The sequence below is a fragment of the Kitasatospora sp. NPDC097605 genome (assembly GCF_040302725.1).
Classification (GTDB): Bacteria; Actinomycetota; Actinomycetes; order Streptomycetales; family Streptomycetaceae; genus Kitasatospora.
In genome coordinates this window covers 57,672-103,671 of record NZ_JBEOSF010000030.1, presented here as the reverse complement: position 1 = coordinate 103,671, position 46,000 = coordinate 57,672, and the positions used below count along the sequence as shown (strand labels likewise).

The 46,000-nt window shown below is 74.4% G+C and carries 37 protein-coding genes and 1 pseudogene (1 of these 38 running past the window's edge); 29 read left to right on the top strand and 9 right to left on the bottom strand.

Annotated features, from left to right (window positions below; translation table 11 throughout):
- Positions 1-126 precede the first annotated feature (126 nt).
- The 5 genes from ABTX81_RS28165 to ABTX81_RS28145 all read right to left on the bottom strand — a co-directional run bounded on the left by ABTX81_RS28165 (position 127) and on the right by ABTX81_RS28145 (position 4,116).
- The gene (locus ABTX81_RS28165; protein WP_350551012.1) at positions 127-522 is read right to left on the bottom strand and encodes a hypothetical protein; all 396 of its coding nucleotides are present in this window, start codon (positions 520-522) and stop codon (positions 127-129) included.
- A 209-nt stretch (positions 523-731) separates the two neighbouring features.
- Positions 732-1,496 carry an ABC transporter permease gene (locus ABTX81_RS28160; protein WP_350551010.1) on the bottom strand — a complete coding sequence of 255 codons (765 nt, stop codon included), beginning with the start codon at positions 1,494-1,496 and terminating at the stop codon, positions 732-734.
- Between the two features lie 31 nt (positions 1,497-1,527).
- Positions 1,528-2,433 carry an ATP-binding cassette domain-containing protein gene (locus ABTX81_RS28155; RefSeq protein WP_350551007.1) on the bottom strand — a complete coding sequence of 302 codons (906 nt, stop codon included), beginning with the start codon at positions 2,431-2,433 and terminating at the stop codon, positions 1,528-1,530.
- Between the two features lie 175 nt (positions 2,434-2,608).
- Positions 2,609-3,820, bottom strand: coding sequence for a glycosyltransferase (locus ABTX81_RS28150; RefSeq protein WP_350551005.1), 1,212 nt, complete (start codon positions 3,818-3,820; stop codon positions 2,609-2,611).
- Positions 3,817-4,116: a hypothetical protein gene (locus tag ABTX81_RS28145; protein ID WP_350551003.1), complete on the bottom strand. Its 300-nt coding sequence runs from the start codon at positions 4,114-4,116 to the stop codon at positions 3,817-3,819. The genes ABTX81_RS28150 and ABTX81_RS28145 overlap by 4 nt, the downstream gene beginning before the upstream one ends.
- Before the next feature lie 147 nt (positions 4,117-4,263).
- Between ABTX81_RS28145 and ABTX81_RS28140 the strand changes: the two genes are divergently transcribed.
- The 12 genes and pseudogenes from ABTX81_RS28140 to ABTX81_RS28085 all read left to right on the top strand — a co-directional run.
- Positions 4,264-5,196, top strand: a complete 933-nt coding sequence (locus tag ABTX81_RS28140; RefSeq protein WP_350551000.1) for a 3-oxoacyl-[acyl-carrier-protein] synthase III C-terminal domain-containing protein — start codon at positions 4,264-4,266, stop codon at positions 5,194-5,196.
- Between the two features lie 85 nt (positions 5,197-5,281).
- Positions 5,282-5,572, top strand: coding sequence for an acyl carrier protein (locus tag ABTX81_RS28135; protein WP_350550997.1), 291 nt, complete (start codon positions 5,282-5,284; stop codon positions 5,570-5,572).
- A 3-nt stretch (positions 5,573-5,575) separates the two neighbouring features.
- Positions 5,576-6,388, top strand: a complete 813-nt coding sequence (locus tag ABTX81_RS28130; protein WP_350550994.1) for a hypothetical protein — start codon at positions 5,576-5,578, stop codon at positions 6,386-6,388.
- 47 nt (positions 6,389-6,435) lie between these two features.
- A complete protein-coding gene (locus ABTX81_RS28125; protein ID WP_350550991.1) occupies positions 6,436-7,104 on the top strand; it encodes a 4'-phosphopantetheinyl transferase family protein in 669 nt (222 codons plus the stop codon).
- Positions 7,105-7,246: 142 nt separating this feature from the next.
- Positions 7,247-8,944 (top strand): condensation domain-containing protein, encoded by a 1,698-nt coding sequence (locus ABTX81_RS28120; RefSeq protein ID WP_350550988.1) that lies wholly within the window; start codon positions 7,247-7,249, stop codon positions 8,942-8,944.
- Positions 8,945-8,994: 50 nt separating this feature from the next.
- Complete coding sequence (locus tag ABTX81_RS28115; RefSeq protein ID WP_350550985.1) at positions 8,995-9,372, top strand: hypothetical protein; 378 nt, start codon at positions 8,995-8,997, stop codon at positions 9,370-9,372.
- Positions 9,373-9,494: 122 nt separating this feature from the next.
- On the top strand, positions 9,495-9,782 hold the full coding sequence (locus ABTX81_RS28110; protein ID WP_350550982.1) for a hypothetical protein: 288 nt from the start codon (positions 9,495-9,497) through the stop codon (positions 9,780-9,782).
- Between the two features lie 135 nt (positions 9,783-9,917).
- Positions 9,918-10,832: a DMT family transporter gene (locus tag ABTX81_RS28105; protein ID WP_350550979.1), complete on the top strand. Its 915-nt coding sequence runs from the start codon at positions 9,918-9,920 to the stop codon at positions 10,830-10,832.
- A gap of 5 nt (positions 10,833-10,837) precedes the next feature.
- Complete coding sequence (locus tag ABTX81_RS28100) at positions 10,838-11,638, top strand: SDR family NAD(P)-dependent oxidoreductase (RefSeq protein WP_350550976.1); 801 nt, start codon at positions 10,838-10,840, stop codon at positions 11,636-11,638.
- Positions 11,635-12,354 carry a polysaccharide deacetylase family protein gene (locus ABTX81_RS28095; protein ID WP_350550973.1) on the top strand — a complete coding sequence of 240 codons (720 nt, stop codon included), beginning with the start codon at positions 11,635-11,637 and terminating at the stop codon, positions 12,352-12,354. The genes ABTX81_RS28100 and ABTX81_RS28095 overlap by 4 nt, the downstream gene beginning before the upstream one ends.
- 83 nt (positions 12,355-12,437) lie before the next feature.
- Positions 12,438-13,079 carry an HAD family hydrolase gene (locus tag ABTX81_RS28090; protein ID WP_350550971.1) on the top strand — a complete coding sequence of 214 codons (642 nt, stop codon included), beginning with the start codon at positions 12,438-12,440 and terminating at the stop codon, positions 13,077-13,079.
- Between the two features lie 91 nt (positions 13,080-13,170).
- Positions 13,171-13,608: pseudogene (locus ABTX81_RS28085) on the top strand (nitroreductase family deazaflavin-dependent oxidoreductase); the annotation flags it as partial.
- A gap of 35 nt (positions 13,609-13,643) precedes the next feature.
- Here ABTX81_RS28085 and ABTX81_RS28080 read toward each other — a convergent pair.
- The 3 genes from ABTX81_RS28080 to ABTX81_RS28070 are packed head-to-tail and all read right to left on the bottom strand — an operon-like array spanning position 13,644 to position 16,864.
- Positions 13,644-14,732: an MGDG synthase family glycosyltransferase gene (locus ABTX81_RS28080; RefSeq protein ID WP_350550968.1), complete on the bottom strand. Its 1,089-nt coding sequence runs from the start codon at positions 14,730-14,732 to the stop codon at positions 13,644-13,646.
- Between the two features lie 19 nt (positions 14,733-14,751).
- On the bottom strand, positions 14,752-15,696 hold the full coding sequence (locus ABTX81_RS28075) for an NAD-dependent epimerase/dehydratase family protein (protein WP_350550965.1): 945 nt from the start codon (positions 15,694-15,696) through the stop codon (positions 14,752-14,754).
- A gap of 43 nt (positions 15,697-15,739) precedes the next feature.
- Positions 15,740-16,864 carry a DegT/DnrJ/EryC1/StrS family aminotransferase gene (locus tag ABTX81_RS28070; RefSeq protein ID WP_350550962.1) on the bottom strand — a complete coding sequence of 375 codons (1,125 nt, stop codon included), beginning with the start codon at positions 16,862-16,864 and terminating at the stop codon, positions 15,740-15,742.
- A gap of 454 nt (positions 16,865-17,318) precedes the next feature.
- Between ABTX81_RS28070 and ABTX81_RS28065 the strand changes: the two genes are divergently transcribed.
- From ABTX81_RS28065 to ABTX81_RS27995, 15 genes are all read left to right on the top strand, one after another.
- Entirely contained in the window at positions 17,319-19,547 is a 2,229-nt protein-coding gene (locus ABTX81_RS28065) for an MMPL family transporter (protein ID WP_350550960.1), read from the top strand.
- A 241-nt stretch (positions 19,548-19,788) separates the two neighbouring features.
- Positions 19,789-20,988, top strand: coding sequence for a sensor histidine kinase (locus ABTX81_RS28060; RefSeq protein WP_350550957.1), 1,200 nt, complete (start codon positions 19,789-19,791; stop codon positions 20,986-20,988).
- Positions 20,985-21,668 carry a response regulator transcription factor gene (locus tag ABTX81_RS28055; RefSeq protein ID WP_350550954.1) on the top strand — a complete coding sequence of 228 codons (684 nt, stop codon included), beginning with the start codon at positions 20,985-20,987 and terminating at the stop codon, positions 21,666-21,668. The genes ABTX81_RS28060 and ABTX81_RS28055 overlap by 4 nt, the downstream gene beginning before the upstream one ends.
- 459 nt (positions 21,669-22,127) lie before the next feature.
- The gene (locus ABTX81_RS28050; protein ID WP_350550951.1) at positions 22,128-22,310 is read left to right on the top strand and encodes a hypothetical protein; all 183 of its coding nucleotides are present in this window, start codon (positions 22,128-22,130) and stop codon (positions 22,308-22,310) included.
- On the top strand, positions 22,307-22,720 hold the full coding sequence (locus ABTX81_RS28045) for a hypothetical protein (protein ID WP_350550949.1): 414 nt from the start codon (positions 22,307-22,309) through the stop codon (positions 22,718-22,720). The genes ABTX81_RS28050 and ABTX81_RS28045 overlap by 4 nt, the downstream gene beginning before the upstream one ends.
- A gap of 633 nt (positions 22,721-23,353) precedes the next feature.
- The gene (locus ABTX81_RS28040) at positions 23,354-27,535 is read left to right on the top strand and encodes a golvesin C-terminal-like domain-containing protein (RefSeq protein ID WP_350550946.1); all 4,182 of its coding nucleotides are present in this window, start codon (positions 23,354-23,356) and stop codon (positions 27,533-27,535) included.
- Positions 27,536-27,623: 88 nt separating this feature from the next.
- Complete coding sequence (locus tag ABTX81_RS28035; protein WP_350550943.1) at positions 27,624-28,085, top strand: hypothetical protein; 462 nt, start codon at positions 27,624-27,626, stop codon at positions 28,083-28,085.
- Between the two features lie 154 nt (positions 28,086-28,239).
- On the top strand, positions 28,240-30,669 hold the full coding sequence (locus ABTX81_RS28030; protein WP_350550940.1) for a penicillin acylase family protein: 2,430 nt from the start codon (positions 28,240-28,242) through the stop codon (positions 30,667-30,669).
- A 445-nt stretch (positions 30,670-31,114) separates the two neighbouring features.
- Positions 31,115-31,717 (top strand): carbonic anhydrase, encoded by a 603-nt coding sequence (locus ABTX81_RS28025; RefSeq protein ID WP_350550937.1) that lies wholly within the window; start codon positions 31,115-31,117, stop codon positions 31,715-31,717.
- A gap of 88 nt (positions 31,718-31,805) precedes the next feature.
- Entirely contained in the window at positions 31,806-33,293 is a 1,488-nt protein-coding gene (locus tag ABTX81_RS28020) for a SulP family inorganic anion transporter (protein WP_350550934.1), read from the top strand.
- Between the two features lie 295 nt (positions 33,294-33,588).
- The gene (locus ABTX81_RS28015; RefSeq protein ID WP_350550932.1) at positions 33,589-34,257 is read left to right on the top strand and encodes a hypothetical protein; all 669 of its coding nucleotides are present in this window, start codon (positions 33,589-33,591) and stop codon (positions 34,255-34,257) included.
- 50 nt (positions 34,258-34,307) lie between these two features.
- Complete coding sequence (locus ABTX81_RS28010; protein ID WP_350550929.1) at positions 34,308-35,318, top strand: BadF/BadG/BcrA/BcrD ATPase family protein; 1,011 nt, start codon at positions 34,308-34,310, stop codon at positions 35,316-35,318.
- A gap of 317 nt (positions 35,319-35,635) precedes the next feature.
- Positions 35,636-42,955: an RHS repeat-associated core domain-containing protein gene (locus tag ABTX81_RS28005; protein ID WP_350550926.1), complete on the top strand. Its 7,320-nt coding sequence runs from the start codon at positions 35,636-35,638 to the stop codon at positions 42,953-42,955.
- Positions 42,956-42,974: 19 nt separating this feature from the next.
- Positions 42,975-43,259 carry a hypothetical protein gene (locus tag ABTX81_RS28000; RefSeq protein ID WP_350550923.1) on the top strand — a complete coding sequence of 95 codons (285 nt, stop codon included), beginning with the start codon at positions 42,975-42,977 and terminating at the stop codon, positions 43,257-43,259.
- 98 nt (positions 43,260-43,357) lie between these two features.
- Complete coding sequence (locus ABTX81_RS27995; protein WP_350550920.1) at positions 43,358-44,176, top strand: class I SAM-dependent methyltransferase; 819 nt, start codon at positions 43,358-43,360, stop codon at positions 44,174-44,176.
- Positions 44,177-44,232: 56 nt separating this feature from the next.
- Here the strand turns inward: ABTX81_RS27995 and ABTX81_RS27990 are convergent, their stop codons facing one another.
- Complete coding sequence (locus tag ABTX81_RS27990) at positions 44,233-45,063, bottom strand: SAM-dependent methyltransferase (protein WP_350550917.1); 831 nt, start codon at positions 45,061-45,063, stop codon at positions 44,233-44,235.
- A 295-nt stretch (positions 45,064-45,358) separates the two neighbouring features.
- Here ABTX81_RS27990 and ABTX81_RS27985 point away from each other — a divergent pair, with 295 nt between their 5' ends.
- Both ABTX81_RS27985 and ABTX81_RS27980 read left to right on the top strand, forming a co-directional pair.
- Complete coding sequence (locus ABTX81_RS27985) at positions 45,359-45,745, top strand: PRC-barrel domain-containing protein (RefSeq protein WP_350550915.1); 387 nt, start codon at positions 45,359-45,361, stop codon at positions 45,743-45,745.
- Positions 45,746-45,866: 121 nt separating this feature from the next.
- Positions 45,867-46,000 carry the 5' portion of a metal-sensitive transcriptional regulator gene (locus tag ABTX81_RS27980; protein WP_350550913.1) on the top strand. Its footprint extends 133 nt past the window's final position, so the window shows 134 of its 267 coding nt (coding positions 1-134); it begins with the start codon at positions 45,867-45,869; its stop codon lies off the right edge, out of view.

Sequence of the window (46,000 nt, the reverse complement as noted above, 5' to 3'; positions counted from 1 at the left end):
TCCAGCGTCTCGTCGCTGGTCTTGTAGCCGCGGACCAGCTCGACCAGCTTCATCAGCGGCACCGGCGAGGCGGTGCCCCCTTGGAGCAGGGGGCACCGCCGTCGTGGCGTTCCGGACCGTCCGGGGTCAGCGCCGGTCCGCCCCGGGGGCCTTGATGGGCGGCTTGGCCGCGATCGCCTTGACCGGCGGCTTGGCGGCGACGGCCTTCGTCGGCGGCTTGGCCGAGACGGCCTTGATGGGGGGCTTGGCGGCGACCGCCTTGACCGGGGGCTTCGCGGCGACCGCCTTCGCCGGCGGCTTGGCCGCGATGGCCTTGACCGGGGGCTTGGCCGCGACGGCGGCCACCGGCGCGGCGCCGGCGACCTTGATCGGCGGCTTGGCGGCAGCCGGGGTGGCGGCGAGCAGGCCCACCACCGGCAGTGCGGCGATCGCCCCGCCCGCGATGGCCAGGCGGGTGCCGCGGCGCCGCGCGGGCGTGCCGGGGCGGTCGGCGGCCGGGGTGTGCTCGGACCGGAGGCTCATGCGGGTTTCCTCTCGACGTACGGGCGAACGGACGATCGGCTGACCCGACCATAGGGCCGCCGCGGGCGCCGGGACAACCAACCGCCGACCGTCCCACCTGCGTTGACGGCCCGGTGGCGGACCGCAGCCGCACCGGCCCGGCCCGCCGCCCGCATCACCCGGGCCCAGCGCCCCCGGGTACACCGCATCCGGCCTCAGCGCACCCGGCCTCAGCGCACCCGGGTCGAGAACAGCCGGGCCGAGCAGTACACCGCCGCCACCGTCATCAGCGCGACCACCAGCAGGCCCTGCCAGACCACCCGGTCGTCGAGGTGACCCGCGAACAGCGAGCGCATCCCCTCCACGGCCCAGTAGAAGGGGTTCCACTTGGCCATCGTCTGCAGCCACATCGGCGCCAGCGCCAGCGGCAGCAGCGTGCCCGAGAGCAGCGCGATCGGCTGGGCGACGGTGTTCACCACCGGCGCCATCGCCTCGTCGGCCGGCAGCACCAGGGCGATCCCGTAGGAGATCGTCGAGGTCATCAGCGCCAGCAGGCCCATCAGCAGGAAGGCCAGCAGCAGGTCCACCGGCCCGACCCGCAGGCCGAACGGCAGCGCGATCAGCGTGATGATCACCGCCTGGACGAGCAGCGCCACCGTCTCGCGCAGCGCCCGGCCGAGCAGCAGGGCGAGCCGGCTGACCGGGGTGACCCGGGCCCGCTCGATGATCCCGGCCCGCAGCTCGCCGAGCAGGCTGAAGCCGGTGTACAGGCCGCCGAAGATGCACAGCACCGCCAACAGACCCGGCACGTAGATCTGGTAGGCCTCGGCGTAGGTCCTGGCGCCCATCGGCTCCAGGACCTTCTTGAGCAGCGGCGCGAAGAGCAGCAGGTAGAAGATCGGCTGGATCACCCCGACGGCGATCCACACCGGTGTTCGCCACATCAGCAGCAGCTGGCGGTGGAAGACCAGCCAGGTGTCGCGGGCGAGCTTCATGGGGCCCCTCCTAGGGGATCCGGAGGTGCGGTCAGGACTGCTCGATGGAGCGGCCGGTGCGGGCCAGGAACACGTCGTCCAGGCTGGGCCGCTGCAGCTGCACGGTGCCGGTGACGACACCGGCCGCGTCCAGCGCGCGCAGCAGCCGCGGCACGGCGGCGGCGCCGTCGTCCAGGTAGAGCCGCACCCCGTCCTCGCCGTTCAGCTCCAGACGGTGCAGGTCCGGCAGGTCGGGCTGCTCGCGCAGCGCCTTGGCGGCCCGTTCGGCCTCGCCGGGGCCGAGCCCGATGAGCACGACGTCGCCGGATATCTCGCGCTTGAGCGTCTCCGGCGTGCCCTCGGCGACGATGCCGCCGTGGTCGACGATGGAGACGCGGTCGCAGAGCGCGTCGGCCTCGTCGAGGTAGTGGGTGGTGACGACGACGGTCATGCCCTCGTCGCGCAGCCGCCGGATCTCGGCCCAGACGTGGCCGCGGCTGGCCGGGTCGAGGCCGACCGTGGGCTCGTCGAGGAACAGCACCTGCGGCGCGTGGATGACGCCGAGCGCGATGTCCAGGCGGCGGCGCTGGCCGCCGGAGTAGGTGCGGCACGGCCGGTCGCCGAACTCGGTGAGCTCGAAGGCCTTGAGCGCGTTCTCGGCGCGGCTCAGCGCCTCGGCCTTGCCCTTGCCGTGCATCCGCGCCTGCATCACGAGTTCCTCGCGGGCGGTCACGGCGTCGGTGGTGCCGCCGCCCTGGGCGACGTAGCCGATCCGGCGGCGGACCTCGGCGGGGTCGGCGAACAGGTCGGCGCCGGCGATCCGGGCCTCCCCGCCGTCGGGGCGGATCAGGGTCGCGAGCATGCGCAGGGTGGTCGTCTTCCCGGCGCCGTTGGGGCCGAGGAAGCCGACGATCTCACCCGGCTCGACGTCCAGGTCGATGCCTCGGACGGCGTCCACGGGGGGCTGGCCGCGTTTCTTGGAAGGGTAGGACTTTCTCAGCCCCTTGGTCACGATCAACCAGAACTCCCGAGCGGGGATGGGTTGCCGGGGCGCCGGGAAGACGGCGCGCGGGGCACCTGGGAAGCGGTGCTGCGGGCCACCCTAGAGTCTGCGGCGCCCCGGAAACAATGGCCTAGACCAGTGGATTGGCCGGACGGGCACCCGCCGCGACCAGTGCCTCCACCCGGTCGGCGGCCGTCACGGCCCCGCCGCCGGCCAGCAGTTCGGCCCCGACCCGGGCCGCCGCGGCCCGGAACCCGGGCTCCTCCAGCACGCGCCGCAGCGCCCCGCCGAGCTGATCCGGCGTCACCCGGGCGAAGGGCACCCGGAGCCCCGCCCCGGCGGCCGCCACCTGATCCGCCACGAACGGCTGGTCGTGCCGGATCGGTGCCGTCACCAGCGGAAGTCCGTGTGCCAGCGCCTCGCCGACGGTGTTCATCCCGCCGTGGCACAGCACCGCGTCCAGCACCCCGCGCCGCATCAGCTCCAGCACCGGCGCCCGGTCCACCGCCACCGCGCCGGCGGGCAGCGCGGGCAGCAGCTCGCCCGGCGCCGCGAACACCGGCTGCACCTCCGGCCCGGTGAGCTCCAGCGCCCGCGCCGCCCGGGCCAGGAAGTCCGCGCCCAGCTCGCCGGAGAGGGTGCCCATGGTGACCAGCACCCGCCGGCGGTCCGGCAGCAGCCGCTCCCAGGGGAAGTCCGGATCGGCCGGCCGGTCCGCCAGCACCGGCCCCACCAGGGCGTACTGCGCCGGCAGCGGCTCGGCGCCGGTCGGCTCGGCCCCGGCCGGCGCCGGGCCGGTGAGCGCCGGGCCGGTGAAGGCGAGCACCAGCGCGGGGGAGAACCGCGGGTCGGTGTACTCCTCCTCGGGCAGCCCGGCCCGCCGCCACAGGCCCCGGAGCAGGCCGGTCATCCACTCCTCGACCAGCGGCAGGGCCCGGAACGGCCGCCCCAGCTCCATCGCACCGGGCGCCAGGGTGCCCCAGGGCAGCCGGTGCCGGTGCGCCACCAGCGCCCCGGCCGGGGTGTGCTGGTCCACCAGCAGCGCGTCCGGCCGGTACTCGCGCACCGCCGTGTCCAGCGCCTTCACGGTGAACCGCGCGTACGGGACGATGAAGCCCTCCCAGAGCGAGCGGACGGCGGCCAGCCCGTGCCCGCCCTGCGCCCGGAAGGCCCGGGTGCCGGTGCCGAACACCGTCGCGTCGGGCCCGAGCAGCGGGCGCAGCGCCGACTCGGTGCCGGTCCAGGCCACCTCGTGGCCGCGCGCGACCAGCTCCCGGGCCAGGCCCACGGTCGGGTTGACGTGCCCGGTCAGCGGCGGGACCACCAGCAGGAAGCGGCTCATCGGGCGTCCTCCGCGGGCAGCAGCCGCTCGACGTCGGCGACGGTCAGCGCCTCCAGTCCGGCCAGGTCGAGCCCGGCCCGCAGCGCGGCGAGGTCCACCGACGGGCCGAAGCCGCGCCGCAGGCCCTCGTGCAGCGCCGCGAGCTCGGTCTCGTCGAGCAGCAGGTCCCCGTCCAGCCGGGCCTGCGGGGTCACCCGCGCGGCCCAGCCGGGCGGCGCCTGCGCGACGTCGGCCAGCAGGGACACCAGCGCCGGACGGACCGGCGGTACGGCGATGGGAGGTTCACGATCGGTCATCAGGGACTCCACCGGCTCGACGAAGCGGGGGCGGGGGGACGGCGGCACGAGAGTGCGCGTTCCATGCGTGGGATGTGCGGGCTGTGTGCCGCGCAACCGCCCGAGATCACTTGTGCGGACCCGTCGGGCGTGGGAATACTAGCCCGCGTGACCGCACTGGAGGCAGTGGCCGTTCACCTCCCCCACCACATCGTGCCCATCGAGGCAGTGGGCGAGCGCATCGGCCTGACCCCACGTCAACTTCGACTCTTCCGCCGCTTCCACGGCCTGGACCAGCTGCGACTGGACCCGGACGGGAAGCTGCCCGACCTGCTCGGCGCCGCCGTCGACGCCCTGCCGGAGCTGCGCGGACGCGAACGGCACGTCCGTTTCGTGATCCACGCGCGCAGCATGCCGGTGGCGGTGCCGTACCCGCTCAACCCCCTGCACGACCTGCTCCACCGCCACGGCCTCGGCCACGCCCAGGCCTTCACCGTCACCCACCACGCCTGCGCGGTCGGCCTGCTGGCCGTCGACCTGGCCGGCCGCCTGCTCGCCGGAGAACCCGACCGGGAGGCGCTGGCCCTGGTGCTCGCCGGGGAGAAGACCTTCACCAAGGACGCCCAGGTGGTGCCCGAGACGGGCATCTTCGCCGAGGGCGCGGCCGCCTGCCTGGTCAGCGCCGGCGGCGAGCGGGACCGGGTGCTGTCCTACGTGCTGCGCCAGCGCCCCGAGTTCGACGGCCGGCTGGCCGAGGACCCGGAACTGCTGGCCCGCTACCAGCGGGACTACCCGGCGGTGATGGTGGAGGTGATCGAGGCCGCCCTCGACCAGGCCGGTCTGGACCTCTCCGACCTCGCGCTGCTGCTCCCGCACAACGTCAACCAGGCCTCCTGGCGGATGATCGCGCGCCGGATCGGTTTCCCGATCGGGAAGGTGCTGCTGGACAACGTGCCCGCCGTGGGGCACAGTTTCGCAGCGGACAGCCTGATCAACCTGCACACCGCCACCACGCAGGGGCTGCTCGCCCGCGGTGATCGCTACCTCGTCGCCTCCGCGGGCATCGGAGCGACCTTCTCCGCCATGGTCGTCGAGCACTGACCATTCGTCAGTCCCTCCACCCCGGGCGCCGGTTCCCCGGCCACCCCGCTCCCACCCCATCACGCACGACGGGACGGTCCCACCCATGTCCGACCAAGTGGTCCAGACCACCGACACCGAGCTGCGCGACCGGATCCTGCACAGCCTCGGCGAACTGCTGCCGCGCGTCCTCAAGCGGGACCTGCCCGAGATCCCCGAGAACGCCTGCCTCTTCGACGACCTCGGCCTCACCTCGGCCGGCACCATCGAGCTGATCCTGGAGGTCGAGGAGACGCTCGACATCCAGGTCGACGTCGAGCAGATCACCGAGGACGACCTGCGCTCGGTCACCAAGCTGGCCGACTACGTCGCCTCGCACATCATCCCCGAGGACTGACCGGTGCCCGCCGCACCGGCTCTCACCCGGGTGCTGACGCGGTACGCCGACGGTCGCTCCGAACGCTCCCTCGACCCCGACCTGCGGGTCTTCGTCTCCGACCTGGTCCGCCCCTACGGCCTGGCGCTGCGCGAGGACCTGCTGGCCGAGGGCGTCGGCCACGCCTACGAGGAGCTCGCCGCCGGCCTGCTCGCCGAGGCGCTCGGCCCCGACGAGCCGGCGGACGTGCTCATCCAGGCCTTCGACTCGCCCGACGTCCGGCCCGGCGCGCCCACCTCGCTCGCGCTCAGCCGCTCCTGCGCGGGCACCCCCGTCGCGCTGGCGCTCTGCGACCAGGGCACCGCCGGGGCGTTCGGCGCGTTGCGCGCCGTCGACGCCTACCGGCGGACCGGCTTCGCCCGCCGGGCGGTGGTGGTGCTCGCCGAGCAGACCGCCCTGCACTACGAGCCGGCCGCGCCGGTCACCCTGCCCGACCGGCACTGCGCGGTCGTCCTGGTCTGCGAACCGGCGCCGGGCGAGGAACTGGCCGTCCGCCAGGACACCGGGGCCGATGCCGAATCCGCCGCCGAGGAGGTGCGCCGGCAGGCGAAGGAACTGGGGGAGGGGGCCGCCGTCCTGCTCTCCGCCGCCCTGGAGGTGCCCGGCCTGGACGCCGTCCGCGCGCCCGCGGGCCAGCCGTTCACCGGGGTCTGGTCCGCGCTCGCCGAGCGGCTGCCGGCCTGGCGGGCCGAACGGCGGCCCGTGCTGGTGGCCGACCTCGATCCGCGGCTCGGCGTGCTCTCCACCCTGACCCTGCGCGCCGGCCCGAAGCCGTGACGGCCGGCGCCGCCCCGGGCCCTGGGGGCGGTGCGGACCGCGTCGACGTGTGGCTGATCCCCACCGACCAGCCCGAGCCGGTGGTCCGCGCGCTGCGCGAGCTGCTCGACCCGGCCGAACGCGCCCGGGCCGACGGGCCGGACCCGCGCGCCGGACGGCGGTTCACCGTCGCCCACGGCGCCGTCCGGCTGCTCGCCGGTGCCCGGCTCGGCCGCGACCCCGCGCGGCTCGCCTGGCGCCGGGGGCCGCACGGCAAGCCCGAGCTCGACGGGCTGGCCGTCAACCAGTCCGCCTCCGGAGCCCTCGCGGCCGTCGCCCTCGCCGAGGGCCGCGCCGTCGGCGTCGACGTCGAGGAGGTCCGCGACGCCCGCAGCGCCGTGCGCCTGGCCCGGCGCTACTTCCCCGCGGCCGAGGCGGAGCTGGTCGCGGCCGACCCGGCGCCCGCCGAGCGGTTCACCGTGCTGTGGTGCCGCCGCGAGGCCTGCGTCAAGGCCTACGGCGGACGGCTCGTCCAGGGCTTCGGGCTGCCGCTGGCCGGCCCGGCGCCGGTGCTGCTCGCCGACCCCGGCGCGCTCGGAACGAGCCCGTGCCGGGTCGACGACGTGCCCGCGCCCGGCCCGTTCCGCGCCGCCGTCGCGGCCGTCGGCGACCGTCCGTTCCAGGCCCGCGTCCGCACCTGGAATCCTTCCAATGACCTTGTCATGTCAGGTAGTTGACGCACTATCAGGACGCATGGTCAGGCCCCGCTGGGATCCCAGATTTCTGGTCTGGACCGGAAGATCGGCCCGCTGATAGCGTCCCGACCGCATCCCGCCGAGACCTGTCGAACCGAAGGGCGCGTCCGAGGTGACGTACGACGTGGAAGAGACCAGCGGGCGGATCACGGTCCGGTACCGCGGCGCGGGCGGCGGTCGCGGACCGCTCACCCTCGGCCAGGACAACATGATCCGCTGCATCAGGCGCGACCGGCCCGAGCAGATCAACCAGGCCTCCGCCTGGCCGGTCCCCGACGGCACCACCGTGACCGCCGCCGTCGACGCGCTGCGCGTCCTGGTGGAGCGCCACGAGTCGCTGCGCACCGCCTTCCCGCCCGGCCCCGGCGAGGGCGCCTACCCCGAGTGCCAGGAGGTCGGCGCCGAGGGTGGGTTCACCGTCACCACGGTGGCCGCCGGCGACCGGACGGACGCCGAACTCGACGCGCTCGCCGATGAGTGGGGGCGCACCGACGTCGCCCTGCCGTTCGACCTGGCGGCGGCCCCGCGGCTGCGCTTCGCCCTCGTCGCGGACGGCGAGCTGGTGCGCCGCCTGGTCGTGACGGTCTGCCACGCGGGCGCCGACGGCGCGGCCGTCACCCTGCTCATCCGGGACTGGACCGACCTCGCCGCCGGCAAGGAGCTTCCGCCCGCCCCCTCCCGCACCCCGCTCCAGGTGGCCGCGCAGGAGCAGAGCGGCCAGGGCCGGCGCAAGACCGCCGCCGCGCTCAAGCACTGGGAGTCGATCCTCACCACCGGCCCGGCGGTGGTCTTCGGCGCCGACGGCATCACCGGCCTGCCGGACCCGCTGGCCACCGTGCTCCTGCGCTCGCGCACCGCCGCCGCCGACCTCGAAGCCACCTGCCGGCGCACCGCCGCCAGCCCGTCGGTCGTCCTGCTCGCCGTCTTCGCCGCCCTCACCGCGCACCGCGCCGACCGCACCGACCTGGTGATCTCGGCGCTGTCCGCCAACCGCCAGCGCGCCGCGCTCGCCGACCACGTCGGCACCCTCGCCCAGGACGCGCTGATCGCCCTCGACACCGCGGCCGGCGACCTCGACGCGCTGATCGGCCGGACCAAGTCCGCCTCCTTCACCGGCTACTGGCACAGCACCCTGAACGCCGACCGGGTCTGGCGGCTGATCGAGGACGTCGCCGAGCGGCGCGGCGCCCGCTTCACCCGCCAGGTCGTCGTCAACGACCTCAGCCTCGCCATCCCGGAGGCGCTGTCCGACGCCCGCCCCGCGCCCACCGCCGACCCCGAGGTGCAGTGGCTGCCCGACCAGCCGCTGGCGGTCCGGCTCATGATGAACATCCTGCGCACCGCCGGAACGCTGGAGTTCGTCCTGCTCGCCTGCCCCCAGGTGCTCGGCCGGGAGGACACCGAGCGCCTCGCCCGCGCCGTGCCCGCCGTCCTCGCGGCCGCCGCCGACCGTCCCGTCCCGCTCACCGAGCTGGCCGAGCTCAGCGGGGTGCGCCCCGCCACCCGGACGGGCGACTGGCACCGCGTCGGCGCCGACTGGGTCGACCTCGCCGCCGTCCGCGCCCTGCTCTCCGACGCCCTCGGCGCGGCCGCCGCGGCGATCGACCTCACCCTCACCGAGGACGGCCTCGCCGCCCGGATCGCCACCGCGGACCCGGACCTCACCCCGGCCGCCGTCCACCGCGCGGTGATGGCCGCGCTCCCCGGCCGGGAGACCGCGATGGCCCCGCACCACTACACCCTCCACCCCCGCCCCGACTCCCTCCCGCCCGCCTGGTCCGCCCTCCCCGTCCTCGCCGAGGGAACCGGCCGGGCCGGCTGACGGCGGCCGGGGGTACCCTCCCCGCAGGGCGAGCGCCGAGGGGGCGGGACATGCACGTACGGGCCGTGGTGACGGCGACGGTGGTCGCCGAACTCGTGGGGCTGGTGAGCATCGGCCTGATCACCCTGCTCGCCCGGCTGCTGCTGGGGGACGACTCGACCGACGGCGTCCCCCCGGGAGTCCTGATCATGTTCGCGACCTGGGTCGCCCACGACTACTACGGCAAGCGCCCGCCGCACCGCCGGCGCGGGGTGCCGGCCGGCCTGGCCGCGTTGGGCCTGGTGGGCGTCGCCGGCCTGGAGGTGGCGGAGTACTGCCTCCCGGGCGGGACGGCGGAGAACCTCCTCGACGCACTCGTGCTCGTGATCGCGCTCCCCGTCGCCAACGGCGTCTTCGCCGCAGTCGCCGGCCCGCCGCCCGGGCGCTGAGCCCGCCGCCCCGTCCTCGGCTCCGGTCACCGTGCGTGGTCGCGGTTGCCGGGAGCGTGGGCGAGCGGAAGCCTGGAGGTACGGGGGCACGGGGGCCGTCCACGATTGCGGGGTCACCGATCATGGCCAGATTCACACCGCAGTACCAGCAGGAGGACCACGAGATCGAATTCTGGGAGGTCGAGTTCACCGAGGAGGAGTGGGCCGAGTTCCGCAAGGGGCCGCATGCCTTCCTGAAGCGCATCACCGAAGCCGATGGACAGCAGGTCAACCGCCTCCTGGTCGATGCCGCGCTGCTGGAGGTCGCTCCCGACGGCGGCATCTGCCACGGGCACATCACCCGCTTCCACATCAAGTCCGGACCGGAACGGTCGACCTACGGCTACAGCTGCTCCGGGCTCTGGGAGTAGCTCCGGACTCCCGCCGGCCGGTCCGGCCGGCGGGAGGCCGCACCGGCCCGTCCCCCCCGCTGCGGCCCGTCCGCGCCCGGCGGAGACTGAGGGTGACCCCCGCTTCCCGGGGGAGCCCGCGACGCCGGGAGGGCCATGCTGCTCGGACTCACCACCGCCCTGGTCGCCACCGTCTGCTTCGGCTTCGGCTCGGTGTTCCAGGCGGGTGGCGCGCGCGAGGCCCCGCACGCGGACCGGGTACGGGTCGGGCTGCTGGCCGCGCTGGTCCGCTCCTGGCGGTTCCTGCTCGGCACCGGCCTGGACATCGTGGGCTTCGCGCTGAGCATCGTCGCCCTGCGCACCCTGCCGCTCTTCCTGGTCCAGGCCGTCACCAACGCCAGCCTCGCCGTCACCGCGCTCGCCGCCGCCCGGCTGCTCGGCGCCCGGCTGCACCGCGCCGACCTGTTCGGCATCGTCGCCGTCGTGGTCGGACTCACCCTGCTGGCGGTCGGCTCCGGTGAGGCGGGCCGCGACCACGCGCCGGCCGCGTTCCACTGGGCGCTGCTGGGCACCACCGTGCTGATGCTGCTGCTCACCCTGCTGCTCGCCCGCCGCAGGGACACCGCGGCGGCCGTCGGCCTCGGCCTGCTGGCGGGCGTCGGCTTCGGCGTGACCAGCCTCGCCGTCCGGGTCCTCGACGTCTCCGGCCCGCTCGACGTGTTCACCGATCCGGCGGCGTACGGGCTGGCCCTGGGCGGCCTCGGCGGGTACCTCGCGTACGCGCTCGCGCTGCAGCGCGGCACGGTGACGGCCGCGACCGCCGCCGGCACCGTCTCGGAGACCTTCGGCCCGGCGCTGGTCGGGGTGGCCGTGCTGGGCGACGCCGCCCGCCCCGGCTACGCCTGGTGCGCGCTGACCGGCTTCGCGGTGGCGGTCGGCGGCACCTTCGTGCTCTCCCGCTTCGGCGAGGTGGAGGCCGAGCTGGGCCCCACCCCGGTCGCTCGGACGGCTCCGCCGTGCGAAGGTGACTTGCCGGACAAATCGGCCGGCGAGGCGCGCACAGAGCGGTAGGTGCCATGACCACGGACGACGACCATCCGCCCTCCCGCCGGGCCCGCCGGCGCCCCGCCGACGACCCGCCGATCGCCCTGGTGACCGGCGCCTCCTCGGGCATCGGTGCCGCCACCGCCGACCGGCTCGCCGCCGCGGGCTGGCGGCTGCTGCTCTCCGGCACCGACCAGACCCGGCTCGACGCGGTCGCCGCCCGCACCGGCGGCCGGCCGCTGCCCGCCGACCTCGCCAAGCCCGACGGCGCCCAGCGTCTCGCCGAGGCGGCCCTCGCCGCGGCCGGACGGGTGGACGCGCTGATCGCCAGCGCCGGCATCGGCTGGCGCGGCCCCTTCGCCGGGACCCCCGCCGACACCCTGGACCGGATGCTGGAGGTCAACCTCGCCGCGCCGCTGCGGCTCGCCCGCCTGCTGCTGCCCGGGATGCTGGAGCGCGACCGGGGCCGGATCGTCCTGCTCGGCTCGATGGCCGGCCAGGTCGGCGTCCGCGACGAGGCCGCCTACGCGGCGACCAAAGCCGGCCTGACGATGTTCGCCGAGAGCCTCTGGTACGAGCTGCGCGGCACCGGCGTCGGCGTCCGGCTGATCCTGCCGGGCGCGGTCGAGACCCCGTTCTTCGCCACCCGAGGCACCGGCTACCAGCGCGAACGCCCCCGTCCCGTCCCCCCGGAGGCCGTCGCCGACATCGTCCTCGGGGCGCTCACCACCGACCGCGACCGGGTCTTCGTCCCGCACTGGCTCGACTACCCGGCCCGCCTGCACGGCGCCGCCCCGGGCCTGTTCCGGCGGATGGCCTCCCGCTTCGGGTGAGAGCCGCCGGCCTGCTCCTCGGTTCCGTCGCCGCGGTGGAACTGCTCCACCTCGCCCCGGCCGCCGTCCGTCTGCCGCCGGTCCGCCGCCACCTCGCCCGCCGCACCGCCGGCTACGGCGACCCGGGGCACATCGCGCTCACCTTCGACGACGGCCCCGACCCGCGCGGCACCCCGCCGATCCTGGACGCCCTGGACGCGCTCGGCGTCCACGCGACCTTCTTCCTGCTCGGCGACATGCTCGAACGCGCCCCGGCCGTCGGCCGCGACCTGGTCGCCCGGGGCCACGAGGCCGCCGTCCACGGCCGGCACCACCGCCGCCAGTACCGCCCGGCCCCCGCCCGCGACCTGCGCGAACTCCGCCGCGCCACCGAAGCCGTCACCGCCCTCGCCGGGACGCGCCCGACCTGGTACCGCCCCCCGTACGGCGTCCTCACCGCCGGCCCCGCCCTCGCCGCCCACCGCCTCGGCCTGCGCCCCGTGCTCTGGACCGCCTGGGGCCGCGATTGGGAACCGGGCGCCACCGGCTTCTCCGTCTACGCCACCGCCCGCCCCGCCCTCACCGGCGGCGCCACCCTCCTCCTCCACGACTCCGACTGCACCTCGACCCCCGGCTCCTGGCGCGCCACCCTCGCCGCCCTCCCCCTGATCGCCGCCCACTGCCACGCCCACGGCCTCACCCTCGGCCCCCTCCGCGACCACGCGGTCCCGGGCTGACGAAGGGGTCGACCGACGGGCCCACGGGCAGCAGACTGGGTCGGATGACGACACCGGCACCCTCCTCCGATGGCCTCCGTGCTGTGCTCTTCGACTCCGGCGGAGTGCTGATCCAGCCGATCGGCGGCCGCTGGAACCCGCGCGCCGATTTCGAGCGGACCGTCCTCGCCCACCGGCCCGACCTCGCACCGGAGCGGTTCCCGGCGGCCATCGCCGCCGGTGACCGTTTCCTCGACGCCTCGCCGTCGACGCCCGACCTCGACGACTACCACCGCGTGCTGCTCCGCACACTCGGTGTGGCACCGGCCGCGAGGCTGATCGCGGACCTGCGCCGGGAGGTGCCGCCGGCCGAGGTCCTGGAGACCTGTCCCGACGTCATGGCGACCCTGGAGGAACTGAGCCGGCGGGGCGTACGGATGGCGGTGGTGTCGGACGCCTGGCCCGACCTGCCCGCTCTGCACGAGGGCCTGGGGATCGGACGGTTCTTCGAGGCCTACGCGATCTCCGCGGAACTCGGCTGCACCAAACCGGACCCGCGCATGTACCACCACGCCAGCGCCGCACTGGGCCTTCCCCCGGCGCAGTGCCTCTTCATCGACGACGACCCGGCGCTGGTCGCCGCCGCGATCGCGCTCGGGTACGCGGGCCGGGCGCTCCGCCGCGTGGACGCCACCCCGGACGTGCCCGCCGTCGCGTCCCTGACGGAGCTGCTGGACCTCTTCTGAGGCAGGACCCGGCACGGCGTCCCCAGGGGTCCGCCGCGCCTGTGCTGGACTGTCCCGGCATCATCCGTACCCGACGAACGGAGTGACCGCGATGCCTCTCGAAGGCGAGTACGACCCGAGCCCGGCGCAGTGGGTGCGCGAGCAGGTCGAGCTGTACGAGAGCTCGGGCGGCACCCGGGGCACCACGCTCTGGGACACCGGCCTGCCGGTGGTCATCGTCACGATGCGCGGCGCGAAGAGCGGCCGGATCCGCAAGATCCCGCTGATGCGCGTGGAGCACGAGGGCCGCTACGCCGCGGTGGCCTCCAAGGGCGGCTACCCGAGCCACCCCGACTGGTACTTCAACCTCAGGGCCAACCCGCGGGTGGACCTCCAGGACGGCCCCGGACGCCGGAGCATGACGGCCCGTGAACTCACCGGCGACGAGAGGGCCCAGTGGTGGCAGCGCGCGGTCGCCGCATACCCGCCGTACGCCGAGTACCAGCAGAAGGCCGACCGGGTGATCCCGGTCTTCGTCCTCGAACCCGAGGCCCCGCACGGCCGGGAACAGCGGTCCGACGCCGGTCAGGCCAGGTCCACCCGTTCCAGGGCGGACGTGAAGCCGGTGCGCCAGGCGTCCGGGGTGGCGCCGGGGGAGGGGGGCGGCTCGGGGCGGGTGACCGCGGCGAGGGCGGAGCGGACGACCTCGGCGGGGCGGGCGGAGACGACGTCGGCGTGGCCGAGTTCCAGTTCGTGCTGGAGGTTGTCGCGGCCGTGGCCCTGGACGACGTCGAGGAGCAGCAGTCTGCGGCCCAGGGCGCGGGCCTCGCTGCAGGTGTCGCCGGAACTGGTCACCACGAGGTCGGCGGCGGCCATCAGGGCGGGCACCCGGTCCGTCCAGCCGAACGGGTGCAGCCTCGGCCGGCGCCCGGCGGCGCGGCGCAGCCGGCGTTCCAGCTCGGCGTTGCTCCCGGCGACGGCGAGGACGTGGGGACCGGCGTCGGCCAGCGCGGCCGCCGTCCGGGCCAGCGGCCCGAGGCCCCAGGCGCCCGACATCAGCAGCACGCAGCGCGCCTCCGCCGGCACCCCCAGCTCCGCCCGCGCCTCGGCGCGCGAGGGCGGGCGGTAGAACGGTGCGCGCAGCGGGGCGGGCAGCACGGCGACCGGTGCGTCGGGGCGGTAGCGCCGCACACCGCAGGCGGCGACCTCGGAGGTGACCAGGAACAGGTCCGTCTCCTCCTGCACCCAGAGCCGGTGCGGGGTGACGTCGGTGCACAGGACCAGGTGGCGGAAGCGGGCGTCGCCGGAGCCCCGCAGCCGGTTGACCGCCGAGGTGGCCGTGGCGAACACCGACACCACCAGCTGCGGGCGCTGCTCCCGGAGGAGCGCCCGCAGTGCCGGGACCAGCCGCCGACGGGCCGCCGCGTCGGCGAGCAGGGCGATCCGGGCGCCGGGGCGCAGCGCGGAGAAGTGGAACGCGTCGTAGAGGCCGGGCAGGCCGAGCAGCCGCCGGAACACCGCCTCCCCGGCGGTGCCGGCGCGATGCCCGAGCAGGGCCATCGCGTCGACCGTGCCGGTCGTCCAGCCCCGGGCCTCCAGGGAGTCCGCGCAGGCCCGGGCCATCACGTCGTGGCCCTGGCCGAGGGAGCCGGAGACCAGCAGCGCGTGCGGCACGCTTCCGCCCCCTCGCGATTCAGGCGTCCGGCCGCGGGGCGGCCTCCGCCCGGTACCAGTCCGCGTACCGCCGCACGCCGTCGGCGAAGTTGGTCCGCGGCGACCAGCCCAGCAGCCGCTTGGCCTGGGCGGCGGAGATCCGGCGTCCGGCGTAGTCGGCGGTCCGTGCCTCGATGTGCTCGATGGTGACCGGCCCGAGCAGGTCGTCGACGGTGTCGGCGATGTCCCGGACGGAGACGGCGGTGGAGCCCTCCAGCGCGAAGGTCTGGTCCTCGGCGGCGGGGGAGAGGGCGCGCAGATGGGCGTCGGCGAGGTCCTCGACGTAGACGAAGTTGCGGCTCTGCCGGCCGTCGCCCGCGATGGTGATCGGGCGCTCGTTCAGCGCGGCCTGCACGAACCGGGCGACCACCAGCTCGTCGCGCATCCGCGGCCCGTACGGGATGCCGTACCGCAGGATGGTGAAGTGCCGCCCGTACAGCTGGCGGTAGCTGTGCACCAGCATCTCCGCGGCGAGCTTGGTGGCGACGTACAGGTGCCCGCTGTGCTCCAGCTCGATCGGCACGTGCTCGTCCAGCTCCTGCTCCTCGCCGTCCAGCGCGGCCTCGGTGAGCGCGGCGCCGTACACCCAGACCGTGCTGGCCAGCACGGTGCGGCTGAGGTCGTTGCGGCGGGCCGCCTCCAGCACGGTCTCGGTGCCGTCGATGTTGGCCCGCACGGCGCCGACCGGGTCGGCGGCCACCCGCTCGACGTCGGCCTGCGCGGCCAGGTGGAAGACCACCTCGCAGCCGTCCAGGGCGGCGGTGAGCGCGGGCAGGTCGAGGATGTCGATCCGGGCGTGGTCGGCGCCGGGGTTGAGGTACTTGTCGGTGGTGTCCACCGCGAGGACCTCGTGCCCGGCGGCCAGCAGCCGGTCGACGACGTGTGAGCCGATGAATCCGCATCCCCCGGTGACCGCTATCCGCACGGTTGTCTCCCTTTCCTCTTCCGGACGCTTCTCCGACGGCGCGTCATCCCGCCATGCGGCGGTGGACGGCGCTCACCGCCTCGATCACCAGGTCGGTCTCGTCCTCGGTCATGTCGGAGTGCACCGGCAGGCAGATCTGCCGGGCGCAGACGTCCTCGGCGACCGGCAGGCTGCCGCGCCGGTAGGGGGCGAGCACCGGCTGGAGGTGCAGCGGCAGGTCGTAGACCTCGCCGGAGAGCCGTACCTCGTACTCGTCGGCGACCGCCCGTTTGAAGGCCGCCCGGTCCACCCCGGCGGGCAGCAGGGCGATGTACTTGTAGTAGTTGCCGCGGCAGCCGGCCGGCTCGGTGACCGGCTCCAGCCCGTCGAGCGCGCCGAGCGCGGCGTCGTACCGCTGGGCGACCCGGCGCCTGGTCTCCACGAACTCCTTGAGCCGGCGCAGGTGGACGGTGCCGATGGCGGCGTTCGGCTCGCTCATCCGCCAGGAGGCGCCGAGCCGGACGTGGTGGTTGGTGGTGAACGAGCCCTTGCCCTGGTCGCGGTGGATGCGGGCCTCGTCGCGCAGTTCGGCGGAGCCGGTGAGGATCATCCCGCCCTCGCCGCTGGTGGTGACCTTGGTCGGGTAGAAGGAGAAGGCGCCGGCCACCCCGAAGCTTCCGGCGGGCCGTCCCCGGTAGCCGCTGCCGTGCGCGTGCGCGGCGTCCTCGACCAGCGGGACGCCGCGGGCGTCGCAGATCGCGCGCAGGGCGTCCACCTCGGGGGTGATCAGCCCGCCGATGTGGACCAGGACGACGGCGGCGGTGTCGGGGGTGAGCGCGGCCTCCAGGGTGTCGGGGCCGAGTGCGAGGGTGGCCGGGTCGACGTCGGCGATCACCGGCCGGCCGCCGGCGTGCAGCACGGCGCCGGCGGTCGCGTAGAAGGTGACGGCGGGGACGACCACGTCGCGGCCCCGGACGTCCAGGGAGCGCAGGACGATCTCCAGCGCGGCGGTGCCGCTGGCGACGGCGACCGCGTGCGTGGCACCGTGTTCGGCGGCGAAGGACTGCTCGAACCGCTCGGTCCAGGGGCCGAGGGTGAGCGCGCCGGTGGCGAGCATCTCGCTCACCGCCTCCGCGACGGCCGCGCGGTCGTTCTCGTCGAACACGATGCGGGCGGCGGGAACGCCCATGGGCCACCTCCGGCTGCGGGACGAGCTGGGGACGGGGTGCGGCCCCGCGGGCCGTCGGGCACCGTGGGGACGCATCGGGACGGACCGGGACGAATCGCCCGGGCCAGGCACATCACGCTACTTCGCCCGCCGGGCCGCGGCCCGTCCGCACCTCCGCCCGGGTGACGCGGGGCTGCCGGGCCGAGCGCGCCGTCACCGGCCCCGGCCCCGCGCCGTCACCGGGGTCGGCCCTCGGCCGCAGGTCGGAGCCCGGCGCCCGGCCTCCGCCTCGGGGACTAGACCGTCCGGGTCCGGGCTGCTGCGTCCGCATTACCCCGGAATGCCTGCACAGAGCCGACGCGGAGGAGACCCCCGTCGACGCAGGATGGTCATGCTCCGGGCGACCCGGCCCATCGGCCGATCGTGTCGCCCGGCCGTCCTCTCCCGCCCGCCATCCGAAGGAGTCCGCTCTCCCGTGGCCACTTTCCTCTACCGTCTGGGCCGATGGTCCTACCTCAGGCGCCGCTTGGTGACCCTGCTCTGGGTCGCCGTGCTGGCCGCCGTCGGGGTGCTGGCCGCCAAGGCGCCGGCCGCGCCCGACGACGGCTTCGCCATGCCCGGTACCGAGGCGCAGAAGGCCTTCGACCTCATGGACGAGCGCTTCCCCGGCGCCATGTCCGACGGCGCCTCGGCCCGGCTGGTCTTCGTGGCCCCCTCCGGCCAGAAGATCACCGCCGCCGCCAACCAGCAGACGGTCGAGAAGGCGGTCGCCGAGCTCGCCCACGGCGAGCAGGTCCTCAGCGCCGTCGGCCCGTTCCAGGCCGGCGCGGTCTCCCAGGACGGCACCACCGCCTACGCGACGGTCAGCTACAGCGAGAAGCCGGGCAAGGTGAGCGAGACCGCCACCGCGGCCCTCAAGGACGCCGCCCAGCACGCCCGCGACGCGGGCCTGACCGTGGACATCGGCGGCACCGCGCTGATGGAGATGGGCGAGGCGGGCGGCTCCGCCGAGGCGATCGGCATGGCGATATCCGCCGTCGTGCTGGTGATCACCTTCGGCTCGCTGCTGGCCGCCGGACTCCCGCTGCTCACCGCCATCGTCGGCGTCGGCCTCGGCATCGGGCTGATCACCGCACTCGGCAGCACCCTCGGCCTGTCCACCACCACCAGCACGCTGGCCATGATGCTCGGCCTCGCCGTCGGCATCGACTACGCGCTCTTCATCGTCTCCCGCTACCGTGCCGAGCTCCTCGACGGTCACGAGCCGAAGGAGGCCGCCGGGCGGGCCGTCGGCACCGCCGGCTCCGCCGTGGTGTTCGCCGGCCTCACCGTGATCATCGCGCTGGCCGGCCTCTCCGTGGTGGGCATCCCGATCCTCGCCAAGATGGGCATGGCCGCGGCCGGCACCGTGGTGATCGCCGTCCTGGTCGCGCTCACCCTGGTCCCCGCCCTGCTCGGCTTCCTCGGCCGCCGGGCGCTGTCCCGCAAGTCCCGCAAGGGCGGACACGCCGCCGGCGCGGGCGGTGAGCACCGCCCCAACGGCGGCACCCGCTGGGCCCGCTTCGTGCTGCGCCGCCCGGTCGCCGTGCTGGTCCTCGGCGTGGTCGGCCTCGGCGTCCTCGCCCTGCCGGCCCTGGACCTGCGCCTCGGCCTGCCGGGCGACGAGGCCAAGCCGACCTCCACCACCCAGCGCCGCGCCTACGACCACCTCTCCGAGGGCTTCGGTCCCGGCTTCAACGGCCCGCTGACCCTGCTGGTCGACGCCAAGGGCACGGCCGACCCGAAGGCCGCCGCCGAGCAGGTCGCCACGACCGTCAAGGCGCTGCCCGGCGTGGTCGCCGTCGCACCCGCGATGTTCAACCAGGCCGGCGACACCGCGATGGTCAACGCCATCCCGGCGTCCGGCCCGAGCGAGGCCGCGACCACCGACCTCGTCCACGCCATCCGCGACAAGGCCCCCGACCTCAAGTCCGCCACCGGTGCGACCGTGCTGGTCAGCGGCCCGACGGCGATGAACATCGACGTCTCGCAGAAGCTCAACGACGCCCTGCTGCCCTACCTCGCGGTCGTCGTCGGCCTCGCGGTGCTGCTGCTCCTGGTGGTCTTCCGCTCGATCCTCGTCCCGCTCAAGGCCGCCCTCGGCTTCCTGCTCTCGGTGGTCGCCGCGCTCGGCGCCGTCGTCGCGGTCTTCCAGTGGGGCTGGCTCGCCGACCTGATCGGCATCGAGCAGACCGGCCCGGTGATGAGCATGATGCCGATCTTCATGATCGGCGTGGTGTTCGGCCTGGCCATGGACTACGAGGTGTTCCTGGTCACCCGCATCCGGGAGGCCTTCGTGCACGGCGAGGAGCCCGGCGAGGCCGTGGTCACCGGCTTCCGCTACAACGCCCGGGTGGTCACCGCCGCCGCGCTCATCATGATCAGCGTCTTCGCCGGCTTCATCGGCATGGCCGAGCCGATGGTCAAGATGATGGGCTTCGGCCTGGCCGCCGCCGTCGCCTTCGACGCCTTCGTGGTCCGGATGGCGATCGTCCCGGCCGTGCTCGCCCTGCTCGGCCGCCGCGCCTGGTGGCTGCCGGCCAAGCTGGAGCGGATCCTGCCCGACGTGGACGTCGAGGGCGCCCGCCTGCAGACCGCGGCGCCGCTCCCGGCCCCGGCCGGCGGCCCCGACACCGACCCGGCCCGCCAGTCCGTGGGCGTCTGACCCCCCCCGGCCCCGCCGCGGCTCCCACCCCCACCGGGAGCCGCGGCAGGGCCGTCCCCGACCGGTCGGTCCGCCGACCGGTCAAAATGGTATGAACCGCAACCGAACGACGACCCCGACCACCCGCACGTACTGCATCTGCAGTACGTCCGCACCGTGACCCGTCCCCCCACCCCCTCGCCGGATCGTCCGGGCCCGGCCGAGGAACCCCCAGGGCAGCCCCGGACCGGGAGAAGCGAGCATGATCGAGACCTGGCTGCGCCGCGTACGCCGCCGCCACCCCCATGTGCTCGACGCACTGCTCGTGCTCGCCATGTTCGTCGTCACCGCCGGGACGACCACCGTCGACCGGCTCGGCAACCACATCGAGCCGAACCCGACCGCGCTGGTCCTGGCCGTCGTCTCCAGCGCCGCGCTGCTCGGCCATCGCCGGTGGCCCTACGTCGCCCTGGGGATCACCCTCGCCTGCAGCCTGGCCCTCTGCTTCGTCGCGACCCAGCTCAACGCGGGCCTGGTCGCCCCGCTGCTCGCCGCCCTCTATCTCCTCGCGGTGCGTACCGACCGTGCCACCGCGCGCACCGCCACCGCCGTCTCCGCCGTCCTGGTGACCGGCGCCACGATCATCAACGAGCCGCACGCCTCCATCAGCGTCAAGATCGGCGTCATCGCCTGGATCCTGCTGCCGGGTGCCTTCGGCGACGCCGTCCGCACCCGCCGCGCCCATCTCGCCGCCATCGAGGAACGCGCCGAACGGGCCGAGCGCACCCGCGAGGAGGAGGCCCGGCGCCGGGTGGCCGACGAACGCATCCGGATCGCCCGCGACCTGCACGACGTCGTCGCCCACCACATCGCCCTCGCCAACGCCCAGGCCGGCATCGCGGTCCACCTCCTCGACCGCCACCCCGCCCAGGCCCGCGAGATGCTCAGCCACCTCACCGACGCCACCGGCTCCGCGCTGCGCGAGCTCAAGGCCACCGTCGGCCTGCTGCGCCGCGCCGACGACCCGCAGGCCCCGCTCGAACCGGCCCCCGGCCTGGACCGGCTGCCCGACCTCGTCGGCGCCTTCGAACGGGCCGGCCTGCCCGTGCGCCTCGCCGTCGAGGGCGAGCCGCAGCCGCTCTCCCCGGGCGTCGACCTCACCGCGTACCGGATCCTCCAGGAATCCCTGACCAACGTCGCCAAGCACGCCGCCGGCACCGGCGCCGACGTCACCCTGACGTACTCCGGCAGCCGGGTGCTGCTCACCGTCGCCAACGACCGTCCGGCCTGCGCCGCCGCGCCCGCCGTCGCCCCCAGCGGCGGAGGCTTCGGCCTGATCGGCATGCGCGAGCGCGCCTCCGCCGTCGGCGGGCGCCTCACCGCCGACCGCCGGCCCGGCGGCGGCTTCCTGGTCTCCGCCGAACTGCCCCTGCGCACCGCCGCCCGAGAGGAACACCCGTGACCATCCGAGTACTGCTCGCCGACGACCAGGCGCTGCTGCGCGGGGCGTTCCGCGTCCTGATCGACGCCGAGGACGACATGGAGGTGGTCGGCGAGGCCGCCGACGGCCGCGAGGCCGTCGACCTGGCGAAGGCCACCCGCCCCGACGTGGTGCTGATGGACATCCGGATGCCCGGCGTCGACGGCCTCTCCGCCACCGCCGCCATCTGCGGCGACCCCGGCCTCGCCGGCACCCGGGTGCTCATCCTCACCACCTTCGAGATCGACGAGTACGTCGCCCAGGCGCTGCGCGCCGGCGCCGGCGGCTTCCTCGGCAAGGACGCCGAACCGACCGAACTGCTCGCCGCCCTGCGGCGCGTCGCGGCCGGCGACCCCCTGCTGTCGCCGGCCGCCACCCGCGCCGTCATCGACCAGCTCCTCGCCCACCCCGAACCGGAGCGCGCCCCCGCCGCCGCCCCCGAACGCCTCGCCGCCCTGACCGCCCGCGAACGCGAGGTGATGGCCATGGCCGCCACCGGGCTCAGCAACGAGGAGATCGCGGCCCGGATGTTCGTCAGCCCCTTCACCATCCGCACCCACATCCACCGGGCCATGGCCAAGCTCGACGCCCGCGACCGCGCCCAGCTCGTCGCCCTCGCCTACCAGACCGGCCTGGTCCCCACCCCCCGCCCCACCACCTGACCCGGGGGGAGTGGCCGCCCTCCAACCGGCCACTCCCGCCGGGTACCATCCCACCCCGGTACCCCTCACCCGCACCGGCGGGAATGGCCCCTTCCTCGACGAGGGCGGCGATCCCGGCCAGGCCCGGCCCCCGCACCCGGCGGGGATCGACCCGAGCAGATCCGCCTCCAGCAGCGGCACGCCGACTCGCCCGCCCACGCGGGGATGGTCCGTGGGGTGGCCAGTGCTTGCAGGCCGACCCGCACTCGCCCCGCATGCACGGGGACGGTTCCGACTCGCCGTGCCTCTGACCTGCGGTCGGGGACAGGCCCATCGGTGCGGCCGGCGGTCGGGCTGTTCCACGGTGGCCCCAGGACCGCCGCCTCCGCCGGCGGCGAGCCGCGGGGTGTCCCCACTCCGGACCGGACCGGGGGCGGGATTCGCCTGCGGGCGGACGCGGCGGCGCGCCAGGATGGCCGCATGGCCGAGCTGCTGTGGGAGGACGTGCGGGAGTTCTTCGACCCCGCGGTGATGGGTGCGCTGCCGGATCCGGAGGTGCCGGACACCTCGGCCGAGGGCCGGCGGGCGCGGGAACTCCCGGGCCGCCCCGTGCTCGGACACGACCCGGTGGCCGACCGAGTCCCGCTGCCGGTGCAGCGATGACGAGCGAGCGGGCGTGGACGCTGACGGCGGAGCGGCTGCCCGACGGACAGGTGATCGTGACCATCGCCGTGCACGGCAGTCGAAGCCGGGCGCACGGGAGCTTCCGGCTCGACGGCAGGCCGTCGGTGCTCATCGGGCGCGGGAAGCGCGAGCCGGTCGTGGTGGCGTTCGCGGGCGGGCCGTTGGAACGGTGGAGGGTCACCGACCGATCAGGCCGGACCCACCCCGTCGAACGGGTGGACGCTGCCGGGCTGTCGCTGGGCGTCGCCGTGCTGCCCGCCCGCACCCGAGGGGTGGCCGTCCACCGCCTCGACGCCACCGGCGCTCCCGACGTCGAACTCCGCGAGCCGCCCCGGTCCTGGTGGCGCCGTCGCGGCGCGCTGCCGTGGCCGACCGGGCGGCGTCGCTGATCGGCCAACCCGCGTACCGCATGGCGGGAAATCCGTCGTCCTCCTGAAGCCTCCCGGCCGGGGAGGTACTCGGACAACACGTGACAGTTCCGGGATTCCGTCGATAGCGCGCAAACGAACGGAACGTCCAGCCACGGATGCCGTACGAACGACCTGCCGTCCGGGGAATCCGTCGCATGCGCCCCAACTGCCGCCGGGCAAGCGGTTTTCACGGACCGGAAGCGTGATCCTCACCACGCTTGACGCGTTCATTCCGGATCCCCCAGCATTCGTGTGCTGACATCGTCGGGCCTGTCCGCAACGAGAACGCGTCTCACTCCCCGCATATGTGACGAGGCGCCAGAAATGGCCGGTCGGCCACCGACTGCCGTCCCGGCCGGCCGGTTCACCGGCGTTCGAGCCGAACGCTGCCCATCGCCTCGCGCTCTCCGGGCAGCACGGGAAGGACGGGAAGGGCGCGTCCGTCTCGGATCCCCGTGTGCCGTGGGGCGGTTGTTCCGCCCAGGCGGACCGGCAGGCCGGGCGGGTCACGACCGGCCGGTGGGCGGGCTGAACGCGGCGCTGCGGAACGGCCGGCTCGCGGCGAAACCGGCCGCCGTCGACCGAGGCCCGGGAACACAAGGAGAAGCTCCGATGCAACGAAGGAACCGGGCTGGGACGAGGACCGTTCCGGTCCTGCTGTCCGGCCTGCTGGCGACATTGCTGCCGCTCGGGGTCGCCCCGGCGCGCGCGGCGGCCGGCGCCCCCGAGCCCGCCGCCGTGGGGGCCGGGGCCGAAGCGGCTCCGGCCGTCCCGGCCGGCCCCAGCGAGGTGGCGTTCGCCGAACGGAACACCGTCCTCGGCGCCGCCTGGGCCTCCTCGGAGGACCGCGCCTGGACCACCTCCTCGGACGCGGCCGGCTTCCAGATCCTGGTGGCCGACCAGCGCGAGGGCTACGCCTGGCGGACGGCGGCCACCCTCGACGAGCCCGGCTTCGACGCCGACCAGTGGATCGGCAACGCCTGCGTCACCGGCTCCGGCCGCTACGCGGTGGCCGTCTACGCCCCGCGCGTCTTCACCAACAAGCCCGACCTGCTGAACCTCGGCGGCTTCACCGCGGTCGTGGACCTCACCTCCGGGGCGGTCACCAAGCTCCCCGTCACCGCCTCGCTCGCGCACTTCGACCCGGGCTGCGGCGCCGACGACACCGCCGTGTTCACCCAGGGACGGGACGGCGGCCCGGGAGGTGAGGCCGGCACCCGGCTGATCAAGGTCGACGCCGCCACCGGCACACTCTCCGCGCCGATCAAGCTCACCGGCCAGGTCACCTCGGCCGTGCCGCTGACGGACGGGTGGATCGCGGCCGCCGACAGCAACCGGGTGGTGGCCGTCGGCCAGGACGGCAGCCGCTCCACGCTCGCCGTCACCGCCTCGGTGCCGTACTACCTGACGCCACGCGGCGACGGCGGGGTGGCCTTCCTGGACCGCAAGGGTGCCGAGGACGCCCGGGCCGAGGTCGTCACCGGCGACGCCCTGCGCGGCCGCAAGGGCGCCGCGCCCGTCACCCCGCACACGGTGGCCGAGGGCAAGCGGACCGAACTGGGGCTCAGCCAGGGCGGCGGCCGGGTGTACGTGGTCGGGAAGCCGACCGGCGTCCAGGCGGCGCTGCCGGACGGGGTCGGGGTGGTCGACGGCGTGCCCAACCACGCCGAGGTGTCGACCACGGGCCAGGCCGTGGTGACGCGCACCGAGTGGGCCGACGGCCGCACGCCCACCGAGGGCGCCGCGGCCGCCGCGCCCACCGCTTCCGCCGCGCCCGCTGTGAACGGTGGGGACGGTGCGGACGGCGTCGAGGGTCCCGGTGGCGTCGAGGACCCCGCCGCGCCCGGCCCGACGGAGCCCGTCGCCTCCACGGTGGCCGGCGCCGACCCGCTGGCCGCCCGGCCCGCCGACATCGCTCTCAAGGTGCTGACCACCGGCAAGGAACTGGCGTTCACCGTCGACCCGTCGGCCCGGGTCAGTCCGAAGGCCGACGAGGGCTCGCTGCCGTCCCCGGCGCTGAAGGAGAAGGCCGCCCCCGGCGCAGCCGCCCCCGCGCCCGCCCCGGCCCCCGCCCCCGGTCTCACGGCCACCACGACGACCACCACCGCCGGCAGCCCGACCGACCCCGTCGAGGCCGAGCGCACCTGCGCCGTTCCCCGCAACGACCCGCGCAACCAGGCCCTCCAGCCCAAGCCGCGCCAGGTCGAGTGGGCCGTCAACCAGGCCGTCAAGGAGACGCTCAACCAGAACACCTCACGGCCCGCGAACTGGAAGAACCTGGGCATGCCGGCCTACCAGCCGCAGAGCCTGGTTCCCCGGGTGGGGCTCACCGGCGGCGGCCGGGTGCCCGCGCAGATCCTGCTCGGCATCGCCTCCCAGGAGTCCAACCTCTGGCAGGCCGCCCGTGCCGCCGTCCCCGGTGTGACGGCCAACCCGCTGATCGGCAACTTCTACGGCCTCGCGCTCTACGACGGCGACCCGGCCAACGACTGGACGATCGACTGGGCGAAGTCCGACTGCGGCTACGGCGTCATGCAGGTCACCGACCACATGCGGCTGGCCGGCCGGGAGAACGGCGCGCCCGCCGCGTACGACTACAACGTGCAGCGCGCGATCGCCCTCGACTACACGGCGAACATCGCCGTCGGCCAGAACATCATCGAGGAGAAGTGGAACCAGCTGAAGGCCGTCGGGATGACCGTCAACAACGGTGACCCGGCCAAGCTGGAGAACTGGTTCATGGCCCTGTGGGCCTACAACACCGGCTTCAACCCGTCCGTGGTCGACGGCGAGCCGTGGGGCGTGGGCTGGGTCAACAACCCGGCGAACCCCAACTGGGACGCCGGCCGTGCCTCCTTCCTGGAGTTCTCCGGCGCCGACGCCGCGCACCCGCAGGACTGGCCGTACCCGGAGAAGGTCCTGGGCTTCGCCGGCCGGGGCTTCTCGGCGCTCGAAGCGCCCAACACCATGGTCGCCTCGTTCCGCCCGGCCACCTGGAACGGCTTCGACGACCCGAACCTGACCTACGCCGAGGGCACCGCCACCTACAACCGGAAGACGGTCAAGCCGCCGGAGGACCTCTTCTGCCAGGTCCTGGTGAACGTCTGCAACCCGATCCGGATCAGCGACACCAGCAGCAACGACACCGCCAGCACCGGCCCCTGCGGGCGGGTCGACTTCAAGTGCTGGTGGAACAAGCCGGTGACCTGGAAGCCCAACTGCGCGCAGACCTGCGGCAATGAGTTCATCCGGTTCAACTCCACCTACAAGGAGGAGGCCGACGGCACCGCCTACCCGCCGAACTGCTCCACCACCGCCTCCGCGTCCGGCAACGCGCTCCCGCCCGGCGCGCTCGTGATCGACGACACGCCGGACAACGTGCCGAGCGTACGGCCGAACTGCGGTGCCTCCTGGAGCAACGCGGGCAGCTTCACGATGTCGTTCGCCCAGGACTCGCACAACGCGTACGCCTCGAAGATCGACCTGCACCAGCTCGGCGCCGGCTTCGGCGGCCACTTCTCCTTCAGCCACTCCCGCGCCGCGAACATCCGCGGCGGCATCCACGAGATCACCGGCACCTGGGCGCTCAACCAGCCGCAGAGCGGCGTCTGGAACCGCGTCCTGGTCCATCTGCCCGACCACGGCGCGCAGACCCAGCAAGCCCGCTACGCCATCGACACCGGCAGCGGCTACTTCACCAAGAACCGCACGATCAACCAGAAGCGGCTGGCCAACCGCTGGGTGTCGCTCGGCGTGTTCGAGATCAACGGCACCGGCCGGGTCAGGCTCAGCAGCGTGACCGAGGACGGCACCGGCGACGAGGACATCGCCTGGGACGCGGTCGCGTTCCAGCCGCTGCCGGCCAAGCCCAAGGACATCGTCGTGCAGATGGGCGACTCGTACATCTCCGGCCAGGGTTCCGGGCCGTACGAGGCGGGCACTGACGTCGGGCCGAAGCCCGAGCTCTACACGCAGTCGTCCTCCGGCCGGAGCTGGAACGCCTGCCGGCGCAGCCAGAACTCCTACGTTCGCAAGAGCGCCCTGCCGGGCGGGACGGAGAAGCTCGGCAGCCGCATCGACCGGCTGGACCCGACGCTCGACTTCCAGAACGTCTCCTGCTCGGGCGCCTTCGCCGACGGCATCACGACCGGAGCCCGGGGTTGGGGAAGGATCGGGCAGCACCACGAGGTGACCCAGATCGGCTCCGGTGTCCTCGACGACAGCACCACCCTGGTGGTCCTGTCCATCGGCGGTAACGACGCCGGGTTCTCGGACGCCGTCATGGGCTGCATCAACCCGCTTCCGTTCTTCGGCGGCTGCCCCGAGGACAGCTACCAGCGAGGCCTCATCAACGGCATGCGGGACCGGACCACGGCCGTCCTCAACGCGATCAAGCTGAAGGCCCCGCACGCGAAGATCGTCCTGATGAGCTACCCGTCGCTGTTCACCCCGAGCCCCGACCGGACCTGCGCCCTCGTCCTGCCGGGGGCCCGGGCCACGCTCAACTCCTGGGCCGCCTACCTCCAGGAGCAGGAGGGGGTCGCTGTCGCCGCGTCCACCGCCGCGAGCAGCACCACGTACTACGTGCCGGCGACCCAGTTCGACGACCACCGGCTCTGCGACGACGAGTCGGGGATCAACGGGATCGTCGCGGCGAACGGGGACGGCGACTTCTCCTGCCCCAACCTCCCCTCGTGCCCGAGTATGGAAAGCTTCCACCCGAACAACCGCGGCACCGACCTCTACGCGCTCGCCCTGCAGCAGGCGCTGGTGAACGCCCAGTACGGGCAGTAGCACCGACAGTTCGCAGCCGCCCCCGGCGGTGGGTCCGACGACCTGCCGCCGGGGGCGCCGTCGTACCCCACCGAGTCCGAGGAGACCCGTGCGCATCCTGAAGGCCGGCTGTCTGGCCCTGCTCGCGCTGGTGCTCGCGGCGGTGGTGGCGGTCGTCGTGTTCGCCCACCGCAGGGACGTGGCGTCCGAGCGGGAGCGGCACCGGGCCGAGCGCGAACTGCGCGCCACGGCTGTGCGGTTCGCGGAGGACGTGCGGGCCGCCTTCGACGGCGGCGGCCGGACCGAGAAGGAGATCGGCGAGCTCGGCCGGGGCCGAGAGGTGTGGGAGGTGCGGCTGCGGGAGGAGGGCGGCCGGGTGGTGGTGTTCTTCCGGATGGCCCGCGACGTGCCGCAGAGCGGCCTGCGCCCGGGGCTGTTCAATGTGTCGATCTGCTACTGGGACGACCTGGGCGCCGGGCCGGGCGGTGTGGTGGGGTCGGTGCGGGAGGTCCCGTGCTGGGAGGGCCCGAACGGTCCGCTCCCGACCGGGCCGGTCACCGTCCCGCGCTGAGCGCCGCCACCACCCGGACGCCCTCCGCCGGACGGGAGGTCCCGGTCGAGGGGCACCCCCTCCCCGAGGCGGACCCGGGTAGGTCCGACGGGCGAGGGGCGGCTCGTCCCGAGGGGCGATGACCGGCGGCCGCCCGCGGCGGCAGCGTGGGGGCATGACGAAGATTCAGAAAGAGCGTCAATCACGCTCGCGTCCAAGGCGATCGGTGTCGGGCGCGCTCGCCCTCGGCCTGGCCGCGGGGCTGCTGACGGCGCTGGCGCCCGGCTCGGCGCAGGCCGCCGACACCGATCTCGCGGCCGGTCCGGGAGCCGACCGGGGCGGCTGGACCGCCAAGATCCGCCGCACCGAGTACGGCGTCCCGCACGTCCTCGCCAAGGACTTCGGCGGCCTCGGCCACGGCTACGGGTACGCCTTCGCCCAGGACAACCTCTGCCAGCTCGCCGACCAGGTGGTCACGGTGCGCGCCGAGCGCTCGCGCTGGTTCGGGCCGGACGGGCGCTCCGTGGACCGGCTCGCCAACCTGGAGAGCGACACCTACCAGCAGGGCGTGCTGCGCACCGGGACGGTGCGCAGGCTGCTGGACCTTCCGGCGCCGCTCGGTCCGACCGCCGAGGTGCGGCAGCTGGTCGACGGGTACGTCGCGGGATACAACCGCTACCTGGGCGACACCGGCGCCGATCACCTCCCGGACTCTTCCTGCCGGGGGAAGGGGTGGGTCGGGCCGATCACCGCCGACGACCTCTGGAACATCCTCTACGACGTCAACACCCTGGCCGGCACCGCGAAGCACTCGGTGGCCACCGCTGTCCCGGGGGCCGGCGCCGCCCCCGCGGCCGCCGCGCGGGCCGAGGACGCTCCGGCTCCCGCCTCCTGGGTGCGCCGTGCCGCGGACAGCCCCGACACCGGCAGCAACGCCTGGGCGATCGGGCGGGACGCCGGCCGTGACGGCAACGGCCTGCTGCTGGCCAACCCGCACCTCCAGTGGGTCGGCGCGGAGCGCTTCTACCAGGCCCAGCTGACCATCCCCGGCGTCCTGGACGTCGCCGGCGCCGGCCTCTACGGCCTCCCGTTCCTGCAGATCGGCCACACCGAGGGCCTCGCCTGGACCCACACCACCAGCTACGCCGACCACCTCACCGCCTACCGGCTCTCGCTGGTGCCCGGCGACCCGACCGCGTACCTGGTGGACGGCAAGGCCGAGCGGATGACCACGGAGACCGTCCCGGTCACCGTCCGGGCCGCCGACGGCACGCTCTCCACCGTCGACCGGACGGTCTACCGCTCCCGCCACGGCTACGTGCTGGCCGAGGGCTGGACCGGCGAGTACGCCTACACCCTGCGCGACGCCAATGCCGAGAACCTCCGCTCCCTCAACGAGTGGGTGGCGATCGGCCGTTCGCAGAACCTCGACCAGCTGCGGCAGGCCCAGCGCACCTACCAGGGCGCCCCGTGGGTGTACACCACGGCCGTCGACTCCAGCGGCACGGCCTACTTCACCGACTCCTCCGCCGTCCCGCACATCACCGACGCGCTGCGGGAGCGCTGCCTGGTGCCCAACCCGTTCACCGACGGCGTGCTGGACGGCTCGACCCGTGCCTGCGACCCGGGCAGCGATCCGGACGCGGCGGTCCCGGGGGTGTTCGGTCCCGCCGACCACCCGGAGCTGACCCGCACCGACTACGTGGCCAACGCCAACAACGGCCCCTACCTGACCAACGCGCAGGCGCCGATCGCCGGGCTGCCCGCCGTCTACAACGGCGGCCCGGAGCTCGCCCCGCGGCCGCAGCTGAGCCTGCGGATGATCGCCGACCGCCGGGCCGGCACCGACGGCCTCGGCGCGCCGGGCTTCACCCTCGCCTCCCTCCAGGCGACCATGTTCGGCAACCGGGTGCAGAGCGCCGAGCTGGACCGCGACGACGCCGTCGCCCTGTGCCGCGCCCACCCGGCGCTCACGGCCTCCGACGGCTCCCGGGTCGACGTGCGCGCCGCCTGCGACGTGCTCGCGGCCTGGAACACCCGGGCCGACGCCGACAGCCGGGGCACCGTGCTCTGGCAGGAGTACCGTGCCGCGCTGGCCGGGACCCGCACGACGGCCTGGCAGACGGTCCCGTACGACCCGGCCCAGCCGCTCACCACCCCGCGCGGCATCGCCGCCGACCACCCCGACGCCCAGCGCGCGTTCGCCGACGCGGTGCGCGGCCTGGCGGCCCGCGGGCTGCCGGTGGACGCCCCGATCGGCCGCGTCCAGCGCTGGGCGGGCATTCCGCTGCACGGCTGCGGCGGGCAGTACGGTTGCTTCAACGTGCTGACGGCCAGGCCTGATTCGGGAACCGGCGGCGGCACCTACCCGGCGGACGTGCTGAGCGTGCCGCACGGCTCCAGCTTCCTGATGGCCACCGAGCTGACCGACCGGGGACCGCGCACCCGCACGCTGCTCACCTACGGGCAGTCGGCCGACCCGACCTCGCCCCACTTCACCGACCAGACCCGCCGCTACGCCCGCAAGCAATGGGTGACCGAGCGCTTCACCGAGGCCGAGATCCGCTCGGCCCCGGGTCTCACCGTCACCACCCTGCGACACTGACGGAACGTCAATACAGCGCCGGGCCGCCGCCGTTCCCCGAACGGCGGCGGCCCGGCGCATGCGCGCGAGGGGGCGCGTCGACCGTACGAGGGGCGTGTGTGGAGCGTCGTGCATCAACGTCTCGGTGTCCCGCCGGGTTCCCTCCGGCGTACGGATCCCCAGGCGGAAGAGCCCGTCCCGGTCATGGCAACAGGATGTTAACCGGATCGGCACAATCTGCGCCCTGGACACGCTTTTGCCGACCGCATACCCGTGTTTTACTTCCCCTTGACGCGTCATCAGGTCATCGGGGGGACACCGAGGGTCACCGACGCGGCCCCGCGGCGATGCCACGCGCCCGCCGCGGCCCGCACCCGCCCGCCCGGGACATCCGCCGACGCGCCCGCCCGTCCACCGCCCCTCCCGGCCGGCGCCGCGAGGGTCACCGAAGGAGGCATCCACCCACATGGACCCGCTCATCGACCGGGCCAGGGCGTTCCCGCAGCGCGCGGGCGACACCGGCCGGGAACTCACCGGACTCGCCGCCGGCCAGACGCCGCAGGCCCTGTTCATCACCTGCTCCGACTCCCGGGTGGTCCCCGCGCTGATCACCGGCGCCGACCCCGGCGACCTCTTCGAACTCCGCACCGCGGGCAACATCGTCCCCGCCTACCGCGCCGACGGCTCCTCGGGCGAGACCGCCACCATCGAGTACGCCGTCGAGGTGCTCGGCGTGCGCGACCTCGTGGTCTGCGGGCACTCGCACTGCGGCGCCGTCGGGGCCGTCGTCCGCGACGAGGACCTCAGCGTGGTGCCCGCCGTCCGCGCCTGGCTGCGCCACGCCGACCGGGCCGTGCTCACCGCGGACGGGGCCGACGTCTTCGACCCGACGGTGGCCGGCCCGGTGCAGCGCCACGTCCTCACCCAGCTCGACCGGCTGCGCGGCTACCCGTCCGTCGCCCGCCGGCTGAGCGAGGGGCGGATCCGGCTGCACGGCTGGTTCTACGAGATCCACACCGGCCTGGTGCTCGCCCACCAGGCCGACGCCGGTCTGTTCCTCCCGCTGTGACCCCGGCGCACAGTCCTCCGTCGCACCACCCCCCGTCGCACCGCCGCACCCCCGTCCACCGCACCGTCCACACTCTCCCGAGGACCCGATGACTCGTCGTCCCGCCCTTCGGCTGAGCACTCTGCGCTCCGACCTCCCCGCCTCCCTCGTCGTCTTCCTGGTCGCCCTCCCGCTCTGCGTGGGCGTCGCCGTCGCCTCCGGCGTCCCGGCCGAACTCGGCCTGGTCACCGGCATCGTCGGCGGCGTGCTGACCGGCCTGATGCCCGGCAGCAGCCTCCAGGTCTCCGGCCCCGCCGCCGGCCTGACGGTGCTGGTCTTCGCCGCCGTCCAGGAACACGGCCTCGCCACCCTCGGCGTCATCACCGGCGCCGCCGGCCTGCTCCAGCTCGCCATGGGCGCCGCCCGCCTCGGCCGGCTGTTCCGGGCGATCTCCGTCTCGGTCGTCCAGGGCATGCTCGCCGGGATCGGCCTGGTGCTGATCGCCGGTCAGCTCTACGCGCTCGCCGACGCCAAGGGCCCGGCCGGCGGCCCCGCCAAGCTCGCCGGACTCCCCGGCCTGGCCGCCGATGTCGCCGGGGACCCGCACGCGCTCGCCGCGACCGGCATCGGCGCCGGGACGGTGGCGGTCCTGCTGCTCTGGCCGCGGCTGCCCGCCCGCGTCCGGGTGGTCCCCGCCCCGCTCGCCGCCGTCGCCGCCGCGACCGCCGTCACCGCCCTGCTCGACCTGCCCGTCGCCCGGGTCGACGTGGCCGGCCTCGGGGGTGTCATCGACCTGCCCGGAGCCTCCGACCTCGCCGCGCTCGGCAGCCTCGGCGTCCTCGGCACGGCCGTCGCCTTCGCGCTGATCGCCTCCGCCGAGAGCCTGTTCAGCGCCGCCGCGGTCGACCGCCTGCACGACGGCCCGCGCACCGACTACGACCGCGAACTGCTCGCCCAGGGCGTCGGCAACACCGTCTGCGGCCTGCTCGGCGCCCTGCCGATGACCGCTGTCATCGTCCGCAGCGCCGCCAACGTCCAGGCCGGCGCCCGCACCAAGGCCTCCCGGGTGCTGCACGGTCTCTGGCTGCTGCTCTTCGCGGCCCTGTTCCCGGCCGCCCTCTCCGCCATCCCGTTGGCGGCGCTGGCCGGCGTCCTGGTCCACGCGGGGGCCAAGCTGGTCCCGGCCCGCACCCTGCGGCCGCTCTGGCGGGCCGACCGGGGCGAGGCGGTGATCCTGGCGGTCACGGCGATCGCCATCGTGGTGACCAACCTCCTCGAAGGGGTGCTGCTCGGCCTGCTCCTCGCGGTGCTCAAGAGCGCCTGGGACACCTCCCACCTCCAGGTCGCGGTCACCGAACTCCCCGACGGCGCCGTGCGGGTGACCCTCCAGGGCAACGCCACCTTCCTGCGTCTGCCCCGCCTCCTGGAAACCCTGGAAGCCCTGGAGGACCTGCCCGCCGACCGCCCCGTGCGCCTCGACCTCGCCGGTGTGCGGCACCTCGACCACGCCTGCCGCAGCGCCCTGGAACTCTGGCAGGAACGCCACAACCGCAACGGCTCCGCGGAACTCCTCGGCCTCCCCACGGCCGCCGCCTGACCCGCCCGGGCCGTGGCCACCGGACAACGGCCGGCCACGGCCCAGCGGGACGTTCGTCATCGCCCCGGGAGACTCCCACGGCACCGTCCTGGTGCCCGGTCGTCACCCGGGGAGCGGCGAAGCCTCGCCGGTACCTCCCGGTGTCACCGCTCGCCGTCGAGGGGGTGGGCGCACCTCGCGCTGCGTCCCGGGCCGGGCCCCTGGCAGGCTGAGAGCCCCCTCTCCGCCATCCTCCGGCCGCCGGCGGGCCCGCACAGGACTGCGATGTCCGCGCCGCGCCCCGAGCACGGAGGGCATGACGTCCGCCCTCCCGGACCACCTCGCCGGCCCCTCACTCGCCCACCGGCCGGCCCATGTGCGCTGGATCGCCGGCGGTACGGCGGCCGGCAAGAGCACCCCGACCCGGCTGCGCGCGGAGCGACACGGCGCCGAAGTCCTCGACGGCGACCGCGCCGAGCACCGCTGGCCCGACCGGTGCGACCCCGTGCGCCACCCGCGGCTCGCCGCCCTGTGCGACCGGCCGCCCGGGACCCTGTGGCACGAGGGGACCCCGCGGCAGGTGTTCCGGGCGATGCCCAGCCCGCACGGCGGGACGACCGGCTTCCTCGTCGACGACCTGCTCGCCGACCGGCCCGTGCTGGTCGACTGGTCCGGCATCCTCCCGCGCGACCTCGCGCCCCTGCTCCGCCGCCCCGAGCAGGCCGTCTCCCTGCTGCCGACCCCCGCCTTCCGGAAGGCCGCGCTCACCGCCTGGTACGCGGACCCCGCCCGGGCCGGGGCCACCTGGGGCGACCAGGACCCGCGGACCGCCCGGGCCGGGGCCACCCGCGACGACCTCCGGGGCCAGGAGGTCCGCCGCCAGGCCCCGCCGCACGGCGCCGCCCTGCTCACCGTCGACGGGACGACGCCCGCCGCCGAGCTGGCGGAGCGTGTCTTCACCCGGTTCGCCCTGCCCGGGCGGTAGCCGGACCGGCACCATGAACACGGTGGACCGACACACCCTGGAGGGACCACGTGGAGCGGACGGCGGGGGAGTACTGGGTCGCCGGGGTCGACGTCGGCGGGTCCGGGATCCGGATCGCGCTGGCGCCCGGCGGCCGGCCGGACGGCCTGGCGCAGGCGCGGACGGCCGAGGTCGCGGCGCCCGCGCGGGTGCCGGCGTCGGCGGGCGGCCACGACGCGCAGGCGCTGCTCGACGCGCTGCTCCCCGCCCTCGGGCAGCTCATCGCCGGGCTGCCGGCCGGCGCGCGGATCGGGGCCGTCGCGGTCGGCGCCACCGGAATGGCCCTGCTCGGCCGTGACCTCGCCGCGCGCCTGCCCGGCCCGCTGGCCCGCGCGACCGGGGCCCGGCGGCTGGTGCTCGCCGGGGACGCCATCACCGCCCACGTGGGCGCCCTGGGCACGGGCGCCGGGGTGACCGTGGCCGGCGGGACCGGACTGGTCGCCATCGGCTACCGCCCCGGCGCCGGGTGGCGGCGCGCCGACGGTTGGGGCCAGCTGCTCGGCGACTGCGGCAGCGGCGGCTGGCTCGGCCGCGCCGGCCTGGAGGCCGCCCTGCGGGCGTACGACGGCCGCCCCGGCGGCTCGCCCGTCCTCCTCGCCGCCGCCGAACGCCGGCACGGCCCGGTGACCGGTCTCCCGGCGGCCCTCCAGCCGCGCCCCGACCGGGCGGCCCTGCTCGCCGCCTTCGCCCCGGACGTCGCCGCCGCGGCCGAGGAGGGCTGCCCGGTCGCCGCCGGACTGCTCCGCCGCGCGGGCGAGGAGATCGCCGCCACCGCGACCGCGGCCGCCGCGTCGGCCGGCCTGGCGGCCCCCGACCTCGCCCTGACCGGCGGTCTGTTCCGCCTGGCGGCCCTGCACCGGGCCACCCTCCGGGCGCTGGCCGTCCAGTGCCCCGCCGCCCGCCTCCGCACCCCCGACGGCCCGCCCCTCCTCGGCGCCCTCCGCCTGGCCGCCGCCGCGGCCGCCTCCCCGCGGCTCCCGTGGCCGCTCCACCCACCGCTGCTCACCGTCCTCACCACCTGAGCCGGCATGCCCGGCCGGGAACCCGGCTCCCCTTCCGGGGCCCGGTAGCGGTCGATCCCGGGCGTCCCTGTGTTTCATCTCACAGGTCCGCCGCGCCGTCGCCCCGCCACGTGCCGGAATTGCGGTCCTTTACTCGCCCTGGTGCCACTTGCGAACGCTTCCCGGGTCCCGTGTGCCGGATGGGGTCTGGGTGAACGGTGGGGGAAGGGTATTGCTCTGACTCGTTCATGGTCATACGGTTCGGTCGGCCGAACGTGCCGTCAGCTGGTGATTCGTCAGATCACCGGCTGTCTTTATTTCTTCTGGGGGATTTGCGCATGAGCGCAGGAACAAGCGGATTCCGGCGTGCCCGGAATCGGGCCTGGACAAGACGGGGAATCGTCGCCGTCGCGACGACCGCCGTGTTCTCGCTGGCGGCTCCGCTCGCCATCGCCGACGTCGTCGTCGGCGGATACCGGTACGGGGGACAGATCTGGGAGGCCGACCCGCTTCCCGGTGAGCCGAAGGTGCCCGGGGCCCCGGTGGGCGCCCGGGGGAAGGGCGTCCCGGCTCCCGCGATCCCGGCGGGGGCGCGGGAGCTGGTCCCGCACGTGGTGAAGCCCGTGCGGTGGCCGGCCGCCGCGACCGCCACCGTCGACCTGGGCGGGACCGCGGCGGTGCGCGGCCTGGCGGCGCCGGTCGGGGAGGCGAAGGCCGGCGACCTGCCGGTCTCGGTCTCGCCCGCCGCGCCGACGGCCCTGGGGGCCCGGGCCAAGTCCCTCGCGCCGCCGGTCGCCGAGGCGAGCCCGGTCTCCTCGGTCCGGGTGAAGCTCGCCGACCGGGGGCAGGCCAGGAAGGCCGGCGTGGACGGCCTGCTCGTCGGCCTGGACCGGGCCGACGCCAGGACGGAGAGCGGCGCCGTCGCGGTCTCCCTGGACTACGGCGCCATCGAGCAGGCGTACGGCGGCGGTTGGGCGTCCCGGCTGCAGCTGGTGGCGATGCCCGGGTGCGCGCTCACCACGCCGCAGCTGGCCGCCTGCCGCACCCGCACGCCGATCGACGCGGTCAACGACCCGGTCACCCGCAAGCTGAGCGGCACGGTCGCGCTGGCGGCCGTCGGCGCCGGATCCGGCACCGGCACCGGCGCGGCGAAGGGCGGCAGCGCTTTCGCCGCCCCGTCCGCCGTGGCGGCCGCGCAGTCCTCCGGCGGTGTCGCGGTGGCCGCCGTGGCGGGCAGCCGCGGCTCCCAGGGCAACTACGGGGCGACCTCGCTGTCCGCCTCGGGCGCCTGGTCCGCCTCCGCCTCGGGCGCGTTCACCTACCACTACCCGATCACGGCGCCCCCGTCGCTGGGCGGCGCGGCGCCGACCGTCGGGCTCGCCTACGACTCGCAGTCGGTGGACGGCGAGACCTCGGCGCGCAACTCGCAGTCCTCCTGGATCGGTGACGGCTGGTCCTACAGCCCGGGCTTCATCGAACGCTCCTACAAGAGCTGCAAGGACCAGGGCATCGAGGACTCCGGCGACTCCTGCTGGGCCGGCTGGAACGCCACGATCTCGCTCGGCACCCACAACGGCCTGCTGCTGCGCGACGCGGACGGCGGCTACCGTCTCCAGAGCGACGACGGCACCAAGGTCGAGCGGCTGACCGGCGCGGTCAACGGCCTCTGGCAGGGCGAGTACTTCAAGGTCACCACGACCGACGGCACCGCCTACTACCTCGGCCTCAACCACGCTCCCGGCGGCAGCACGGACGGCGCCACCAACAGCGCCTGGGGCATCCCGGTCTACCACCCCAGGACGGACGACCCCTGCCACGACTCCGGCAAGGGCGACGACTCGCAGTGCGACGCACCGGTCGGCTACCGGTTCAACCTGGACTTCGTGGTCGATCCGCACGGCAATGTGCAGCGCTACGACTGGGCGACCGAGTCCAACTACTACAACATGGGCTTCGGCCAGATCCCCGACGAGGACAAGGACGACCGGGGCGGCACCCTCACCCAGTACACCCGGGGCGGCCACCTCACCCGGATCTCCTACGGCTACCAGCTGGCGGACGCCCGGGCGGGCCGTGAGCCGGCCGCCGAGGTGGTCTTCCGCACGGCGCAGCGCTGCACCACCTCGGACACCGTCTGCAAGGACGGCAACCTCTCCTCGGACACCGCCGCCAACTGGCCGGACACCCCGTACGACCTGAACTGCCCCTCGGACTGGAAGACCAAGGTCGGCACGGACGGTGACACCGACGGCGTCTGCCTCGTCAGCGGGCCGACCTTCTGGCAGACCCACCGGCTGAAGGGCATCGACACCAGGGTCCGGACCGCCGCGGGCTGGCAGGACGTGGACACCTACGAGCTGAACCAGGTGTTCTCGGACGCCGGGGGCACCTACGACCCGGTCACCGGCAAGACCCAGGACCCGAAGTCCACCGGCGCGCTGCAGTCGGTGATATGGCTCTCCGAGATCGTCCACACCGGCAAGGACACCTCGGCCGGCGGTGACGGCCCGGTCTCCCTGGACCCGGTGACCTTCACCGGCCTGGAGATCGACAACCGGGTGGACGGCCTCACCCCGGCGGCCCCGCCGCTGTACCACCCGCGGATCTCCAGCATCCAGACGGAGACCGGCGAGTCGGTCGCGGTCACCTACCGGGCCCCGGAGTGCTCGCGCGAGAAGAACACCATGCCGGCCTCCGCCGACGCCAACACCATGGCCTGCTACCCGGTGTTCTGGAACACGCCCGGCGCCGTCGACCCGATCGAGGACTGGTTCCACAAGACGCTGGTCTCCCGGGTCACCTCCAGTGACCGGACCAAGGCCGGCTCGCCCGCCAAGGTGACCGACTACACCTACGCGGACGGCGCCGCCTGGCACCGGGACGACTCCGAGCTGACCGACGACAAGCACCGCACCTGGAACGACTTCCGGGGCTACCGCACCGTCACCACCACCACCGGCGCGGCCCCGGACCCGATCACCCAGAACACCGTCTCCTACCTCCAGGGAATGGACGGCGACTACAAGGCGGACGGGACCCAACGCGTCGTCAAGGCGAAGAACTCGCTCGGCGAGGAGATCACCGACAGCCCCTGGCTGGCCGGCACCCCGTACGAGCGGCAGGGCTTCACCCAGGCCGGCGGCACCGTGGTCACCAAGACGCTGGCCGACGCGCCGGACACGGTGGTGGTGGCGACCGCCGGGCGCACCGCGTGGACCTCGGAGGACCCGAAGCCGGCGACGCTCTCGACGCTGCCCGACCTGACGGCACGCCGGGTGAAGGCCACCAGCAGCCGCTCGCTGGGCCTGCTGAGCGACAACACCTGGCGGACCACCCGGAGCAGCACCACCTTCGACGACCTGGGCCGCATCTGGAAGGCCGACGAGCAGGGCGACCTGTCCGTCCCCGCCCAGCGGACCTGCACCGTCACGACCTACGCCGACGCCCCGGCCGACAACCCGATGATGCTGATCTACCCCAAGGAGGCGATCAGCCTCGCCGGTGGGTGCGACACCACGCCGGGCCGGGACACCACGCTCAGCCACAAGCGGATCTACTACGACGGCGACGGGACCGTCACCGGCCCGGGCACCCCCGGCCGGCTCGGCCAGCGGGCCGGCTCGCTCGGCCTGGTCACCGCGACCGACTCGGTGACCGGCTACAACGCCTCCGGGCAGCCGCAGTTCCAGGTGCTCGGCGCGATGACGTACGACCGTTACGGGCGGGTCACCCGCAGCACCGACGCGGCCGGCCGGGCCACCACGACCGCCTACACGCCGGACAGCGGGCTGCTGCCGACCGCGGTGTCGACCGAGAACCCGTTGAAGTGGACGGCGAGCAACACCGTCTCGCCGGGCCGCGGCTCGATCACCCACGCGACGGACGTCAACGGCCGGGTCACCGACTCCGCCTACGACGCGCTCGGGCGACGGGTGAAGGTGTGGATGCCGGGCCGCGACCGGGCGACCCAGTCGCCCGACCGGACCTTCTCCTACGCGGTCCACGGCGCCGGCGAGAAGCCGGATCCGTCCACCGTCACCACCAGGACGCTGCGCGAGGACGGCAGCTACAGCACCGAGGTCACGTTCTACGACGGCACGCTGCAGGCGCGGCAGACCCAGGCGACCACCGCGGACAACTCGGCGGGGCGGCTGGTCTCCTCGACCTTCTACGACTCCCACGGCTGGACCGTCTCGGCCATCGCGAGCTACCACGACGCGGCCAACGCGCCGGGCAGCTCGATGTGGGAGGAGACCAACCGGACCGGTCCGGCGGTGGCCCGCACCGCGTACGACGGCCAGGGCCGGCCGGTCACCGTCACCCAGGTGTCCTTCGCCAGCACGCTCTGGCAGTCCAGCACGACCTACCGGGGCGTGGACCGGGTGGACGTCACGCCGCCGCCCGGCGGCAAGGCGACCACGGCGTACACCGACGCGCTCGGCCGCCGGACGTCGACCGTCGTCCACGACACCACGCCGGACCGCAAGCTCACCGGCGGCAGCGTGATCGCCTCCGGGACCTCGGTGGTCTCCCGCAGCGTGCGGCTGGCCATGCAGGCCGACGGCAACCTGGTGCTGACCGCGCTGGTCGGCGGGAAGACGCTCTGGTCCTCGGGCACCGCGGGCCACCCGGGCGCGTACGCGAGCGTGCTCGCGGACGGCAGTCTCGTCGTGCTGGACCCCACCGGGAAGACGACGTTCTGGACCAGCGCGAGCGGCGGCCACAGCGGCGGCTACCTCCAGGTGCGCGGTGACGGCCGGGTCGTCATGTACGACGGCGCCAACACCGAACTCTGGTCGGCCGGGACGGCGGGTGCCGTTCCCGCGGACCTCACCACCGGCTTCACCTACACCCCCCGGGGACAGGTCCGGACGGTCAAGGACACGGTGGGCAACACCTGGTCCTACACCTATGACCTCCAGGGCCGGACGGTGGCCCAGAGCGACCCGGACAGCGGTGACTCCACCAGCACCTACGACCCGCTCGGCCGGCTGCTGAGCGTCAAGGACGGGCGCGGCCAGCAGCTCTCGTACAGCTACGACGAACTCGGCCGCAAGACCGGCGAGTACAGCGGTGGCACCCCGGGCGACCCGGCGAAGCTGCTCGCCGAGTGGACGTACGACTCGCTCGGCAAGGGCATGCCGGTCTCGTCGACCCGCTACGTGGGCGGCAAGGGCGGCAGCGCCTACGTCAAGAAGGTCAACGGCTACAACGCGGTCGGCCAGCCGACCGGGTCCACCACGGTGATCCCCGCGGCCGAGGGCAACCTCGCCGGCAGCTACAGCACGGCGGCGACCTACACCGACACGGTGGGCCTGCTGTCCACGACCACCTTCGGCACCGAGGGCGGCCTGCCCACGGAGACGGTCGGCTACGGCTACAACCTCCAGGGCAAGCTCGTCGGGATGGGCACGCCCAGCCGCCCGTACGTGGCGACCGTCGCCTACAGCCCGCAGGGCCAGGTGCTGCAGACCACCCTCGGCACGCCGAGCAAGCAGGTGCGGACCGCGCAGACCTGGGACCTGGCCACCGGCCGGCTGGCGACCAGCCGGGTCACCCTGCAGAGCAACACGGCCAACCCGATCTCGGCGACCACCTACGGCTACAACGCGGCGGGCAGCGTCACCGCGGTCTCCGACGTCCAGTCCAGCGGCGGCACCGACCGGGTGACCGACACCCAGTGCTTCGGCTACGACGTGCAGAACCGGCTGACCACCGCCTGGACCGACACCAAGGGCCTGACGCCGGCCACGGCGGGGCAGCTCGCCGGGTGCGTCACGGCGGCGCCCTCGCCGAGCACCATCGGCGGGCCGGCGCCGTACTGGCTGGACTGGCAGTTCAACCAGCTCGGCGACCGGGTCCAGCAGGTCAGCCACGATGTGAAGGGCGCGGCCGCCAAGGACGTCACCCAGACCATCGGCTACCCGGGCAACGGCACGGCTCCGGCGAAGCGGCCGAACGCCGCCACCGCCGTCACCACCACGGGCCCGTCCGGCAGCACCACCGTGGTGCCCGACTACGACGGCGCCGGCAACACCAGGACGCGGACCGGTCCGGGCACCGCCGTCCAGGGCTTCGAGTACGACGAGGAGGGCCGCACCAAGTCGGTCACCACCACCGGCAAGCAGGCGAGCTACCTCTACGACGCCGACGGCGGCCTGCTGATCCAGCGCAATCCCGGGACCAACCTGCTCTACCTCTTCGGCGGCGCGGAGCAGCTCAGCCTCGACACCGTCAAGAAGACCGTCACCGGCCTGCGGTACTACCGGAGCCCGGACGGCACGGTGATCGTCCGCTCCTCCAGCGGCACCGTCAGCTACCAGCCGACCACCCCGCACGGCACCGCGCAGCTCCAGGTGGACGGCACCACCCTGGCGATCACCCGGCGGGCGTACGACCCGTACGGCAACCCGCGCGGCACCGCGCCCACGGCCTGGGCGGACGGCCGGGGCTTCCTCGGCAAGCCCACGGACGCCACCAGCGGGCTCGGCCTGCTCGGCGTGCGCGTCTACGACCCGCTGACCGGACGCTTCCTCACCGTCGACCCGGTCTTCGAGTCGGCCGATCCCAACCAGATGGGCGGCTACGGGTACGCGGCGGGCAACCCCACCTCCGGGAGCGACCCGAACGGCCTGTGGTGGGGCTGGGACGACGTCGGGAGCTTCTTCACCGGTGTCGGCGACTCGATCGTCGGCGACCCCTACCAGTGGACGGTGAACACCCTCTCCGACGGCTGGAACGCTTTCGCCGACATCGCCAACGGCGACAACGAAGTGTTCAACGAGATGTTCGACTACTCCAACGAGTCCCCGTTCAGGCTGGGCCACACCGGGTACGTCGACGACACTCCGCTGGCGGACTTCTTCGACGTGGACACCAGCTCCACGTCGTACTTCTCCGGCCAGGTGACCGGGACGATCGGCTCGTTCGCGATCGACGGCTACGGGCTGGTCAAGGCGGTCAGCGGCGGTGTGAAGGCCGTCAAGGCCGTCAAGGTCGCGATGTCCGAGGGCGACGACTTCGTCAGCGCGGTCAAGAAGCTGCTCTCCGACGACCTCCCGACCACCACCAAGGCGGACCCGGAGCCGACCACCCCCAAGGTGGACGAGCCGAGCAGCCCCAAGTCCGGCACCGGCAAGGGCGGCGACGACCCGGGCGCTCCCGCGTCCGACGCGCCGGCCGCCGGCAAGGACGGCGGCCGCCCCAGCGGCGGCGGCTCGCCCGACGCCGAGGGCGGCGGGACCGGTTCGAAGGGACCGGCGGCGGGCAAGGCGGAGGACACCCTGGACGGGGCGAACCCCGGCGGTTACACCGACAACTGCGGCGCCTGCGCCCAGGTCGGCGACAGCCGCCTCGGCGGTACCCACGACGGCGCCACGGCCTGGGACAGCGGGATCATCGAGCCGGAGGAGCTGGAGTACAAGTACGACTCCCTCTTCCACATGACCGAGGGGGTCGACGACATCACGCACCAGTTGACCTATCTCGGCTACGGCACCCGTGGCATCGTGTTCGGCTGGACCGACGGCGTCGACGTCGGCCACTACTTCAACGTGGTGAACGACGCCGGTGTGATCAAGTTCCTGGACTACCAGAGCGAGACTCACGCCGTGACCGAGAAGTGGGAGAATCTCGAACTGATGATCACGGCGTGGTAGGCCGGGAAGGACACGGATGGTGAGCATGGACCAGGAGTCGGCGCGACTGGCGGCGGACGCGTACTGCCGCGAGCGCGTCCGCGGCTGGGACGATCGCGCGTACCGGCTGAAGATCGACGAGACGGTCGCCGTCGAAGGCGCCTTCGTCTTCGGCTACCTGCCGACGGTCCCCGACGCCCGCGGGCGGCTGCGGGTCGGCGGGAACCTCCCGGTGATCGTGGACCGGGAGACCGGCGAGTGCCGGCTCGTCGCCGGCGTCACGGAGTACTTCGCGCTCCGTGACGAGAAGGAACGACAGGGCTGACCGACCGACGGGTCCGGTGCCCGGGTGCGCTCCACGCGCACCCGGGCACCGCCGTAAAACGGTTTGAGCGGGCGCCGGGGCCTGCCTAGCGTGGTGGCATGAAGAAGATCCCGACTCCCGCCGACTGGCTCGCGGCCAATCGCGCCAACTGGGACGGGCGCGTCCCGGTCCACGTGGCCAGCGACTTCTACGACGTGCCCGGCTTCGTCGAGGGCAAGGAGTCCCTGCGGGACTTCGAGCTCGCCGAGGTCGGCGAGGTGAGCGGGAAGTCCCTGCTCCACCTCCAGTGCCACTTCGGCCAGGACACCCTGTCCTGGGCCCGCCACGGGGCGACCGTCACCGGTCTGGACTTCTCCCGTCCTGCCGTGGAGACCGCCACCGAACTGGCCGGGCGGATCGGCATGGACTCCGCCCGCTTCGTCGTCTCCGACGTGTACGAGGCCGTGGCCGCGCTGGACGGGCAGCGCTTCGACATCGTGTACACCGGCCTCGGCGCGCTCTGCTGGCTCCCGGACCTCACCCGCTGGGCACGGACGGTGGCGTCCCTGCTCGCCCCCGGAGGCTTCCTCTACCTCGCGGAGTTCCACCCCTTCGGCGACATCCTGGCCGAGGACGGCCGGACGGTGGAGTACGACTACTTCCATGCCGAGGGGCGGGTCTGGGACGAGCCCGGCACCTACACCGACGGTGAGGTGGCGTCCACGGTCCCCGCCGTCACCGTCGACTGGCAGCACGGGATCGGCGAGGTCGTCAGCGCCCTGGTCGCCGCCGGCCTGCGGATCGAGTTCCTCCACGAACACGACTTCACCGTGTTCGCCCGCTTCCCGGTGCTGGAGCACGACGGGGTCTTCCGCCTCCCGGAGGGTCAGCCGCGCGTCCCGCTGATGTACTCGCTCCGCGCGAGCCGCCCCGCCTGACAGCGACCCGCCCCGCCTGACAGCGACCCGCCCCCGCAGGCCCGCCCCCGCCGGGGTCACGGCTTGCGGGCCACCGCGCCGTACATGCTGACCCGGTCGGCGCCCGCGGGCAGGGCGCCGTCGGGGCGCCAGAGCGGGACGGTGACGACCCCCGGGTCGAGGACCTCCAGGCCGTCGAGGAAGGCCCGCACCTGGTCCCGGGTGCGGCCCACCAGGGGAGCGGTGGCCTTGCTGTAGACCCCCGTCACCCGGTCGCGGACCTCGGCGGGGAGGAAGTCCGCGGTGCCGTGCGAGAGGATCAGGTGGCTGCCGGGGGCCAGCCTGTCCAGCAGGGTGCGCACCACCTCGTAGGGGCCCTCCTCGTCCCGCACGAAGTGCAGGACGGCGGCGAGGACGAGGGCCATCGGGCGGTCGAAGTCGAGCAGTTTCTCGGCCGCGGCGTCGGCGAGGAGCTCGTCGGGCCGGCGCAGGTCGGCCTGGATGACGGTGGTCCGGCCGACGGCGGTGCCGCCCATCAGGGCGCGGGCATGGGCGAGCACGATCGGGTCGTTGTCCACGTAGAGGACCCGGGCGCCGGGATCGACCGCCTGGGCGATCTCATGGGTATTACCGGCCGTGGGGATGCCGGTTCCGATGTCAAGGAACTGGGTGATGCCGAGGTCGGTCACGCACCGTACCGCCCGGGTGAGGAAGGCCCGGTTGGCGCGCGCGGTGGAACGGAATTCGGGGTTGGCCGCCAGAGCCCGCTCGGCGGCTTCGCGGTCGGACGGGAAGTTGTCCTTTCCTCCCAGGTAGTAGTCGTACATCCGGGCGGGGTGCGGGATGTCCGGACGGAGGTCGGCGGGGACGCCCGGTTCGCCCTGCTCCCACATGCTCTCGTAACTCACCACTGCTGCCGTGCCTCCGCCCAGGTGATCTGATGATCCGTCGGCCGACAGCGTAGGTGTTCGATGGGTCTCCTGTGCGTGGTTGGTCGGTTCACCCCCGGTTGTGCGGAATGGGCCTCTTGCTACCCCTACGACGGAGCCCCTCCCCGCCCAGGACGACCGCCGGCCGTCACGTTCACCCGATCGGGCGAGGACCGGCCCGGCAGGCGCTTCACGCGCTCCCGGCGCAGGATGGGAGGGTCCGGGGCACTGCCCAACCGAGCTGCCGCCCGTGGGGCGGCTACGGGAGGTCGCCATGGCCGTCGCCGAGATCGTTCCGGCCGACATCAGGGAGTGGCGGGGTCAGGCCGTCGTGGACCAGAAGGGCCACAAGATCGGCAAGCTGGAGTCCGTCTACGTCGAGACCGCCAGCGACGAGCCGTACTTCGCGACGGTCACCATCGGTCCGGCCGTCGCGGTCGGGCTGAACGTCAACAGCAAGCTGGTCTTCGTACCCCTGGACGGAGCCGTGCTGGGCCCGGGCTACCTCAAGGTGGCGTTCGCGCGGGCGCTGGTCAAATCGGCGCCGTCGATCGGCGTCGACGACGTCCTGCCCGCCGAGGCCGAGCCGGAGGTGTTCGCGCACTACGGCCTCGACTACGCCACCGGCACCGGCGGCGAGCGGAGGCTGGCCCGCCGCTGACCGGGGCACCCGCGGCCCGGCCCACCCGTCCGCCGCCCGCCCCGCTGCCGGCCCCCGGGGCAGTGATACCCCACGGGGTACACTGGACAACCGGTAGTCGACAGCGTAAGGCGGTGCTGAGATGCAGGTGGACGAGGAGGCCGTGGGTGCGGTCCTGAACCGGCTCCGGCGTGCCCAGGGGCAGCTGGCGGGCGTGATCGCGATGATCGAGGCCGGCCGGGACTGCAAGGACGTGGTGACCCAGCTGGCCGCCGT

Coding starts and splice junctions, on each gene's coding strand:
- ABTX81_RS27985 (WP_350550915.1), top strand. CDS start 45,359: ATGGCCGTCGCCGAGATCGTTCCGGCCGACATCAGGGAGTGGCGGGGT.
- ABTX81_RS28165 (WP_350551012.1), bottom strand. CDS start 522: ATGAGCCTCCGGTCCGAGCACACCCCGGCCGCCGACCGCCCCGGCACG.
- ABTX81_RS28105 (WP_350550979.1), top strand. CDS start 9,918: ATGCTGCTCGGACTCACCACCGCCCTGGTCGCCACCGTCTGCTTCGGC.
- ABTX81_RS28040 (WP_350550946.1), top strand. CDS start 23,354: ATGCAACGAAGGAACCGGGCTGGGACGAGGACCGTTCCGGTCCTGCTG.
- ABTX81_RS28025 (WP_350550937.1), top strand. CDS start 31,115: ATGGACCCGCTCATCGACCGGGCCAGGGCGTTCCCGCAGCGCGCGGGC.
- ABTX81_RS28150 (WP_350551005.1), bottom strand. CDS start 3,820: ATGAGCCGCTTCCTGCTGGTGGTCCCGCCGCTGACCGGGCACGTCAAC.
- ABTX81_RS28110 (WP_350550982.1), top strand. CDS start 9,495: ATGGCCAGATTCACACCGCAGTACCAGCAGGAGGACCACGAGATCGAA.
- ABTX81_RS28145 (WP_350551003.1), bottom strand. CDS start 4,116: ATGACCGATCGTGAACCTCCCATCGCCGTACCGCCGGTCCGTCCGGCG.
- ABTX81_RS28050 (WP_350550951.1), top strand. CDS start 22,128: ATGGCCGAGCTGCTGTGGGAGGACGTGCGGGAGTTCTTCGACCCCGCG.
- ABTX81_RS28100 (WP_350550976.1), top strand. CDS start 10,838: ATGACCACGGACGACGACCATCCGCCCTCCCGCCGGGCCCGCCGGCGC.
- ABTX81_RS28135 (WP_350550997.1), top strand. CDS start 5,282: ATGTCCGACCAAGTGGTCCAGACCACCGACACCGAGCTGCGCGACCGG.
- ABTX81_RS28015 (WP_350550932.1), top strand. CDS start 33,589: ATGACGTCCGCCCTCCCGGACCACCTCGCCGGCCCCTCACTCGCCCAC.
- ABTX81_RS28045 (WP_350550949.1), top strand. CDS start 22,307: ATGACGAGCGAGCGGGCGTGGACGCTGACGGCGGAGCGGCTGCCCGAC.
- ABTX81_RS28020 (WP_350550934.1), top strand. CDS start 31,806: ATGACTCGTCGTCCCGCCCTTCGGCTGAGCACTCTGCGCTCCGACCTC.
- ABTX81_RS28030 (WP_350550940.1), top strand. CDS start 28,240: ATGACGAAGATTCAGAAAGAGCGTCAATCACGCTCGCGTCCAAGGCGA.
- ABTX81_RS28115 (WP_350550985.1), top strand. CDS start 8,995: ATGCACGTACGGGCCGTGGTGACGGCGACGGTGGTCGCCGAACTCGTG.
- ABTX81_RS28070 (WP_350550962.1), bottom strand. CDS start 16,864: ATGGGCGTTCCCGCCGCCCGCATCGTGTTCGACGAGAACGACCGCGCG.
- ABTX81_RS27995 (WP_350550920.1), top strand. CDS start 43,358: ATGAAGAAGATCCCGACTCCCGCCGACTGGCTCGCGGCCAATCGCGCC.
- ABTX81_RS28005 (WP_350550926.1), top strand. CDS start 35,636: ATGAGCGCAGGAACAAGCGGATTCCGGCGTGCCCGGAATCGGGCCTGG.
- ABTX81_RS28060 (WP_350550957.1), top strand. CDS start 19,789: ATGATCGAGACCTGGCTGCGCCGCGTACGCCGCCGCCACCCCCATGTG.
- ABTX81_RS28160 (WP_350551010.1), bottom strand. CDS start 1,496: ATGAAGCTCGCCCGCGACACCTGGCTGGTCTTCCACCGCCAGCTGCTG.